Here is a 57,671-nt window from a genome sequence, read left to right on the forward strand (position 1 = left end):
GGCTATTAGAAAACGTGGAATCATAATTTTAATCGCTTATGGACAATGAAGTAATCGTTTCAATAGGGAAAATACCCTATACAACTACCGTACAATACGGCAAGCATCAAATAACGGTTGATGAACCCGAAGATGTAGGTGGTGAAGATCAGGGCATAAACCCTACTCCACTATTACTATCCTCTTTAGGGAGCTGCAAAGCCATTACAGTCAAAATGTATGCTGACCGCAAAAACTGGCCCCTGGAAGAAGTGCTGGTGCGTTTATCTTATGAGGTGCAAACAAGTGAACAGCAACAAACGACCTATATACAATGCTTTATTAGCTTTAAAGGAGATTTAGATGAGGTTCAAAAGCAGCGTTTGTTTAAAATAGCTGAAAAGTGTCCTGTTCATAAAATATTAACAAATCCTATTGTAATAACTTCAAATCATTTATAATGTTTCTTGGGATAACGGATAACACTATTTATATTTGTCCGCGCAAAAAAGACCTTTAATTTCGATAGAATCGAATAGTAAAGGTTTACTTGTCCTGCAATATAGATATTTGTAATAAAAATAAAGCAAACGATGCAATTGGATCCGCAAATAGCAATAGACTCGCCTTTTAGATCGATCAAACGGGAAGATTGGAAAAATTTAAACGGGAAGGTATTGCACAATTTCAGTGTCGAAGACCTGGAAAATCTACATGCACTGAATGAACCTTTGACAAATCAGGAAATAGAAGAAGTCTACTTTCCCTTAAGTCATCTACTTGAGATTCATATTGATCGTTTCCAGAGTCTTCACCAGCGTACAAACCGGTTCTTTGGCAAAGAAGAGAGCAAACTGCCTTATATCATTGGTATAGCTGGGTCGGTCGCTGTCGGAAAAAGTACTACTGCCCGGGTTTTGCAGCGCGTCCTAAGTTTACTCCCATCCAAACCGAAGGTTGATTTGGTGACCACAGACGGTTTTCTATACCCCAACCAACAACTTATCGAACGCGGTATTCTAAACCGAAAAGGCTTTCCTGAAAGCTATGATGCTAAAAGATTGATTCATTTTCTTTCAGCAGTGAAATCAGGGGCTCCAAAAATTGCGGTACCAGTATACAGCCACTTGGTCTATGACGTCTTGCCAGACGAACAGCAACAAGTGATTGAACAACCCGATATCCTCATTGTAGAAGGGATAAATGTATTACAAGTCAATTCCCAACGACCACGAAAGGGACATAGCGTATTCGTTTCCGACTTTTTTGATTATTCAATCTATGTACATGCCAGCGAGAAAAATCTTATTGAATGGTATACCAATCGATTTGAATCACTGCGTGCTACGGCATTTCAAAATCCGGCTTCATTTTTCCATAAATATGCAAATATGACAGTTGATGAAAGCCATGCCATGGCTGTAAATATCTGGAACGAAATTAATAAGCCCAATCTACTTAAAAACATTTTGCCGACTAGATATCGCGCGGATCTCATTTTAGAAAAAGGAAGCCACCACTTTGTTAAAAATGTCAAAGTAAGAAAGATTTAACCCTGCATTCTTGTAAACTGGAGGATTTCATTTAATATGTTGCTCTGGACCTGTTGATGTATTTTGTTGCTGGAAGAGATTGTACTAACCTCAACTTTATACTTGATATAGTCTTTAGTCATGTCGGCGACCTTAATTGTAAAGCCCTGGGAATGATCTAAATTTGGATTTTTCTGAAATAATGGGCTTAAATACTGTTCCAATTCCGCCACTGCAAATGAGCGATCGATCGGCAATTCAAACTTTACAACAATTTTATTTGACTTTTGAGAAGTCTTATTGACCAACGTCGCTGTAAACACCAAATTATTGGGAATCATCACAGCATCATCATCTTCATCGCGCACAACCAGATTGGCCAATGTGATATCAACAATTTTCCCCTGATATTCACCTATTTTTATGCGATCTCCTACAGAAAATTGATCCGAAAACATAATAATTAAACCGGATATCATATTCGTGATATATTCTCTAAAAATTACCGCAATCGCCATTGCGACAATTGTCATGCTGGTGATAAAATCTTTTGGATTAATACCAACCGCTATCATTAGGCTGACTATAATAAAAAAAACATTACCTACTGTAGCCACACGTGTAATTCCGAGCACAAAATTACCCCGGACAACCTGCTGTTCATTTCGACTGTTGTATAGTTTTACAAGGATAAAATGACCGATTGAGATCAGGACACTAGCTGTTAGAAAAGTATTTAAGCCGTAAGCCATATTCCGGATAACCTCCCGCTGCGTATAAAAGGTTTCAAATTGAACAAATGATGCCGTTAACGCAATTAGCAGTATAATTCGTACAATAAAAGAAATTGAAATTGGTTTTGTCATTTTTTACACAAGCTTAAGTTGTCTATCTAGTCAAATTTTAGTGTTCTCCATTCACTATGCACGATAGTTCATGTAAAACGGTCCCAAACAGGCTTGCTAAACTAAACAATTTTACTTTACGTAAAAAGCATTATCAGGAAATAGCTATCTTTGCCTAAAGACATTACATGCTATTAAATGAAGGAATCGAACGTGCAAACTGAACTTAACGTAAGCGGAATGCATTGTGCAAATTGTGCTATTTCAATCCACAAATACCTAGAAAACAACGGCGCTAAGGATATCTACGTCGATTTCGCCTCAGATGAAGTGAAATTTTCGGAGATTCCCCTGGAACAAATACCTGTGCTAGTCAAAGGTATCGAGTCTTTGGGTTACAAAGTTATTTCGGGTAAGGATAATAAGCCTAACTTTTGGAAATCTATTGATTTTAAGTTCCTTTGCTGCCTCATCTTCACCATACCCCTGTGGAGCCACATGTTTACAGACTTACCCATTCTGCATGATCCTTATATCCAACTTGCGTTATGTGTCCCAGTTTATATCATTGGTTTTTCCTATTTTGGAATCAGCGCATTCCGTTCCATTTGGAACAAAATGCCCAATATGGATGTACTCATCTTTGTTGGATCTACAGCTGCTTTTAGCTATAGCCTCATTGGAACATATTATAATCTAGGTCATGATTACCAGTTCTACGAAACATGTGCAACAATCATAACATTGGTATTTTTGGGGAATGTCCTCGAAAAAAGAGCCGTTACCAAAACCACTTCAGCTATCAAAGAGTTGGTTAAATATCAAGATATACCAGCTATTAAAATTGAAGACGACCAAGAAGTAGAGATACTAGCCAGAGAAATTAAATCAGGTGATATTTTAAAGGTAAATTCCGGAAATCAGATACCTGCTGATGGTGATATTTTGGAAGGACAGGCTTGGGTGGACGAATCTATGTTAACCGGAGAAAGTCTACCTATCGAAAAACTCAAATATGATGCAGTGATTGGTGGTACGTTACTAACTGAAGGAAACATCAGAATCGTGGCGACCAAAGTTGGGTCTAAAAGTGTACTGTATCAAATTATTCAATTAATTAAAGATGCGCAAAGTAAAAAGCCACCTATTCAAAAATTCGGTGATAAAGTAGCCGCTTATTTCGTCCCAATCGTCGTTACGATATCATTTTTCACTTTTTTTATTACTTACTTTATTGCACAATTACCGCTCCAACAATCCCTCATGAATGCGATAGCTACACTTGTTGTATCTTGCCCATGCGCCATGGGGTTAGCAACACCTACGGCTGTCATGGTTGGTCTGGGAAGAGCTGCAAAAAAAGGAATACTGATTAAAGGCGGAAGCACCATTGAGGAGATGTCCGATCTCAAACAGATGGTATTTGACAAAACGGGCACCTTAACAACTGGCGATTTTAATATCAAAGCGATTCAGACCTTTGGTATTGAACAATCGCAGGTCGAATCGATCATAGCACAATTGGAGAGTTATTCGAGTCATCCGATTGCCAAGTCGATCCGAAAACAACTCAAGGAGATAAAATCTTACCGCATTATCTTTAAGGAAGTCAATGAAATAAAAGGGAAAGGGATATTTGCTACAGACACAAATGGTAATAACTATTCCATTTGTAATGCAAAACTTGGTGAAAAGGACTACTCCAATCGCTATGATCTTGCCTTAACAATCAATGGCGTTGTAATTGCTGGCATTGTATTGGAAGATCAGATTAAGCCTTATGCAAAGGAACTCATCCAATACCTCAAAGATAAAGGGATACGCCCTATTCTTTTAAGTGGGGATCGACAAAGTAAATGTGAACGCACAGCACAGAAGCTTGGTATTGCTGATGTATACTGGGATAAGTCGCCAGAAGAAAAACTAGAGATATTGTTCAAGCTCAAAAAGAATGGTCCTACTGCAATGGTTGGTGACGGTATCAATGACGCTCCGGCATTAGCTGCTGCCGATGTTGGCATCTCGCTCGGTGATTCGACACATATTGCTATTCAATCGGCAAAGGTGGTTTTATTAAACAATGATCTCAAATCCATTGAAAAGCTGCTAAAGATTGGTCACCATACCCTATTGACAATAAAACAAAATCTATTTTGGGCCTTCGCGTACAATATTGTGGCCATACCGCTTGCCGCTGTGGGCTTTCTCGGACCTATGCTTGCAGCCTTAAGCATGGCCTTTTCAGACTTAATTGTCATAGGCAATTCGATTCGGCTCCGCTTTAAAAAAATCAAATAAAAACGATACCCCATAAGTACCAAGACAATCCATAAAAGATTGTCTTTTTTGTGTATATTAGGGCTTAAATCATTCGCTTTTGAGGTTAAATTTTTGTAACTTCGCATGCGTAGCAAGCCAGTTTACAGGGCTTGCTTACTAGTTTTATTGAAACCAAATTCATATGGCTGAAGAAACAGAAAACGACAACAATCTTGTTCCGGCAAACGACCGGATTATCCCAATCAACATCGAGGATCAGATGAAGTCTGCCTACATTGACTATTCCATGTCTGTCATTGTATCAAGAGCACTTCCTGATGCCCGTGATGGCATGAAACCAGTACACAGACGTGTTCTTTATGGCATGCTGGACTTAGGGGTTACCAGTGGCAAGCCTTACAAAAAGTCTGCCCGTATCGTTGGTGACGTATTAGGTAAATATCACCCACATGGTGATTCGTCCGTTTATGACACCATGGTTCGTATGGCTCAAGATTGGAGTTTACGCTACCCTTTGGTAGATGGTCAAGGTAACTACGGTTCCATTGATGGCGATCCACCTGCGGCGATGCGTTACACTGAGGCAAGATTAAAGAAAATTGCCGAGGAAATGCTATCCGATATCAACAAAGACACTGTTGATTTCCAAAATAACTTTGACGATTCCTTACAAGAACCAACAGTCCTTCCTACGCGTATTCCAAACCTCCTGGTAAATGGAGCTTCGGGTATTGCTGTAGGTATGGCTACAAATATGGCTCCACATAACCTATCTGAGGTTATCGATGGTACAATCGCTTTTATTGATAATCGTGATATTGAGGTTCCAGAATTGATGCAGCACATCAAAGGCCCAGACTTCCCTACAGGTGCATTGATCTACGGCTATGCCGGGGTTCAAGATGCTTGTAATACGGGACGTGGCCGTATTGTCATGCGTGCAAAAGCTGAAATAGAAGCAACCAAGTCTGGAAGAGAGCAGATTATTGTTACCGAAATCCCCTATCAGGTGAACAAGGCGAATATGATCGAGCGTACAGCCGAACTGGTTAATGAGAAGAAACTAGAAGGTATCTCTGCCATCCGTGATGAATCTGATCGTACGGGTATGCGTATTGTGTACGACATCAAACGTGATGCAAATGCAAATGTTGTTTTAAACAATTTGTTTAAATATACAGCGCTACAAACTTCATTTTCAGTAAACAATATTGCTTTAGTTAAAGGAAGGCCAATGCTGTTGAATCTGAAAGATATGATTCATGAGTTTGTGGAGCATAGACATGATGTAATCGTTAGACGTACACGCTATGAACTGGCAGAAGCTGAAAAACGTGCTCATATTCTAGAAGGGTATTTAATTGCCCTAGATCATTTGGATGAAGTCATCAAATTGATCCGTAACTCGGATACACCAGAAGATGCACGCGTTGGATTAATGGAAAAATTTGGACTGTCCGACCTTCAGGCTCGCGCGATCCTCGATATGACCTTACGTCGTCTAACAGGACTGGAACGTGATAAGATTAAAGAGGAATATGCTGAATTGATGAAAACAATTGACTATTTGAAATCGATATTGGAAGACGAAGAGCTTCGTATGAAAATTATCAAAGACGAGTTGATTGAAATCAAGGAAAAATATGGCGACGAACGTAGATCTCAGATTGTACACTCTGCTGAAGATATGCGTATGGAAGATTTTATTGATGATGAGGAAATCGTTATCACAATCTCCCACAATAGTTACGTAAAACGTACTCCATTATCCGAATACAAACGCCAAGGCCGCGGTGGTCGTGGATCAATTGGCACAAACACACGCGAAGAAGATTTTACCGAGCATATCATCACAGCCTCAGCACATAACTATATGCTGCTATTTACAGAGGCAGGTCGCTGTTTCTGGTTGCGTGCATTTGAGATTCCTGAAGGAAGCCGTACTTCTAGAGGTCGAGCGCTTCAAAATATCATCAATGTTCCAAAAGAAGAAAAAATCAAGGCCTTCATCCTGGTGAAGAACTTGAAGGACCAAGAATATTTGGAAAACAACTTCATTATTATGTGTACCAAAAAAGGTACGATTAAGAAGACGTCGTTGGAAGCCTATTCTCGTCCAAGAGCAAACGGTATCAATGCCATCAATATTAATGAAGGCGATCAATTAATTGAAGCTTGTTTGACTACTGGAAGCAGTGAAATTGTCATGGCTCTCCGTTCTGGTCGAGCAATTCGTTTCAATGAATCTACAGTTCGTCCAATGGGCAGAACAGCAACAGGTGTACGTGGTATCACCTTGGGAGCTGAAAGTGATGAAGTGATTGGCATGATTAGTGTGAATGATTCGGAAACTACCGTGTTGGTCGTTTCTGAAAAAGGATACGGAAAACGGACAGATATCGAAGATTATCGCGTAACGAATCGTGGTGGTAAAGGTGTGAAAACAATCAACGTTACAGATAAAACAGGCGAACTCGTTGCGATAAAAGGCGTTACAGACAACGAAGATTTAATGATCATCAACAAGTCTGGTATTGTTATCCGTATTGCTGTGGAAGAATTAAGAGTAATGGGACGTGCGACACAAGGTGTAAGACTCATTAATTTAAAAGATAACGACGAGATCGCTTCTATTACGAAAGTCGATCGTGAAGAAGAATCTGAAGAAGAGTCTGAAATGACCGAAGAGTCAACGGAAAATGGCGATTCGACTTCTGAAGAAAACACGGACTCAAACGAAGAATAAATAGTCTAATGAAAAACTTACTGATATCATTGTTAATATCTGCAAGTAGTTTAACTGTTGTTGCCCAATCCAATCTGAAAGAGGGCAGCAACAGTTTTGCTTTATATACCAAAACTGGCGAATTTAAAAATCTTGAAAATGCGCGAAAGTTTGCAGACGCTGCCTTCCAATCGAAGAAAGATTCAGCTTCCGTCAACAATAATCTTTTAAGAGCATTGGTATATAGCTCCTTGGCAGTTGCAGATTCAACAAGGAAGCAGCCATATAAAATGGATCCTATCGACGTATCCATCAAATCACTTAAGCTTCTGGATCAAAAAAAAGCACGTCGAAACTTTCCTGCAGAGATGGACTATATTCGTCAAAATCTTGCTGGAGCCATCTCCTATCAGGGAGCTTTGGCTTTAAAAGATGGTAAGTTTGACAAAGCGTATAAAGCTTACCTTCGAATAGATTCACTTGGCTTCAAAAATAATGATCTCAAATATAATCTGGCCGTACTCTCGGGCAAGAATAAAGATTATATGAATTCGATCAAATATTATGATGAACTCATTAAAAGTGAACATCCAAAACCTAATTACTTTCTTGAATTGGCACAGATTTATTCGCTCGGAGGTACTAAACAGGATGTCTTGAACGTTCTTGAAAAAGGACATGCTATATTTCCTGAAAATAAACAGATACTTTTTAGACTAATTGATGTGTATTCGGCCAATAATTCTTATGACGCTATCTTAAATGTCATTGCTGATGCCATTCGTTTAGAACCTGAAAATGTCGAACTGAACTATATTGCGGGCTATTCTTATGAAAACGCCAATGATATAAAACGAGCGAAAGAGTATTATAATAATGTATTGCGGTTGGATCCGAATAATTATGAATCTAATCTTGCATTAGGACTAATTAATCTGGAGACTTTATTAAAGGAACCTTCCAACCAAGATATACAAGAATTGACCATCGAATATCTGTTGAAGGCAAATGAGATTAAGCCTTATGATGTCAATGCGCTTAAAGCTTTGGCTAAATATTATAAGCTTATTGATGACGCATCACAATTAGACAGAGTGAATTTATTATTGAATCAATTAACAGTTAAATAGATATGAATTTAAAATCTCTATTATTATTAGCAGCAATAGGTACTGTATCTACCTCAGTTTCTTTTGCGCAGACGGGTAATGTTAAAAAGGCGAAGTCAGCCCTAGCGAAATTCCAAGAATTGAAAGACGCTGGTACAGTTCAATTGGGTATCTCCAATTTGAAATCGGCAAAAGAAGCTATTGACGCAGCTGTTGTCAATGACAAAACAAAAGATAATGCTGAGGCATGGACGGTATACGCATTGGTAAATGCAAACCTATCAACAATAGATAAGTCATCTGAATTAGCGAAATTGGCTGAGGACGGAATTGCCAGAGCAAAACAGCTCGATACAGACGGTGCAAATAAAGCGAATATTACTGTTGCAGAACAAATTCTGGGACAATATAATTTCAATTTGGGTGCAGAAGCCTATCAAGCACAAAAATATGCTGAGTCTTATAGCTCCTTTACAAAAGCATTGACATATCTTCCTGGAGATACATTAGTTACTTATTACAGTGGCGTTGCAGCACTATCAAACAAAGATTATAAGAATGCTGTGGAACGTTATAAAGAACTAATTCCAAGAAAAGATTTCTCTTCGCATAAAACGATTATGGTCGATTTACCTAAATTGTACCTCTCTATGCAAGATACGACTTCAGCACTTGAATATGCGAAAAAAGCAGCTGAAGCTTATCCGGATGACAATGCAGCAATGACTCAAAACATCGAATTGAATTTGATTACAGGTCACGAAAAAGAAACAATTGATGCCATTACAGCACAATTAGCAAAAGATCCAAACAATAAAAGCTTAAATTATTACTTAGGTATTGCCCAATCTTCAGCAAAAAATGAGGATGCAGCAGTTGCAGCATACAAAAAGGCTTTGGAAATCGACCCTAACTTTTTTGAAGCAAATACAAATTTGGCGATCACGTTGATGAACAAAACACGTGAAAAATTAAATGTTGTTAATAATAACAGAAAATTGACGCAGGCACAATATGATGCAGAATTAAATAAGATTAAAGCAGAATTAAAGCCAGTGCTTCCGTACTTGGAGAAAGCAGTTTCTTTGCAGCCCAAAAATGTAGATGCTTTAACGAATTTAAAGAACTACTATATTTTTATGCAAGACGAAGCTAAAACTGCAGAAATCAATGCTAAAATCAAAGAAGTAGAATAAAAAATAAACTTTCATAAAAAAGCCCTCTCTTATTAGAGGGCTTTTTTATGAAAGTCTTTTTTGCGTTAAGCTAAAATGGCAATCAACTCAATCTGAAATATCAACGTACATTCCCCTCCTTTTCGAGGTAACAATTCTTCCTTTCCATAAGCCAGCTTTGGTGGAAGACACACTTCCCAGATTGACCCAACGGGCATCATTGAAATCGCTTCTTGCCAACCGACTATGAGTTCATTGATATAAAACGTTTCGGGACGCTTCCGCTTATAGGAACTATCGAATACAGTTCCGTCTAAAAGCTCGCCTTTATAATGACAGATAACTTTCGCGGACTTTTTGGGAATCTGCCCCGCCCCCTTTGTTAATACCTTATAGTGCAAACCCGATGCACATACAACAGCACCTTCCTGTTGTGCATACTTTTCCAAAAAGACCTTTCCAGCCTCCAGATTCTTTTCCGCAAGCGCTGCTGAACTTAACTTATTTTTCTTTCTCTGAACCAAAACTCAATTGATTAAAATTCAATATTGCTAATTATTTATGATATCCTCAAAATAACAGCTTTTTCTCCTTTTTACGAAAAAAGGCCGGGTTTTTGTTCAATACTGTACCTTTATCATAGTAGCTTTGCATCTAAGGTTTTCTCGAAACTAAAAGCCTTACTCACAGGACAGTTTTCCTTCGCTTTATGCGCTATTGTTTGAAACTCAGCTTCTGTAATCGCTGGGACCTTTCCTTTCAGCTCCAGTTCAGATCGCACAATTGAACCATTTTCGAAAACAATTGTCGACACTGTCGTTAATTCCTCGGGAACAAAACCAGACTCAGAAAGATAAGCGCTCAATTGCATGGTGAAACATCCAGCGTGCGCTGCTGCCAATAATTCTTCGGGATTTGTCCCAATACCATTTTCAAAACGTGTCGAAAATGAATATTGCGTATGATCCAACGCTGTACTGTCTGTAGTCAGACTACCTTTTCCTTCTTTCAGATTGCCATTCCATTGGGCTGTTGCTTTTCTTCTCATGTTTTCTACGATCAATTATTCAATTTAATTTTTCCTATGTCAATTTCTCCTGTCGCGTTTCTAATTTTTCAGGTATCTTTTATAGAACAAATAGTCGATCAAAAAGTTGTACACTATTGAATAAATTGATGTCGCATTTTAGATAGTGCTTACGTTAACAGTTGTATTAAAACTAAACTCATGAATAAACTACTGTACCTTTTTATCTTTGTAATTGCGTTCACTTCATGTAAAACTCGTCAAGTCAAAGAACAGGCTTTAATACAAGACTGTCCTGAAGAGAAGATTGTCAATAAAATCCCCGGCCCTCCAGTAAAGGGTGAATCTGAAAAAGTTTACTATATCTATCAAGGCAAAAGAATTTCACCAAAACAATTTGATCAAGAATGGCTCGAGAAAAATTGTGATATTAAAGAGACAGTTGTTTATTGATTTTATTTCTAAAAACAAGCATAAAGACGTAATTTCGCCTAAAATTTTTTATAATGACAATTTCTCTTCGGGAGGTCAATCAAAAGATTTTAGGCTATGTCTCTTTAACTTTCCTTGGTTATTTCACAATCGGCCTATCGCTTGCAACCCTTCCCATCTTTATTCACCAGACTTTAGGATTTAATACAATTATTGCGGGATTGGTCATTAGTGTTCAGTATGTTGCTACATTCTTACTCCGCGGTTATGCAGGAAAAATTGTGGACACCAAGGGCCCCAAGATTTCAGTTTTGCGTAGCATGTTATTTTTTGCATTATCTGGACTTCTTCTGCTCCTTGTTTTCTTATTTAAATCACAGCCTTTTATCAGTTTAGGGCTTCTGCTTATTACCCGCTTGTTTACTGGAATTGGAGAGGGGCTGGTGGGTGCGAGCCCAATAAATTGGGCATTAATGGAACTCGGCGATGAACATGCCGCAAAAGCGATTTCTTTCAACGGAATAGCCAGCTATGGTGCATTGGCTATTGGTGCCCCCTTAGGTGTTTTGATGGTGGATCATATCAATTACGAAGCTTTGGCTCTACTGACCAGTGCAGTTGGCCTCCTTGGTTATTTTTATTGTCGCGCTAAAACACCCTACCAAGTGGCACGAAAAAAGGCTGAAAAGGTGAGTTTTAAACGCGTATTGCTTTTAGTAGCACCTTTTGGAATCTGTCTTGCTTTAGGAGGTCTAGGCTTTGGCAGTATCTCCACTTTTATGACGCTTTACTATGAACATTTCGATTGGCAAAATGGCGCAGCTTGCTTAACTATATTTGGCGTATTCTTCATTTTAACACGGCTTATTTTCAATAAGGTTATTGACCAATATGGCGGACTTAAAGTTGCTTTAGTGAGTCTTTTCGTTGAAGCATTAGGTCTCATGGTTATCGCCGTGGCTATTGATCCATTATGGACTCTATTGGGCGCAGCATTAACGGGTTTTGGCTTCTCACTGGTATTTCCAGCGCTTGGTGTCGAAGCCATTAAGCGGGTAGATCAAAGTCAACAAGGCTCTGCTCTCGCTGCTTACGGACTATTTATAGACATTTCACTAGGTATCACAGGCCCTTTAATTGGCTTTGTGGCCAATAATTTGGGGATGACAGCGATATACCCATTTAGTACCATTATGGTCTCTATTGGTTTTGCCGTTGTTGGCAACCTACTCTATCAAAAACGGCGGGAGCTGACACCATAGTCTCCTAAACATATAAACATAGCATCAAAGATATACCTACAAAAAGAGCGGATAATGTTTAAACATTATCCGCTCTTTTTGTAGGTATATCCGTTAAAATTAACCTTCAATACTAGGTACACCAACAACTTCATTGGTATCAGCGTTGTAATCGATACCGTCGAAATTAAAACCGAACAAATTGAAAAACTCGTTACGATAACCTTCAATGTCTGAAATTTCGGCTAAATTTTCAGTTGTTGCTTTCTCCCATAATGCTGCAACTTCAGCCTGAACATCTTCGCGCATTTCTAAGTCATCAACACGGATACGACCTTTGTCATCGAGCAATACCTTTCCGTCAGCGGTATAAAGTCGCTCAGCAAACAAACGTTGCATTTGTTCAATTGTACCTTCGTGAATACCTTTTTCCTTCATGACTTTATACAATAAAGAAATGTATAAAGGAACAACTGGAATAGCTGAACTTGATTGCGTAACCAAGGCTTTATTCACCGATACATAAGATACACCATTAATATCGCTCAAAATCGCGTTTATTGCAGGCACTGTTCCTTCTAAATCATCCTTTGCACGACCAATCGTACCATTACGGTAAATTGGATAAGTAAGTTCAGGACCTATGTAAGAATAGGCAACTGTTTTTGCTCCTTCAGCTAACACACCAGCAGCTTTAAGATCTTCGATCCAAAACTTCCAGTCTTCTCCACCCATAACAGCTACAGTATTCGCAATATCTTCTTCATTTTCAACAGGCTGAATGGTAATGTCTGAAATTACACCCGTATGAAAATCTACCGTTTTGTTTGTAAAAGGTTCTTGGATAGGTTTCAAAACAGAAGCGTGTGCTACGCCAGTTTTTGGATGCGTACGGCGTGGTGATGCCAAACTATAAACCACTAGATCAACCTGTCCTAGATCCTTTTTAATAAGTTCAATAGTTTGTTTTTTCACTTCGTCCGAAAAAGCATCGCCATTGATACTTTTGGCATATAATCCCGCCTCATGGGCTTCTTTCTCAAAAGCTGCCGAATTGTACCATCCAGCAGTTCCTGGCTTACCTTCTGCTGCAGGTTTTTCAAAAAATACACCGATTGTAGCAGCTCCAGAACCAAATGCTGCAGAAATCCGAGATGCAATACCAAATCCAGTAGAAGCACCGATTACCAATACTTTCTTTGGACCATTCGCGATCTCACCTTTGGATTTCACGTATTCAATTTGATTTTTAATGTTTTGCGCAGCCCCTTGTGGATGCGAGGTTAAACAAATAAAACCTCTAGTTCTTGGTTGTATAATCATCTTGATTAATTTTCTTACTACTTGTTTTATTGATTAGGCAAAATAAGGAATTTTAAATGAGAAAATCGCGATAAAAATCAATTAGTTTTTGTTTCATTTCCATTTGAACGGACATTTGCTTACTTTCACAAAGTTAAGTATACATCGCACTCCTTTTATTTATGCCAATCCAATTTACAATAAAAAAGAATAAAAAAAATGCACTTTTTTTAGGAACGCTAGCTGCATTATTTTTTGCCAGCACCTTCGTTCTAAACCGAATTATGGCAGTCTCCGGCGGAAGTTGGCAATGGACAGCCTCTTTACGTTTTATTTGGATGCTTCCAATCTTACTTATCATTGTTGCCATAAGAGGAAACCTCATCGATTTACTCAAAGAAATCAGATCCAACCTTTGGCAATGGCTTCTTTGGAGTACGATCGGATTCGGGCTATTCTATGCAACACTTACCTATGGCGCAAATTATGGCCCATCTTGGCTCGTAGCTAGCACCTTCGAATTCACCATTATAGCCGGCATGTTTATTGGTCCGCTACTTGATAAAAAAGGGCAACGAAAAAGTATTTCAAAAGCTTCACTCCTCTTCTCCATCCTTATTTTTTTAGGTATTCTTTTGATGCAAATTTCAGAAGCTCAGTCAACTTCCTTAAAAACAATGCTATTGGGAACCATCCCAGTGTTGATCGGCGCTATTGCCTATCCCTTAGGTAACCGTAAAATGATGAAAATATCGAACAATAGATTGGATGCTTTTCAACGTACACTCGGCATGACACTCTGTAGTATGCCATTTTGGATTATCCTGAGCCTATTTGGCTATTTAGATAATGGTCTACCCACTGACAGTCAACTCTTCCAAACCTTTTTAGTAGCCATCTGTTCGGGAGTAATTGCCACACTTTTATTTTTCTCAGCTACCGATTTCGTTCATCAGGACCATAAAGCATTGGCAGCTGTAGAGGCAACACAGGCCATGGAAGTCATTTTTACGTTGGTTGGCGAAATTCTTATCCTGCAGGTGGCGCTTCCAAATGTATATTCCTGTATTGGTATTGTCATGGTGGTCATTGGCATGATTCTACATAGTCGCACAAGTTAATAATACCTCACCTTTCATCTGTTTGTAATGTTCTGCTTATTTTACTCAGGTTTAAACTATTGGCCATTGCTGAGAAAATATCATAATAAGTTCCTTTATGTGCGTATAGATCTTCATGTTGCCCTTTCTCCACCACCATTCCCTTTTCCATAACCACAATGGCATTGGAATCGATGATCTGAGAGATACTATGGGAAACGATAATTACTGTACGGTCTTTCTTTATGGCATCCAAACTATTTTTAATCTGTTCGGTCGCGATGGCGTCCAAATTAGCCGTAGGTTCGTCGAGAAAAATAATCGGTGGATTTTTTAAAAATAAACGGGCTATGGCGATCCGCTGCTGTTGGCCCCCTGATAGTGACTGCGCATCGGAATCGTAACCTTTGGGCAGATCCATAATCTGCTCATGAATATAGGCTTTCTTGGCTGCTTCAATGATTTCTTCCCTAGAACTTCCTATCTTACCATATTCGATATTTTCAAAGATAGTCCCTTTAAAAATATGATTACGCTGCAATACCATACCGATATGTCGACGGAGAAACGCTGTATCATACTTTGCCAGATCTACCCCATCCAAAAAAATTTGGCCGCTGCTGGGTTCGTAAAATTTATCCAATAAGTTGATAATCGTGCTTTTCCCGGCCCCACTCAGCCCCACTAAAGCTGTGATTTCATTCGGCTTGATCTCAAAATTCACGTCCTTTAAAGCAACGGTTCCATTTGGATATTCAAAAAATACATTCCGTAACGCCAAATGTCCTTGAATATGTGCTGGCTTATAATTACCCTTTGATTCAATATGCTCGTCAGATTCCAAAATTTCGAAGAAAGATTCTGAATAGATCAGGGCATCGTTTACCTCATCATAAATACGGTGCAACTGACGTATCGGCGCCGAAACGTTATTAAATAACATGATATGAAACATAATCGCACCAATAGTAATTTGGCCAGAGAGAACAAGATAAGCTGTTAAAACGATGATAATAACGACAGCAATCTGTTCGACAAAATTTTTAATGCTATCATAAAGAAAACTCGTTTTTCGAGTTTCCATTTGATTCTCCGTCATTTCAAATTGGATCTTTTCATGACGTTTAGCTTCTTCTGGCTCCCGAACGAATGATTTAATTACTAAAATTGAATCGATCAAACTAATGATCCGATTATTTTTCGACTCCCTGTAATTGCGCATCTGCCGCCTAAAGCCTGTCAACTTGGAGGCTTGAGTCTGACTAATATAAAGGTACAAAGGAATAACAGCCACTCCCACCAGCCCTACATATACATTAGCATAGAACATACAGATTAATGCTATGATTGCATTTGCAAACAAAGGCAGAATATCAATAAAGAAATTTTGGACTAAACGTGTCAACGAGCTAATACCGGCGTCTATTCGGGTAGCCAATTTTCCACTTTCATTATCACTTGAGGTATAAAAAGCCAACTTATAGGTTAAAATGCGGTTTACAATGGATTGAGAGAAGTCTCGTGCGATATAAATTCGAAGTTTCTCTCCGTAAAATTTCTGACCAAACTGAACAAAAGCGTAGACAATTTCTTTAATTAACAAAATAATACTGATCATGCCTACTAGATACATGCCTTTTGATAAGGGTTCTTTGGCGACCATCAGGTCATTAATTTGATCGACGGTATAACGCAAAATAAAAGCGTTTATTTGCGCAGCAAAAGACCCCACTACCGTTAATAGCAAGGTATAAATAATCAACTGACGATAAGGTTTGGCAAAGGGAACAATTTTTTTGAATAATTGCGGGATAGTCATTGAAATTGATTTTAATATAGAGGAAACAACTAATTTAGGGACATTGTTTAAATGAAAGCATAAAATCAATGTGATCGCAATGACGTACTACGACAAAAAAGGCGTATCGTTTCAGGATACGCCTTTTTAATAATTTATGGTAGCCGTAATATTAACCAAAAATTCGGTTTAATACTTTAGCTAGCCTTAAGCCACCTTTTAGCATACATTGCTCCATAATATCCTTGTTTTGATAAACATAGGAGTACGATAAATTGGCATTATTAGCTACGTCAGCGTAAATCTTTTCAGCCAATTGATTTGATTCATACAACCAGTTAGCGAGCTCTCCAGCCGCCAGCTGTTCATTCTCTTTTTTGTTATTCACATCTAAAACAGTTGCAAACTCGGTATAACTATACTTCTCATTGTCTACCAAATCACTATCCCAAACACGGTGAATATTTGATTTTTTTCCAAACCAGCTTACTTCAATCTTATTACCTCCTTGATCCTCGGCACGGCTAACATGCATGGGTTGATGCGCATCGCCCAAAATATGGATCAAGAAATACAGGTTTTGCTTTTGTTGATCCATTGGAATAGTCTTATCTGCAAAGGATTTCTCAATACGGAGCGCTGTCTTATACAGATTCTCATCAGCTGAATTTTCTAAACCCAATTGAAAATCGGCCCAGGGTAAATTTGAGTTTAAATTTATAAAATGAGAATTCCCCAGTTTTTTAAATTCAGGATTGGGATCTGATTTGATAAAATCCCCCCAGTTGGCCCAATAGGCCAGCTTTTGCTGTCCAATAATTTTTCCAATATTCTTTTTGGCTTTTTTAGTCAAATGGCGTTCCGCAATTTCAGCCACGACACGATGCCCTGTTGTCCCCCACGCAAATACCGAAGAAAGCTGAAAACACAATGCCATTGCCAGCAAACCCTTGATCATTTTTTTCATTAGATTGTTGTTTTAAATGATGACGAAGCTCCTACCTGTTAGAAAAACGCCGCACGCTCCAACAAACTGGAGTTGAAAAGCGGAATCAGACCTGTAATAACTCATCTTACTATACTGAATGTTAATTATTTGAAAATATCGAACGTATACTTAGCCGATGACCAAAACTCATCCAAAGCAATTATTCGAGGCTTAAAAAAAGAAATGAGCTCGGCCCAGTCATCCTCTTTAAAAATACTGTAACCGGTTAAGCTTGTATAGATCCGACAAATCGGCTTTCCATATTCGTCCATTCCGTCCATATCCCAAATCCACTCTTCTTCAAGAAGATCCTGCAGCAATGTTTTAAACTGAAGAAATTGTTCTGCCATTAATGCCCTGAGCCCAGCATCAGGTTGGGACCACTGTATCGCAATAGTTGCCAGCTTCTTATCCGCATCCATTCTGAAGTATAAATGCTTAATACCTGTCTTGTAGTTAATCCAATTTGCCTTCTCCCCATCTGCCGATGCATGTAAAGCCATAAATTGGCCAAACTTCGTCCAGAATAACTGTTTTAATTGTTTTATCTCTTCCCTTGAATACACCGATACAAATTTTTAGTCAACAAAATTAGTAAAATAGCTCGGTATGTCTAAACCTTATTGGTATCAAAATTGTTGTTTTAACAATAAACATATTCGAAGATGAACATGGATAAGAAAAAATCACTGTTACTATTAACTGGCATAGCACTTGGGGCTGTGGCTTATAACGCCTTTAAACCTGTCGTCTCGCGACCTGATGTCGTGGATCCATTTGATTTGGATAAATATCTTGGAAAATGGTTTGAGATAGCCAGACTCGACTTCTATTGGGAAAAAGGCTTAAGTCAAGTTTCCGCAGAATATAGCAAAAATAAAAATGGCACAATACGTGTCAATAACCAAGGGTACTCCGAAGGCAAAGAACGCTGGAAACAGTCTATCGGAAAAGCCAAATTTGTCAACAGCCCCAATGAAGGCGCACTTAAAGTATCGTTCTTTGGTCCTTTCTACAGTGGATATAATATTGTAAAAATAACGCCGGATTATAAATACGCACTCGTTTTTGGTGACAATCTAGACTATATGTGGATTTTGGGCCGTGAGACAGAGATTCCAGATAAAATCAGAAATGAATTTTTAACCTATGCCCTGCAATGTGGCTATGAAACCGGCGATCTTGTATGGACCAAACATTAGTCGAAGATCGGAGCTAATAGCGGGTAGTTTAACGTCTTGTCCTGTGTGAGTACATCAGCTATTTCCTCAATATCTTCCGGCGTGATTGCATTTCTGATACCTGCATTGTAGAGATTTACAAGAAATAGGGCACCAGCACGTTTTTCGTTGAGTGGCAAAATTGAACTCCCGACATAAAAATTTAATACAGATACTGCATAATCACCAAACACGTTAAAACCGAAATCACCATTTTTCTGTAGGCAATAACGCATCATTTTTTCAAAATCAGAACGCAAAGTATCTTTAATCTCAGTAGTCATGAAAATCTTTTTAGAGGCACAGGTACTCGAAATAGCGCATAGCATCATACACTTCTCTCCTGGCAGGACAAAAATGCAAAAAATATCCCAAACAATGTACCGCTAAGCAGTAGATTGTTTGGGATAACGTATGCGTTATGCTGCGACTAGGTTACAATGCTTCTGCATGTTGAGAAACATCCAAACCAAGCTCTTCATCTGTCTCTTCGACGCGTAATGGAGCAATAAGATCGGTGATCTTCAATAGCACAAGTGAACCAACGAAGGCAAAAAATGACACGGCAAATAGTGCGACCATATGGACAAAAAACAACTTCGTTTCGCCAAAAAATAAACCATTGTCCACAACAACAGGATTAATGTTATGATGGGCAAACACACCGGTAAGTACCATACCAACCATGCCACCTACCCCATGACAAGGGAATACATCCAAGGTGTCGTCGATACTTGTTTTACTTCTCAGATATACAACCAGATTACTAACCAACGCGCCAACCAAGCCGATGATCATAGCATGTGGAATACTGACAAAACCAGCTGCTGGTGTAATCGCAACCAAACCAACAACGGCACCGATACATGCTCCCATTGCTGAAGGTTTCTTTCCACGTATGATATCAACAAATATCCATGCCATGGCGGCCATTGCTGATGCTGTAGTCGTTGTCGCAAAAGCGTAAGCTGCCAAAGAATTTGCTCCACCAGCTGAACCTGCATTAAATCCAAACCAGCCAAACCACAAGAGTGCTGTACCTAATATCACGTAGCTTATGCGCGCCGGATTATGAATTTGCATTTTACGTCCTTTTAAATAAATCGCTGCTGCCAATGCTGCCCAACCTGCCGACATGTGCACAACTGTACCCCCGGCAAAATCAAGAACACCAAATTTTGCTAATATACCTTCAGGGTGCCAAGTAGCATGTGCCAACGGCATATAAATAAAAATACTGAACAGAATAATGAATAGCATAAATGAATTAAAACGAATACGTTCCGCAAAAGCCCCCGTAATCAATGCTGGTGTGATAATCGCAAACTTTAATTGAAACATCGCAAACAAAACCAAAGGTATAGTGGGAAGCGCTCCCCAAGCGACATTCCCTAATGTACCTTTCATCATAAAAAATGTACGCGGATCACCGACAATACCACCGATATCATCGCCGAAAGCCAAACTGAAGCCAACAATGACCCAGAGGATTGTCATTAAACACATACATATAAAGCTTTGCATCATCGTTGAAATTACATTCTTCTTGCTAACCATACCGCCATAAAAAAAGGCAAGTCCAGGTGTCATAATCAACACCAATGCAGAAGAAGTTAACAACCAGGCCGTATCTCCCGTATCAAATTCTGCCTTGTTTAAATCAGACAAGTCGATGGACGGAAATACAAGTCCCAATACTCCCAAAAGAACTAGAACAATGAGTGGAATAATTTTTTTCATTTGTTTAAACTGATTAGTGTTTTCAATATATTAATAAAATTGTTAAAAAAAATACAAGAACAAAACAAAAACCTACTTTCCCTTATAATTTTTTCAAATATAAGCTCTTTTTGTTAAAAAAATACTATGTTATTTTATTTTTTATGATTTTTTTTACATAATTTCACAAAAACAAACACAAAAACCATAATTACCAATTAATTTTTAAACAAAAACCAATACAAAACAGACAAAACAAAAGAATTAAGCCTTAAAAAATCAAACAAATCAAACTTAAACCAAAAAAAACATGAAAAAACTTCTAACAACCATCTTTTTATCACTATTTCTAATAAAAACAGCGACATCACAAGAAGAAACAAAAGAAAAAGGGATAGAAATATCCGGATCAGTGGATACCTATTGGAAATATGATTTTCAAAACAAACCTAACATCAACACCTATTTTACCGAAGACAACAACTCCGTCTCTATCGGGATGGTGGATTTGGCTGTAAAAAAGAAGTTTAAAAAAGCATCATTTGTCGGAGAATTATCTTTTGGCCCCAGAGGGCAATATCGATCCATTATGAATGGCGATGGCCAGGCTGGCGACGACAAAAACAGTTTTCATATCCAAAATCTATATGTAGGCTATGATCTAACCGAGAAACTCAATCTTACTGCAGGATTCATGGGAACATTTGTGGGTTTTGAAGTGATATCACCAACCTACAACTTCCATTATTCAACTTCTTATTTATTCGGCGCCGGCCCATTTCAAGACGCTGGTTTAAAAGCTACGTATAGTTTCTCAGATAAAGTGGCTTTAATGGTCGGACTATTTAACGACTGGAATGTCTATCAAGATATGAACGGAGTTTCCCATGTCGGCTCCCAACTAGCCTATACCCCCAATGATAAAAGCAGCTTTTATCTCAATTTCCTGACAGGATCCTCTGCTGGCGGTAAAACCAATTACAGCTCTGGAACCTTGGTCGATCTCGTTGCTAATTATGACTTCACCTCCAAATTTTTCCTTGGTTTAAATGCTACAAATTATAAAAAGAGAGATGGTGGGGGGTACTCTGGAGTAGCACTTTACCCAAGAATTCATTTTTCAGAACATTTCGGCCTAGGATTACGCGAAGAGTTTTTCCAAACGCATAAAGAGGAAGAAAATGGAATCCCTAGTTCCAATATCCTCGCAACCACCTTAACAGCAGAATATAATTACCATGGATTCAAATTTATTCCCGAAATCAGAATTGACAAAGGAAATACCGAACGATTCATCAAAAACGATCTAAGCCCAACCAAATCTGCAGGACAATTTCTGTTGGCCTGTGTCTACAGTTTCTAAACAACTTTGCATTACACATAAAAAGAAAGAGCAGGTTCCAGTGGAATCTGCTCTTTTTTATTTTCGCAGCGGTCTAGTTATGCTGCACAGAGCAATTATCGAACACTTATCGAAACGTGCCGGTCCATAATACGATCAGATTCTGGCGCATCGGCCTTATACTTGGCAAACTGTGAGCCATAACCCTCTGCACCTATTACCTGTTTGGAAAGCTGCTCTTTACTCAGGTAATCCTTTACAGCCGTTGCCCGCTCAAGCGATAACTTTTTATTAAAATCCTCATTGCCCGTTTTGTCTGTATAGCCACCGATCTTGATATTAGCTGCAGGAAAAGCCTTTAATATCGCTGCAAGATTACTTAGTTGCACCTGACTTTCAGGCAGCACCTCGGCTGTACCTGTTTTGAAATTCAGGTTATCGAAATCAAACCAGGTATTTTTCAGAGAATCTTCACCCATCGATTTATAATCGGATTTTAAAAATTGGACCAAGTGATCCTCTATCCCGCCTTTAAAAGCAGCAAGTTTGACACCGTTTGGTAGGATGACCTCCGTTTGCTCGCGCTCGACCATACCGGAACCCGTTTTCATAGTATCTGACTCTACCGTTGTCTTATTTACACTGGTGTCGGTAGCACCGTCTTGCTTGCTTCCACTACAGCCTTTTCCAAATAAAAACCAAAGTGCAGCCAATACGACCAGGGCGATTAAAATCTTCCACCAACCGCCACCCGAACCGGTTCCAGCGATTGCTGCCCTGGACTCTTCCGCTCTTGGCAGTGACAAGGGCTCTTTATGTGCTTCCAGTTCATTTGCCGGATTAATGGGTATTGACTTATGACTATCCACCTCCTTAGCAACGTCAGCAGGAATTGCATGTTCAGTCGCGGATTCTTCCGGTGCAGAAAAATGCGCACCATCAAAAAGCTTCCCAAAGGCGCCTAAGCCTAACCCAGCTGGAACAGCAGCAGCAAAAGCGGTTTTATTTTCCTCCAAAACATGACCGATACGATCAAAATCCCAATTTTGGCCCTTATTTGTTAGACTGGAGAATATCGCGGGCAAAGAAAAATTCATTAATTTCCCAATGGAACTGCCATCATACCCCAAATAACCGGCAACAGTACTCAAAACAGTATCCAGACCGTCACCAAATATTGATCCCAATAAACCCTGAGCATTCTCGCCTTTCACAGCAGGATCCCCTGCGGGCTCATCTGCTTTGGTCACACTACCGAGAAGCTCGTGGAAATCAAAATTCGCAAAGTGCTGCTTAGCCCTTTCAAGTATCGCCGAAATCCCACTACCGGAATCGGAATGTTGGCTTAAACCTAAAAACAAGGCGGGAATTGTTACATTCAAACCCTGCTTTACCCCCTCTTTATCCTGATTTAAAACTTGCCCTATCTGAGCGACCGCCTCTTCGTCAAAAAAGTCCTTCGCCCCTTTTAAAAGCTGATTTTCCATAATCTTTGTTTATTTATAGTTTATATAAAACTCTAACAAACAAAGGTTTAATTTGTTTACCCTACACGATTTAACGATCAAAATCACCCGAAAGCCATTTTGGTAGAACAAACTCGGATGCCAGGTGGGCCCATTGGTAACTTTGCCAATCAGCTCTACTGATCCACAGCACTTCTTCCAGTTCTTCATAAGGCTCAAATGCATGTCGCTCTGCAAGTTTAATTAAATAGATATAGCCCACGACCACCGTATTTACCTCATTTACAGCCTGTGTACTGTGACTACCGATAAAGCTTATTTCCATGCTGCTCACATCATACCGAAGCTCTTCTTTCAATTCACGAATTAGGGTCTGCTCACGGCTTTCTTCCGGCCCTACCTTCCCCCCAGGTAGCTGAAAATAGTTAGACCCTTTTTTACGAGCCATTAACAAATCTCCTTCCGGAGCAAGCATCACCGCCGAGCAAATAACAATCTTGTCCATATCATTTATTTCAGAATCATTTATTTCAGATCACAAAACTAACTTTTTATCCATCATTGCAGAAATATCTCCCCCCGCATTCAAGACAGCTCTTTAAAATAAAATTTTACCGAAATAAATGCCTTATCATTGAAAATCTGTTACAGTTCACAAAACGAATAGTAAGGTTTAACAGCAGATCTATTTCCTTCAACTGCAATAAAATTGCAAATAATAAACTAATTATCTAAGTTTAAGGTATAAAACGATAATCTATACTTCCATATATGAATCGAAGATTAACCTGTTTAATACTAAGCATATTGTTTCTATTGCCGGGATGCCAGCAGGACAAGAAAAACACAGCAAAAACCAATCAGCAAACTGAGCAGCAAAAACCTACTCCACCTAAAGAGCAGGTTGAGCAGAAAAAAATATTTACCGCTGAGGATATTATCTTAAAAAAAGAGCTGCTTTACAACAAATACACCCTGGAAGACAGCTATCCTTACAAAGACACCACACGCAGTTTTCAATGGGAAAAGATCAAAGAACGCCTGGCCTTTATCGAAGATTTTCAACAGACACCATCGCTGTATGGGGTTCTACAGAATTATCAAAATGAAAAAGGCGAAGCCCCAACAATACAGGACTATAAACGGGACTCTTATAAACGCGTATCCGACAGTTTCAACGTTGAACGCTATCAAGCGGCACCACTCTACGATCTTAACAGCGCTAAAGCTGTTCGTTACGGTCGGGACGGCTGGCTCGTCCGCATACAAGGCCCCGACAGCATAGCTCGAATTCCGATTGAAGGGATTTCATTCGAAGGAAAATATACGGTTCCCAAAAGGTATCTGCGTATTATTAGCGACACTGTGCAGTTCAAGATCATCAATGTCGTCGATGTAAAGAACCAAAATATCTGTACCTTGGAAAAAGTCGGAAACGAATGGCTTATCCGAAGCATGAACCCTGTGACGAGTGGTCGGCACAAACCTCCTCATGCCCAGGAAACACCAACAGGCCTCTTTGTTGTTCAGGAACACAAATCCAAGATGTTTTATTATGAAGACGGCACCAAAACTTACGCCGGATTCGCACCTTATGCCACTCGATTTACCGCTGGAGCCTATATACATGGAGTTCCAGTCAACAATCCCAATGGCAGCATTATCGAATATAGTGAGAGCCTAGGCACAACCCCCAAGTCGCATATGTGCGTCAGAAATGCGTCATCTCACGCTCAATTTGTCTATAAACGGTCAAAAGACCTCGCTTCACTGGTCGTTGTTATTGATTAACAATATTTAACATTCTGTAAATCAAATATGTATTAACTTTAATAATTAATTTTGTAAACATCTACACAGAAAAGGGAGAAGAATGGGAAATACGTTTATGTTTCTTTTGATGGCACTCAATACAGCATTGTCCTCACAAGAAGAATTAAAAACAACAGATCAACAAACCACCAGCACTCATCGTATCAATGTCGAACGTCAACGCACCGAAGTTGACTCGTTGTATGATGAAATGAATCTAGGCAAAGTATTAAAATACGAAGCGTTTCGTCAAGCAATGGAAGGCAGAAAAGAACTTCCGATCCACAACAAGGACATCATGACCGTCATTGACTTTTCATTGGCATCAACGGAAAAAAGACTTGTGGTACTCGACCTTGCGCACAAAAAAGTACTTTTCAACACACTGGTTGCGCATGGAAAAAATAGCGGAGAAAACTATGCCGTCAATTTTTCAAATCAACAGGAGTCACTTAAAAGTTCTTTAGGGTTCTTCACAACAGAAAACACATACAACGGCGAGAATGGCTACTCCTTGGTATTAAATGGTCTTGAAGAAGGTATAAATGACAATGCAAAAGCAAGATACGTTGTGATGCATGGCGCCGATTACTGTAGCACAGGTACAATAGCAAGTTTAGGCAGACTCGGTAAAAGCTACGGCTGCCCCGCAGTACCAAGGGAATTTGCAGGCCCTATCATTAACACCATCAAAGATGGAACGTTGTTGTTTATTTATGCCGACAACTCCGAATATCTCGCAAAGACACACTTGATTCATCAACCTAATATATTGATGGCACAATTTCAAAAAAGACCGCCTGCATTTGAACACGAAGGCTAATAAATAAAAAAGCCTGATGGAAATACTTCATCAGGCTTTTTTATTTATAAATTGTCTTTTGATACACCGCTACCGGACCAACACGACCCTAAGATTTATGCTTTTTCTTAAACTTCAACATCCAATTGTAAATTGCATCATCATGGAACAATCGCTCCACACTTCCATGGGTTCCCCCTTTTATCACATTTAAGCTCACATTTGCATCCGGATCTTCTCTTTTGATCGCATTCATAATTTTTCTGGACTCCGAAATTGGCACTGCACGATCAGCGGTACCATGATGAAGCCATATCGGCACCTGCGTCAGGTTGGATGCATACTGACTCGATCCGCCGCCACAAATTGCTACTGCAGCAGCCACCCTTTCGGGATATTTACCAGCCACATCCATGGTGCCATAGCCCCCCATACTCATGCCGCAAACGTAAATACGGTCGGGGTCAGCATTGTAATGTTCAATAACATAGTCAACAATTTCGATTACTTTGTCCGGATTCCATCCTCCGCGGGACTGTGGCGCAACAATTATCCCAGGTACCTCCTGCCCTTTGTTGATGGCATACAATACACCATAACGCTTTACACGATCTAAATTTGTCCCGGACAAACTTCTTCCATGTAAAAACACAAATACAGGCTTTTTTTCAGATTCCAATGAATCCGGTGCGGCATCTTTCAATAAAAAAGGATAAGCAGTTTCTCCTTTTATAGCGTGTATTTCCTGCGCGTTTACGCGCATCAACAGCATAAAGAAAAAACAGATATACAGGTAAACTTTTCGCATATTTCTTGTCTGTGACTATCTAGCTTAATTTTGGAGCACTAAAAATACAATTAAATGACTTTTATAACACGCATTTAACATGTTTTAACATTTCAATTGCGACAACATTACACTTTAGCACAAAGCAAAGACTACATCCCATATTGGCCCCAAACTGATCATTTGGAAGATTCCATCCAATTATAATTGCATTTCATGCCAAATTTATCTTAGTTTGTAACATTGCGCAAAATATCCAAGCTCTCACATGAAAATATTGCATACCGCCGATTGGCATTTAGGAAAACGATTGGACAGTTTCTCCCGGATAGATGAACAAGTACTGGTCATGAATGAAATCGTTGATATCGCAGACCGGGAAAACGTGGATCTCGTGATCATCGCAGGAGATCTGTTCGATGCCTTCAATCCCGGTGTGGAAGCCATCGAACTATTCTACCGAACAATCAAGCGTCTTACCAAGAATGGCATACGCCCAGTACTAGCAATCGCGGGCAATCACGATTCACCCCATTTGATTGACGCGCCCGATCCTTTGGCACGAGCGTCGGGCATCATCCTAATTGGGCATCCGCATGCTGTGGTTACCCCTTTCGCAACAGATGGCTTCACCGTGTTACAGTCAGATAAGGGCTTCATTGAATTGAGCTTACCGCAATTTGACTACCCGATTCGTATTCTTCATACAGCCTATGCCAACGAAATACGCTTAAAACAATATCTAGGCGAAGAGAAAGAAAGTAAATTAAATGAGGTCTTAGCAGCAAATTGGCAAAAAATAGCCAATACCTATTGCGATGATAAAGGCGTGAATATATTGACGGCACATCTTTACATGAATAAATTGGGCAGCGCACTTTTAGAGGAGCCTGACGGCGAAAAACCGGTCAAAATTGGCAATGCAGACTTAATCTATTCAGAGGCCATCCCACCACAGGTCCAATATACCGCATTAGGGCATCTCCACGGGTATAAAAATATCGGTTCTGCCGAAAAACCGGTGATTTATGCATCTTCACCCCTATGTTATAGTTTTTCGGAGGCTGGGCAAGCTAAATACGTTGCACTGGTCAATGTATCGGCCGGCGAGCAAGCAAGGGTTGAGCGCATTCCACTAACTCAGGGCAAACCGCTGATCCGAAAATCGTTCGACGATATTGAACTGTGCATATCCTGGTTGTCTGAAAACCCCGATGCTTTGGTGGAGCTCACGCTAAAATCAGAAACCTTCTTAAAAGCCGAAGACCGCAAGCGAATCTATCAGAGCCATTCGGGAATAATCTATCTCATTCCGCTCGTTAAACAAGATGAGCAAGCGCTTCTGGACAACAAAGAAATCAATCTTACACAAGACATGTCGACCTTATTCAACGATTATTTCAAATCCAAGAATGGTAATCAGGCGCCCAATGATGACATCCTTGATCTTTTTCGCGAAATCCTAAACTCTTAATCCATGATTCCATTAAAGCTAACTCTAGAGGGGATATACTCTTATCAAGAACGTCAGACGATCGACTTTACCGCGCTTTCTCAAGCGGGGCTTTTTGGTATCTTCGGTGCTGTAGGCTCCGGTAAATCATCGATATTGGAAGCGATTACCTACGCCTTATTTGGAGAAACGGAACGCTTGAATGCACGGGATAAACGCGCTTATAACATGATGAATCTCAAGTCCAATCGATCTTATATCGAGCTTGATTTTGTCAATTTTGAAGACCGTACATTTAGAATTACCCGCGAATTTAAACGCAATTCCAAAAATTTCGATGATGTAAAATCCCCCACGGTTGTACTCTACGAAAAAATAAATGAAGAATGGGTTCCACAGGAAAGCAGCAACACACAGCATATCATTGGATTAAGCTATGAGAACTTTAAAAGAACAATCATCATTCCCCAAGGGCAGTTCAAAGAGTTTATAGAACTTGGCGCTAAGGAACGGACGGATATGATGAAAGAGATTTTTCAACTGCATCGATTTGACCTGCAGGATAAAGTTTCCAACCTCTATAAAAGAAATCAGTCCGAACTGGATCACCTCAACGGTCAATTAATAGGTTTTGACGAGGTTACAAGCGAACAGATAGAAACGACCGAAACAAATCTCCAACTGGCAGTCGAGTCCTTTGTCGCGATTGAATCGTCGTACAAGTCGCATCATGAAAAGTTCTTAAGGCTCAAAAAACTCAAAGAGGATGTCTTAGAGCTTCGTACGGTGAAGGCGCTCTTTCAGCAATTGCTAGAACAAAAAGGTGAAAAAGAGACCTTACGATTAAAGTTAAACCGCTTTGAGGAAGCGCAAACCAACTTTCTACATATTCTTAAATCCAAGGAAAAATTAGCACAAGAAGGCCTAATTGCACATAAAAGAGTAGAAACCGAAAAAAAGAGACAGGCCGAAATTCAGCAGCTGATGCAGGAGCATTCCTCAAATCTCAATCTGTTGAAATCACAATACGAACTACTGCCGCAACGTCGTGTCCAGGAACTGGACCTTGAATTGATAAGCCAATTGATTACGTTTTCAAATGAAATTAAGAGTTTACAGGATCGGGCACAGAAGGGGCGTAATTTTGTGGAGGAAACAAGAGCGCAACAACGACATTTTAAAGCCAAAATCCAAGAGACAGAAATTCAGATCGCTAGTCTAAAGCAATCAAAGCCTTCTGCCCATGAACTCATGGAGCTGGGCCAGTGGTACGCCAAACAGCAGGGCATCCAACAACAGGAAGACGATCTAAACAAGCAGGCCATTGATTTAGAAACAAGTATAGCTGTGCTGAAGCAGGAACTCCAGGCCATTCATCCGGACCTCGAAAAATTCCGATCAAATCACCTCCTTGTAGCCAGTGCCCTCGAGCGAAAACTTCAGTCTCTCCAAAATGAAAAATCACATCTTCTCCTGCAGCAAAGGTTGACCCAATATGCAGAAAACCTTAAAGCAGGATCCCCATGTCCACTATGTGGAGCATTGGAACATCCTGCTATCAACCAAGGACAGGATATTTCCCAGGAAGTTGCCGCCAATGAAAAATTGATTGCCGAGACAAATGAAAGTCTTAAGCATCAACAGGACCAACAATTCCAAGTCGAAAAACTCCAGCTGCGCTTGCAGTCATTAAATGATCAGCAACAAGATCTAAACACGAAAATTCAGCTGAATACCAATAACAAAATTGCGCATGCTCAGCAATTTACATGGATCGGTTATAGCGCTACGGATGAATCCAGCTACACATCAAATAAGCAGGAACTTTCCCGGATCGAAACAGAGATAACAACAGTGGAGCAACAGCTTGGTGAGCACCAGACTACACTGGCTTCCGTTGAGGAAAAGCTGGAGAAATACAATAAAGCACTGCATCAGTTTGAACGTGATGAAGCAAGCAAACAGGCCCAGATTAATCAAAATATGGGGAACCTGAAAGCGCTGCGCTGGTCTGATTATGAGATGCGGGAATCCGAAGCAGTTGAAAAGGAATATACTGCACTGAAAAGATCAAATCTGGAGATTGAGCGCGACTACATTACTTTAAGCGAACGATTAAATGAGTTAAACAGTCAATTTGCAGCACAATACAGCTTGGTACAGACGATTGTTGAACAGCTTGCAGATATCCGTCGTGAAAGTCAAGAAACCGATGCTACAATCCAGCAGCTACTTGTGGCTTCACCCTTTGAAACTTTGGCAGAGATTCGGCAAATCCTTGCCGAGAATTTGTCTGTCATACAGATTCGACAAGAGCTTGAACAGTTTCAAATCCAGTTTGAAACCGTGAAGGCACAGATCAGTCAGTTGGAAAAGAAACTCGTCGACCAGGTATATGACGAAAACCAATTTCTCGCACAGGAAAAAATCCTGGATGAGAGCGCCCAACAATTGAAAGCGAGCACTGAAGCTGTTGCCCGACTTCAGCAGGAGCGCGATCAGCTAAAAATCGCCTATGCAAAAAAGGAAAATCTCCTGCAACAACAGGTAAAACTAAATTTACGCCATGACAATTTGAAGCAACTTTTTAATCTCTTTAAAGGTGCGGGCTTTGTACAATATGTTTCTTCGATTTACCTACGGCAGCTGTGTGATCATGCGAATATTCGTTTCCATCGCATGACCCGAAATCAGCTTAGCTTACAGCTGAACGACAACAATGAATTTGAAATTATAGATTATTTGAATGAAGGAAAAAGTCGCAGCGTAAAAACACTATCCGGTGGACAGGCATTTCAGGTATCCCTAAGTTTGGCTTTGGCTTTGGCAGAAAGTGTACAGTCAAATTCACGTGCGGCCAAAAACTTCTTTTTTATCGATGAAGGTTTTGGAACACAAGATATCACTTCTGTTAATATTGTTTTCGAAACGCTATTGGATTTACATAAGGAAAACCGGATCGTCGGCATTATTTCACATGTTGAAGAACTCAAAGAACGTATTCCAGTGTCCCTTTCGATAGAAAAGGATGAAGAACAGGGTAGCCAAATTTTTATCAATTAATTCCGTTTTATTTTGTATATTAGTTATAGCGGTCCCGCTGAACAAGCCTGATCGCTATAACCAACAAAAACAAAAGATTATGGGCTTATTTTCAAACAACAAAAAAGGAAAAGGGTCTCATCCTTTTTTTCATAAAGCGACCAAAGCAGTAGTCAACACGACCTTTTCAGCTAAAGATTCCAGTCCATTAAGGACAACACAATCCATGCTTTTTGTCAAACAATACGATATCCTAACGATCTTGAGGGAGGTTTTAATGCCGCAGAATCAAAACTAAATTCGAATAAAAAGGCTTATCTTTCCATCCAAAAGTGAACAATTGGTTTGTAGTCGCTGGATGCAAAATAGCGTCATTGCCATTCTCATGGAGCCACCTCATCCAAGCTGATCCGGGGACAAAAAAAAGAAATTCAAAAAATCATTGAAATTATAAAAAAGGAAGTTTAATTTAACAAGATAAAACTTTTCTAAAAAAATATTGTCATACGATAAATAACAATCGATAGACAGTATATTTGTCAGCTATATGAAGTACAAACAAATCAACAATAATTCCATCAATCAAATCATGCTAATCGTCATCATTCTGGCGATATGTATATTGATCTTTACAAGCCTATTTTACTACCTACCCGGTTTTCTGGGAGCAGTTACCTTATATGTTCTTTTTAGAAAAATCAACTTTAAGTTGACTGAAGAAAAAAAATGGAATAAATCTTTCGCCAGTATTTTATTGATATTATTGACCATCATATTCTTGGTAGGACCACTCTATCTGTTAATCAACTACATGGTACCTCAGGTAACAGAAGTCATTAGCAACAAAGACGATCTGATGCACAAGTTTGACTCGATCAAAACCTACTTTAAAGACAGTCCTTATTTAAGCAATATTGATCTTTCAGATACTGCCTTAATGGGAGCGCTTCAAAAAGCAGCTAAATTCATACCCAATATTCTGAATTCCGTTGCAGAAGTGGGTGTCAATATATTGGTTGCTTTGTTTGTTTTGTATTTCATGTTGGTTAGCAGCAAAAAATTGGAACAAACCATCTATCAAGCGATCCCTTTCACCAAGGCCAGTAAAGCCGAATTGTGGAAAGAGTTTGACATGATGGTAAAATCCAATGCAATCGGTATCCCGATTTTGGCCATGTGCCAAGGTATTGTAGCCGGTCTTGGCTATTGGTTCTTTGGCTTGGAAAGCCCTATCTTTCTAGGGATACTCACCGCTGTTTCCACCATAATTCCTATTTTGGGAACGATGGTAGTCTATCTACCGGCAGCGCTTTTTCTACTTGCGAATGGGCAGTCCGGAAATGCAATAGGTCTTGCCTTATACGGGATCATTATCATCGGGAGTATTGATAATGTCCTTCGATTTACCATATTGAAAAAGTTGGGCGATGTACATCCATTAATAACCGTGTTCGGTGTATTATTAGGATTAAATCTATTTGGTATGCTGGGATTGATCTTCGGTCCGCTCATTTTATCCTGCGTTAGCGTACTCCTGAAAGTCTACAGTATTGAATTTGGACGAAGTACGCCTGAAATCATTCAATCTACCTCATTGACAGACACAAAGTCTACTCATGACAGCCCTGACATTATAGAATAAGGGCACTTCAATAGGTTAAGTTGATTTGATCACAAATGCATCAATATCCAGTAAACTGTCATAAATGAGATTCAACGATTGATAATCCCTTTTTTTTCATAGTTTTGAATCATTAATACAATAGATTGTTCAATGCTTTCTACACAGAATTTGACAATTTATTAAGCATAAATATTAAAACGATAAAATCACTAAAACTGATTTAAAAGCAAACGTATTCTATGAATAAAAAGATAATCTTAGGAGTGACTGTGGCATTGGCTGCCGGAATTCTTTCCTCATGTAACAACAACAAACCGAAAACAGATCATACTGCAAATACGACCCAGGAAGCCAGCGCTGAAAGCCATGACCATGCAGGTCACGATCATGCAGGCCACGACCATAGTCAAGCTGCACCAACGCAATCTTCCGACCCTGCAGCCATTCTCCCTAATTTCACATTTTATCAGCTTCGTTCGGGCATCCGTGTTACGCAGGAAAACGTTGCCAAAGACAAGAATACCGTTTTTATCCTATTTGATCCAGGATGTAGTCATTGTCAACATGAAGCTACGGAGCTAGAAAAGAATATTGATCGTATAAAAGACGTCAATATCTATTATATTTCCATGAATGACCCGGCATTAGTATTAGGTTTTTTTGACACATTCGCTCCTAAGCTATCCAAAGCATCTAATGTAGAGGTATTGATTGATAAAGACCAAACGTTTATACAAACAATCCATGTGCCTTCACAATTTCCGGCAAATTATGTGTATGGTGCGGATGGAAAGCTAAAAGCGCATTGGGAAGGTGAAAAAAATATTAACGAAGCAATAAGCCAATTTCATAAATAATCTGAAATGCTAAACATAGCAATCAATGGATTCGGACGTATCGGTAGAAATACACTACGTAATATCTTTTTAAGGGGGGCTTTCGATGAACTGAATGTCATCGCTATCAATGATCTGACAGACACCAAGACGTTGGCCCATCTATTTAAATATGATTCTGTACATGGTCCTTTTCCTGGTACTGTGACGCACGACGACAAACATATTATTGTCAATGATCTTTCCATCTTGGTCACCAATGAAAAAGATCCCGCGGCATTGCCTTGGAGGGAGCTTCAGATTGATGTTGTCATAGAATCTACGGGGTACTTTACCAGTCGTGACAAAGCGTCGTTGCACTTGGAAGCTGGTGCAAAAAAAGTGATTATTTCCGCACCGGCACAAGATAAAGACATTCCAACAGTGGTATTGGGCATTAATGATCGTGTCATTGATTTATCTGCTTCGATTTTATCCAATGCCTCCTGTACAACAAACAATGTTGCTCCCCTAGTTAAAATATTGGATGAAAATTGGGGCATCAAAGATGGCTATATTACCACGGTCCACTCCATGACTGGAGACCAGAATCTTCACGACGCACCACATAAAGATTTAAGAAGAGCGCGGGCAGCATCGTCGGCGATCATTCCAACAACTACTGGTGCTGCTAAGGCGATAACCAATGTCTTTCCACATTTGCAGCATAAATTAGGGGGTGCAGGCATACGTGTACCTGTACTCAATGGCTCATTGACAGACTTTACCTGTACACTTGAGAAAGAAACCACGGTAGAAGAAATTAATAAAGCGTTCAAAGCTGCAGCAGAAAACGATTTAAAAAATGTATTATTTTATACAGAAGACCCCATAGTTTCGGTAGATATCATCAATAACCCCTATTCATGTGTATTTGATGCCCAGTTAACCTCGGTAGTGGGTGGTCTGGTCAAGGTTGTGGGCTGGTATGACAATGAATTTGGTTATTCTAATCGTTTGGTTGACCTCCTGATCAAGATCGACAAGCTTGTATAATCAGCTGCCCCTGCAGCATCTTACGATAGGTTCCGGTATAAAAAAAGCGTCTTTGCCAGCTATAGTTGACAAGGACGCTTTTTTCTTCACGCCTTAATTTTACATTTCCCCTTCTACGCCTAAGCCAAACAACGCAAAATCATACTTGACCGGATCCAGCGGATCTAGTAGGCGTAGATTAGCCGTTAATTCCTGGGCTATTTTCCAATTCACTTTATCCAATGTAATTAGACCAAATTTACGGGCAACGCGCTCAACATGAACATCGCACGGACAGATTAGATCTTTTGGGGACAGACGGTGCCAAATCCCAAAGTCTACCCCTTTTGTATCTTTTCTGACCATCCAACGTAAAAACATATTGATCCGCTTGACGGTTGACTTCTGTGCTGGACTACTAATGTGTTTCCGTGTGCGAACAGGATAATCAGGCAACGAAAAGAAATAGGTTTTAAAGGCATTCAGTGCCATTTCTAAGTCAACCTCCTCCCTGTTCTCCTGCCCTACAAGAAAAGCATCTTCTAAAGATTCGAAATGCTGATAGTGATGCTTAAAAAAAGAAACAAAATAAAGAATATCGGTATCATTGAACGTGCGGTGTTTAAATCCCAGTAAGGTTTTTAAATCCTGCTCTTGGTGATTGACGATATAATCGTATGGTGAACCATCCATTCGAGCCACCAGCTCGTTGCATTTATTGATAATCGTCTTTCTTTGCCCCCAAGCCATAATGGAAGCCAAGAATCCCATGATCTCAATGTCCTGCTTCGCTGAAAATTGATGCGGAATGGATACGGGATCATTTGGAATAAAACCAGGTTGATTATATTCATCAACTTTCTTATCCAAGAAATCTTTCAGATCAAAATCAACTGCCATGCTAATCCTTATCTTCCTGTCTGCAATATGCCTTTACAAATCTTTGCGATCAAGCCTGGACCTTCGTAGATAAAACCGGTATAAACTTGAATAAGACTGGCTCCAGCATCTAACTTCTCTATGGCATCTTTCGCCGAATGAATCCCCCCTACACCAATGATAGGAAATGCCTTGTTGGACTTTTCACTTAAGTAGCGAATAACTTCTGTTGAACGCTTGGTCAAAGGACGTCCACTTACCCCGCCCGCTTCATTAATAAGTTCCTGTTGACTCTTTAAGCCTTCTCTTGAAATTGTTGTATTCGTTGCGATGACACCTGCAATTTGTGTCTCCAATACGATCTCGACGATATCATCCAATTGACTATCCGTCAAATCAGGTGCTATTTTAAGCAGAATTGGCTTCGGAGCTATTTTAGCGACATTGAGGCTTTGTAAAGTATTTAATAGATGTTTTAAAGGTTCCTTTTCCTGCAAATCGCGTAAGCCCGGTGTGTTCGGGGAGCTCACATTGACAACAAAATAATCCACGTAGTCAAACAATGCATTGAAGCAATAAATGTAGTCATTGACAGCTTCTTCATTAGGCGTCACCTTATTCTTACCGATATTCCCCCCTATTAACAATCCTTTTCGATCCTTTAGATTTTTCAATCTTGTGGCAGCAACGTCTGCCCCTTGATTATTAAATCCCATTCTATTGATCAAAGCTTCATCGGAAACAAGTCGGAACATCCTGGGTTTATCGTTGCCCGGTTGTGGCTTAGGAGTTACCGTTCCAATTTCGATAAAACCAAATCCCAAATTAGTCATATCTGCAATATATTCCGCATTTTTATCAAAGCCAGCCGCAAGGCCCACAGGATTTTTAAATTTCAATCCAAAGACTTCGCGTTCCAAACGTGGATCTTCCACGGTAAAAAAAGCGTTCAATAATTGTTTGGCGCCCCAAATTTTTGAGAAAACATTCAATCCACCGGTCACTTTATGGTGAGCCGTCTCCGGATTCATTGTAAAGAATATAGGTTTGACTAATTTATACATAATCGCAAAGTTACTCAAAGAAGAAGAAATATTCATTACTTTTGTACTTTTGCAGTTGAAATGATATCAATAAATAATTTAACATTTGAAATAGGATCTCGCGCTTTATATGACGAAGCAAACTGGCATATCAAACCAGGAGATAAAGTTGGCTTGATCGGTGCCAATGGTACAGGTAAATCGACTTTACTTCGCCTTATTGTCGGTCAATATACGCCCACATCAGGAACGATTTCCATGGCGAAGGACCTTAAGATCGGTTATTTAAACCAGGACTTATTGTCGTACCATTCTGACAAAAGCATTCTGCATGTTGCCATGGAAGCTTTTGAGCGCCAAAATCAATTACATGCCGAAATCGAAGACTTACTCCACAAACTAGAAACAGATTATTCGGATGACATCCTGAATAAACTAAGCGATAAACAAGTAGAATTTGAGGCCTTAGATGGTTATAACATCGAATTTAAGGCCCATGAAATCCTTGCTGGTCTAGGTTTTTCGGAAGAAGAACAAAAAAGACCATTGGCCACTTTCTCTGGAGGATGGCGTATGCGGGTTATGCTTGCCCGTATCTTATTGCAAACTCCGGATATTCTGTTACTGGATGAGCCGACCAACCACATGGACTTACCTTCCATCAAATGGCTGGAGAACTATCTGCAAGCATTTGATGGCGCCATTGTGATTGTTTCCCACGATCGATATTTCCTTGACCGCATCATCAAGAAAACGGTAGAATCACGTAAAGGAAAATTAACACTTTATGCAGGTAATTACAGTTTTTATCTTGAAGAGAAGGAATTACGGAATGAATTGCAGGCCAATCAGTTTAAAAACCAGCAAGCCAAGATAAAACAGGAAGAACGTTTAATTGAGCGTTTCCGCGCTAAGGCTTCCAAAGCCAAAATGGCGCAGTCGCGGATCAAAGCGTTGGATCGCTTGGAGAGAATTGACGATGTTGACGATGACAATCCTACAGTAAACTTCAGCTTTAAATTTTCAAAACCTTCAGGTCGTCACGTTGTGACGTTGGAAAATATTTCCAAGTCCTACCCTAACCTGGAGATCTTAAAAAATACCTCAGCAATTATAGAAAAGGGTAATAAGATTGCACTAATTGGTGCCAATGGTAAAGGTAAATCTACCCTCTTACGTATCGTGGCTAACGCGGATCACGAGTTTGAAGGAAAGGCAGAACAGGGACACAACGTTTCGCAAACATTTTTTGCACAACATCAGCTGGAAGCCTTACATCTGGAAAATTCCATCCTTGCCGAGTTACAAACTTTTGCACCGAAGCATACAGAGACCGAATTGCGCTCCATTCTTGGATGTTTTCTATTCACTGGAGACGATGCTTTCAAAAAGATCAAAGTACTTTCCGGAGGCGAGAAATCACGTGTGGCTCTTGCAAAAGCATTAACCGCAGACGCGAACTTCTTAGCGCTCGATGAACCTACCAACCACTTGGATATGCAGTCTGTCAACATTCTGATCCAGGCTTTGCAGCAATACGAAGGTACATTTATCGTTGTATCCCACGACCGGTATTTCTTGGACAATGTAGCGAACAAAATCTGGTACATTGAAGACAAACAGATCAAGGAATACCCAGGTACTTACCAGGAGTATGAAGAATGGGCTGCAAAACGCGTTGTGAAGACGGAGGTAAAAACCGAGAAAAAAGTCAAGGAAGAACCCAAAGTAAAGAAAGAGAAGCAACCACTTACGGAAGATAAGACACGTTTGTTGAGCAAGAAAAATAAGGAGCTAACGTCTTTTGAACAAAAAATTGAGGAGCAGGAAATTTTAGTCAAAAACTTAGAATCGAAGCTTGCGGACGAAGCGGTTTATTCGGATGCGACTAAGTTACAGGAAACTACACGTTCTTACAACTCAGCAAAGGCATTATTGACACAATTCCAGGAGAGTTGGGAGCAGTTGGCGGAAGAAATCATGGATTTGGAAAATGATTAATTTTTTTGGCTTAAAATCAGCTTATTAAGCATTAGAGCGTGATTTTAAGCCAAAATTATTTGCAGGAATAGGATTAAAGCCCTACTTTTGCATCACTTCAAACAAGGAACGGTAGTTCAAAAATAAAGAAGTAAGATTCCGTAGCTCAGCTGGTAGAGCAATACACTTTTAATGTATGGGTCCTGGGTTCGAATCCCAGCGGGATCACAGAAAAAAGCTAATCGCAAGATTAGCTTTTTTTGTTTTAACGGAGTAAAATTCGAAAGACCGGTCTCTATTTTCTGCTTTTGGAAGCTTAGGGATATGCGCGCGTAAACCAATCCAAAGAATACTAATAGAGATAATAGATTCTGCTCTCTATTTAAAGGTTTTTAAAAGTCGTGATATTAATTACTGCTTTTTTCTCAGCATCGGAAGTCATGTTTTTGATCTGATCTCTCCTGAGCAAATTATTAATGTCCCTTACTTTGCCTTTTTCCTGTCCATCAATAACACTATATTCTGTTTGCGGATGCTTGATCCGGCTATTGCATGTAATTTTTTGGAAAGCGTTAGATACAGCATAAAACATATGAAGGCGATTAGAATATCGGATATTTAATTAGCTTTTCTTGTTTAACAACATTACCTTAGATATTGACAGCTTAGTTCATAAAATAAATTTAAAAATGAGAATTGCCCTATTTGGCACGCAGAAAGTAGGTAAAACCACCTTAGCAGAAGAGCTTCTAGAAAAGCTTCCCGGATATACACTGGAAGTAGAACCTTACTATCAGCTGGAATCATCGGGGCATGAATTCCTTGAAGAACCCACTGCCGAAGACTTCGTTGAACAATTTAACTACTCTGCCCAGCTAATTTCACAAAGCGGAGACAATGTAATATTCGATAGATGTGTACTCGATATCTTAGCTTATCTGTATATTCTTGATCCAAAGAAAAATATTCAGTTCCTTTTTGAAAAGACCTTTGCTATATTGGCCGAAATTGATCTTTTGGTGTTTGTCCCCATTGAAGACCCCGATTTGATACCTTGCCACAAGTCGGATCTACCCAAACTTAGATCTAAAGTTAATGATTTACTCCGCGATTGGATTGACGACTTTGGTATACAAGCTATTGAAGTAAACGGCCCATTATCGAGTCGTAATAACCAGATACTTGTAAAAATTAAATCCTGAGATGTTAGATTTTTATATTATTGATGATAAACAAGTAAAACCAGATTTCCCTGAAAAGGCAGGATTGGTTTTCGCTGGACAACTTGACGAAAAAACTTTCAGCAGTCTTCAGCGAAAAGGCATAATCGCCACACGATTTGACTATTATACGGATTTCAGGCTGGATACTGCTCTGATTAAACAAATTGAGCAAATTATACTAAACAAGGGACTCCAAATGGATACTGACATAAATAGCTTCATCCAAATACTTGACATTGCAAGTAACAAACAAAGTGGTTTAATTGCCTATAGTGATTAAACATATCTTTTGCATGAAGCGCGGTCCCTCCTTCGCTAAAACGGATCGTTTGAGCTCCCTATAAAGTTCATAAACTCAATTTTGGGCTCAACAGCAAGGTTTTTATCTCTTTGTTCCTGAAAAAGGACAAAGCTCGGTATTCTCAGCAATTGATACTGTATCTCTTTATTCTTATATTGGGAAATATGTACGAAAGTATTGCTTTCACCACCCTGCAAAATAGTATACAGGAATTGTGTTCCATCTAACTTCCTGAAATCTTTGAGAAAGCTTTCAATCATTTTTTTATTCATGTGTACATAGTCATCATGGACACTATAGGTTACTTTAACAACGATCATTTCTTTTATTAATTTATGTTTATAAATGCACAGCGGAATTTTCAATGCGCAAAGGGAGCTTCTCGATTTCACGTAAACTGACAGTCGAAGAAAGCCTTTGTGAATTGGACAACAAGATATGAAAAATTTGGGTCATTGGATCTCGGAATGTACAATCTATAAGCATTAAAATGCCGGCAGCTGAGTGTACCAGCAATAAAAATTGTGAATCCCCATAAACGATTCGGTACATCACAAAAAATGAGACTAACCATCGGGATTTTGATACGATTTGATCAAATTTAAACCTGTTATTTCATTATTTTCAGCCATTCATTCAATAACATTTATAAACAGTTAGCAAGTCCATAGACATCTTCGAAATACAATCAGAAGCCATGAACAATAAAAACCTTTCTAAAAAGCCACACTATCCCATTTTAGACGGACTACGAGGCGTCGCTGCGATTATCGTTGTAACCTTTCATCTCACGGAGCCATTGGGAACAGGACATCTCGATATCTTGGTCAACCATGGCTATTTGGCCGTTGACTTTTTCTTCCTTTTATCTGGATTTGTAATCGGCTATGCCTATGATGATCGCTGGCATAAAATGTCTATTGGTACCTTCTTTAAACGCCGTATTGAACGCCTTCAGCCGATGGTTATATTAGGTATGACTCTTGGTGCAATAGGCTTTTATTTTACAGATTCTACAATCTGGCCACTTATTCACACCGTTCCGCTCTGGAAAATGCTTTTGGTCATGCTCATTGGTTATACGATTCTTCCAGTTCCCCTCTCTTTGGATATTCGAGGCTGGCAGGAAATGCATCCGCTCAATAGTGTCGGTTGGTCATTGTTTTTTGAATATATTGCCAATATGCTATATGCCATCGGTATTCGCAAACTATCCAAAACAGCGTTAAGCATTTTGGTCTTTATTGCAGCTGTGGCACTCGCCCATTTGGCGATCACAAGTCCTACTGGAGATGTTAGCGGTGGCTGGACATTAAATGCTGAACAAGTGCGGATAGGAATCACCCGCACCATGTACCCTTTTTTTGCGGGACTCCTGCTATCCAGAATAACGAGCCCGAGCCGTATCCGACATGCTTTTTTATACTGTAGTATTTTAATCGCCATTGTATTGTATATGCCTCGTATAGGTGGAGCAGAACAGCTCTGGATGAACGGGATATATGAGTCGGTATGTATTATCATTGTATTCCCCCTGATCGTTTACCTGGGGACAAGCAGCATATCAAGCAGCAGATTAGAAAACAAGCTTTGTAAATTTCTGGGTGACATCTCGTACCCGTTATACCTCGTACACTACCCTTTCGTCTATTTTTATGTTGCCTGGATCAGCAACAATAAGGATATGACGCTTATAAAAGCTTTGCCTTATGCCCTATTGATTTTGGTAGGAAGTATTACAATGGCCTATGTAAGCTTGAAATGGTATGACGAACCTGTCCGCAAATGGCTCAGAAAGAAACTGGGTTAATGTATAAAAAATTTGCCGGCATAAGAGGCAACCGCTAAAAATAGTGCTATTCAATACACCTGTTTAACGTTCCAGTATTCTTCGAATAGCTTGTTGTTCATGCCGTAACAACAAATTAAGTTCGTCGGGACTAACAGTCGACTTTGCAGCAATAAACAATACATTTGGGTAGTCAATGAGTTTTTCTTGCAATAATTTCGCTCGCTTCATGTGAAAATCTGAGGTAATCACGATGAAGAGATCCGGAGAGATCTTTTTGATGATCTCTTTTGATAGCATAAAATCTTCGTCAGTATTTGTGGATAGTACACATGGAAGTAAATCTTTCTCTGCGACACCTCTTTCCATAAGATAAGCTTGAGCATAAGCGCCATGCGGCTTTTCTGTCCGATTGAAATGTTCACCCATGCCGCCGGTACACAAAATTGTAGTCCCTTCATTATGACAATAGAAATTATAGGCACATTCATTTCTATCTAATGCCATAACGCTGAGATTCCCCTGCTCATCATTGGGTGCGCCCAACAATAATATCAGGTTTTTAATTTTTTCCATACGATTTAAATATTCATACAATCAAATGTAATAAGACCTGGATGAAAAGCAAGTAAGAAGTCGGTTAAATTTTATCCAGCCATTATTAACTCTCAACCATTTCATGCTCAAATAAATTAAAATGTTACAAAACATTTTTCAAAGTTGATTAATCAATCGATTGACTAAACTAATTGTGATAAAAGTTTATTTTTTTACACACCAATAAAAGATGCCTTATTTATATTTATTGATACACAATATAAACCATTATGAGAAAACTTTTAAATCTAATGCTTGCAACCCTCGCTTTAGGGGCTGCATCCTGTAACAAGACCTTGGTAAATACCGAAGAAAGTGTCGAAACTCTAAAAGCAAAAACATCAACTAGCTCGGTAACAAATGAATGGAACAGTAATCCCTACAAGCTGAACGTCATCTATTTTGTTCCAAATGATGTGGATTCCATTCCCAACTTCAGAAAGCGTCTTAGCAAGATCCTGTTGGACGCCCAAAATATGTTTGCAAATAATATGGATCGCGAAGGCTTCGGCAGAAAATCCTTCGGATTGGATCTGCTCAATGACAGCCTGATTAATATCCATTACATCGCTGGAAAATATGGCAAAGCTACTTATCCGTACTCAGGGGGCAGCGGCGCTGTGAAAGCCGAAGTGGACAGCTATTTTAATCAAAATCCGTCAGGAAAAAAAAGCGAGCACAATCTAATCATTATTCCAACCTACAATACAGATCCAGCTAATCCGGGAGGCCCTCCATTCTATGGCACAGGTACCAGCTGCTACGCATTAGATTATGTAAATCTGGACGCTAAAAACTTAGGAATAGGCGGTGATATTGGATGGAAAGCAACTGTATGGATAGGTGGAATGATTCACGAACTGGGCCATGGATTAAATGCCAGCCACAACAGAATGAACAAAACGCTAGCGCCAACTTTAGGTACCGCATTAATGGGCTCAGGCAATTCAACCTACGGAATATCTACAACCTCTTTGACCGGTACCACAGCGGCAACATTTAACAATAGCCAAGTATTCAGCCCTGTAGCAAGAAGTGACTGGTATGCTTCTGCATCTGCAGAAATAACATCCATGTCATCAAGCTTTGTGAACAATAAGATTATCATTTCGGGGAAATTTACAACAACAAAACCAGTCAATGACATTGTTGTTTGGCACGATAGGGAGCCTTTTGGAGTGAATAACGATTATGATGCCGTACAATGGGCTACAAAAATAATAGGCCAGGATAGTTTTCGATTTGAGTGCCCATTAGCTGATTTTTATGATCTGACAGGAAATTATGAAATGAGAATAGGATTTCTCCATGTCAATGGAAGCCGTACTACCTTAGGATACGCTTATAACTTCGTTAACAATATCCCCGATTTATCCAAGGTTGTGACCTATACATTGTTACCGACCACAGGTTGGTCAATTGTAGCTAGCGATAGTAATGAGCCTGGATCACCGGCAAGCAATGTATTGGATATGAATAGAAGTACAGTCTGGCATACTCCCTGGTCGTCCACTCAAACTCCGCAGCCACATTTCTTCGCCGTCAATATGGGTGCATTACGTACCGTAAAAGGAGTTGCTTTCCGTAACCGCGACAATTTAAATGGAGCGATGAAAGATGTCAATATTTACTCAAGTACAAATGGTATAAGCTGGACGTTGATCAAAACGACTCAGTTGAGCAAAGTCGCTGGCTCCTGGATCAATGTCGATCTTAATACATCCATTACCACCCAATACCTTAAAATAGAATCCACAAGTTCTTGGGGTGATTTCTTCTATTCTCATCTTGCAGATTTTGGTGCATATTAAAATTTAGATCGATAGAATATAGGGCCGATATCGCAAATAATATCGGCCTTTTCTAGCTTTGATCAACACCGAATAAGTGAGATTCATAATTGAGGGTAGCAAATAATTTTATATTTTTAGTAGATCATACTGACTTTGACTTATCAATAAGCTAGAAAAAACGATCGAAATAATCACTTATCACTAAAATTAGGATGAATAGACAAGAACTGATCAAAACTTTTTCTGACAACCACTATACGGTTATTGCCTATATCCAGGCATTACCTGAGCCTCATTTTTCATATCGTAATCATGAAAAATGGACGGCTGGTCAGCAGCTAAAACATATTCTCTTAACGCTTCTACCCTTTCCAAAGGTACTTCAGTCAAAAGATTATATAGCCCAAAAATTTGGATCCCTGCAACGCGCAACCTGGGACTACGACACGGTGCGTAACAATTATCTCAAAACAAGCCGGCAGGCCCCAAGTCAATTTTTGCCTGAAGAAATCCTGCCCGCACAGAAAGAGGGGCTGATTGCGCAACTGGAAGAAGTATTGGCTACAATCAATCAGCTATTTGTACTGTACAATGAAGAGGAGCTCGATAGCCTGGTTTTACCACATCCTCTACTCGGCAAACTCAGTATACGGGAAATGTTTTTTCTGATGAGCTATCATCCCTTACACCACCTGAATCAAATCAAGGAAAACTTGGTCTCATTCAATCAATGAGCTACACTTTATTCATCAGCTTTTCATCGAATCAGTGGTAATGGTTTTGTCTATTCTCTTGTATGGACCATATCATATAAATCAAAGCCTTCAGCCCAATAGTCTTTATGGATTTCCCTTAGTATAAAACCATTTTTCTTATAAAATCCGAACGTGAATTGAGAGGTACCGACTTCGATCTTTTCAACCTGATGATGGGTGTACAGAAAGTCAATACGGTGATGCAATAGGTTTTTTCCAAAACCAAATCCGTGATATTTTGGATTTAAAAAACTCCAGCTCAAAAATCCTGTGCGCTCATCATCAGAAAAACCTACTCCACCGCCACCAATAATTTGCCCGTTAACCAGTGCAACAAAATACGTCTCCATTTCCTGGTCAAGATATTCTGTGAAATCAGCAACCTCGCTCTGTGCAAAGTACTTCGGTATATTCATATGAAGAATATCGATCAGCTTATTTCTATCCTGAACATCATATTTCCTAATTTCCAAATACTTATCCATAATTGGTATGATTACAAATCCCTGTCTATTGTTAACTTACATTTCCTTTGAAGTTTATTAAATATAATAATAATTTAGTGTGTTTTTATTGCGCTATTTCCACGCCCAATGATTGGCCATATTTTTCCCAAGAAACATTAAAAACCATCGCTATTGGCTTGATTTTTGATTAATTTTACGGTCGCACTGCGGTAAGCAGATGATCATTAAATACCCAATATGCAAAAACCTCAAAAGGATATTCCGATTTTTTTTGAAGCATTAAATCAGATGCCGATTGCAACTGCCATTTATGATAATTCGAACCTCAATATCGCATTCGCCAACTCGCGAATGCTAAATATGTGGCGTACAGAAAACGAAATATTTGGACATTCCTTTGGAGAGGTTTTTCCGGTTTTTACCCAAGAAGGATTTACAGATATACTCCGTAATGTCTGGGAGAGCGGTGTCACCTACAAGGCATTTGAAACCCCTGCAACGATCATTGATCGTGATTTCAAGATCAAACGTTATTTTGATTTTGAATATAGGCCCCTCTTTGATAAGCGTGGCCGAACTTATTCCATCCTCCACACAGCCACAGATGTCACGCATAAGATACACGAAGAGAAACCTGAAGATCAAGAAAATATAACAATCAATCCCGCAACCAACCTGCGCATGATATCCTATACGCTATCACATGATGCTAAAAATCCTTTGGCTCTTGCTAAATTGGGTATAGGTGTACTAAAAGAACATTTGGATATGCAGTCCAATAGACGGCTCGAATTGTATGATGTCATTGATCAATCACTTGAAAACATTGCTGATATTATCGACAAAACGGTCGAACTGAGTCTTGCTCCAATTAACAGACTACGGAAACAAGCTCTTCGTTTAGATCTTAAATTGCCCAATTGGTGCCGGGAAGCCAAATTACTATACCGGAGCCCACATACTGAACTTATCTTTGGCGATCTTTTTCCAGTAAACAGTGATCAAAATGCAATCTACCAAATCTTTACAAACTTGATCAACAATGCCGTCAAATACTCTTCGGCCAATAAGAAAGCAGCGGTGCATATCTATAGTGAAAAAGTAACGAACGGTGTGTTATATATCATCAAAGACAATGGTATCGGTATTCCGCAGCATGAACTCGAAAATATCCGCATGGAAAGACTCCGTGGTTCAAATTCAACGGATTACCAGGGAAAAGGCATCGGATTGTTTATCGTTCAGGAAATTCTTGAAAGACTCAAAGCGCAGATGGCCATCTTCAGTAAGGAAAACCAAGGAACCGAAATCCGTTTATTTTTCCCAAATTAATCAAGCGACGTAACCCTTTTATCTTCCTTTCATGGCAGATTTTACCAATCTTAACCTGCTTTCAAGAAAAATCATTGTTGGACTGCTGATTTATGGCTAATTTTGAGTGTTTAGAAATTGTAAGCAAAATCAGACACGTCTCTATGAATAATTTTCGTAAATATTGGAAACTATTTTCCCATATTGGTGCACATCCGGGCATGTCATACATCGATTTCAAACGTGTGCACATGATAAATTTGATTGCATTGTTATGTTTATTTCCGACAATTTTCTTTTCAATCCTCAATCTTATCGACCACCGCTATGTTTTATCGGCGATTAATTTCTCCAATTCTATATGTTCGTTTACGGTCCTTCTGCTTCAATATTATGGGAAACACAATATCGCTAAGGCAACACTATTGACAAGTAATTCTGTGTTTTTCTTCGCTGGGGCGCTACTTTATAAAAATGGCGGTGAATATTTTTTATTGTGCACTTTGATTGTCTCGATGTTAATGTATGACAACCGAAAGATCCATATAGTCCTTTGTATTACGGTAGCTTTCCTGATTTTACTGTTATATTTGCTTCCTGATATACTTCCCCTGAGCCAACAAGTTCCACGATCCAGATCTGTTTTCAATATTATCAATGCACTTGCTTTCATGGTCGTTGCGGTCAACTTCTTTCTTGATATCATCTATAAGAATATGAAAAAAATTGAGCAGCAACGTCTCAACTTAGAATCCATGAATCGGGACAAAGAAAAAATTTTTTCTATTATCGCGCACGACATCAAAAGTCCTTTTGCCAACTTGGAAGCACTGGTATTTATGTTTCGTAATCAAATGCTCGACAGTACGGCATCCCAGGAATATATCCAACAGATCTATCAGCAGATTACGCAACAGAATCAAGCTTTGGATGATTTGCTGCAGTGGGGCAGCAGCAGTATGCAAGGTATGAATACTAAAGCATCACCCCAATTGATCAAACCTATGATACAACAAATTATTAAAGTTTTTAATGAGAACACACAATCTAAACAACTAAAAATCAATATTAATATACCTAACAACACGCAGATAATTGCCAATCGCGATCATACCATCATTATTTTACGCAACCTGATTAGCAATGCAATCAAATTCAGCTATGTGAATGGGAATATCAACATTTACACCAGCATGGATGAAACCTATACACATATTCATATTCAGGATGAAGGAATAGGAATTAACCCTTCGAAGTCAGCCGCACTTTTTAATGAAATTCAGCAAAAGTCCTTTGGCACTGAAGACGAGCCCGGATCGGGTGTAGGCCTAGTCTTATGCAAGGATCTTATTGAACGAAACAAAGGTGTTGTGAACATCAAAAGTACACCCAATAAGGGATCGGTTTTTACAGTTGGATTGCCATCCTGCCCCAGCCATAAGCCGCAAACCAATGTCGAAGTGCCTACATGCTGTTAACTCAAATATAGGTTTAGAAATTTTTTGTAATATTATTTCCGGTCGAGAAACTTTATGTGCTTCAATATAGGTTCATTTTTGTAGATTTACCCCTAATACACATTGACGCAAAGGAAATATGGAAGTAAATGCCAATTATGTATATAAAATCATCGACACACCAGTTGGTCCTATACACTTAATCGCTACCGAAAAGGAACTTTCAGGTTTAGTTTGGGCGAACAAGGATTATATCCGCACAAAACTTCTTACAGCAACCTACAATGAACAAGCTCCAGTTTTAATACAGACAGAACTGCAGCTGAATGAGTACTTTGCAAAAAAAAGAAAGATATTTGATATTCCGCTTGATTTTCAGGGAACAGCCTTTCAGATCAGGGTCTGGGAAGTGCTTTTAGGTGTTCCCTATGGTACGACCAGGACTTACGGTCAACTGGCGCAGCAACTTGGCGACAGCAAAGCCGTCCGGGCCGTTGGTGGCGCGTTGAATAAAAATCCTATAGCCATCATTGCCCCCTGCCATAGGATAGTTGGTACCTCGGGCAAGCTTGTTGGCTTTGCCGGGGGCATTCGCAATAAGTCTATCCTGCTGGACCTTGAACAACACGATCAAACCCCAACACTATTCGATCTTTAACGCTGATTATTAGCCTTGGAGCATGTTATTCCTGCGGTATACCAACCATTTCAGGGAATCTTTGAATTGCCGATGAAGAGAAAAAAAATTGCATCTCCGCTTTTGTAATTAAAACTATATCTTTATGAAAAGAATTACACGGTCACTATGATAGAGAATACGTTTGGAATGGATATAATGCCTGAAAATGAACATGACAGACTGAATGCCCTCAGACGCTATAAAATAACTGGAACCCCTTCTGAAGCCAGTTTTGATGGAATTGCAAAATTAGCCACACAAATCTTCAATGCCCCTATTGCATTGCTCTCACTGGTGGATGCAGAATCTGTCTATTTCAAAGCAAATATTGGCATGGGCACCACAAAGGAAACGAATCGAGGGCAAAGCTTGTGTAGTCTAGCTATTCTGGACAAGAAAGTAACGGTCTTTGAAGATACACTGAAAGAAGATATCCTACTGACCAATCCAAATGTAATTGGTGATTTTGGACTACGGTTTTACGCAGGTGCACCACTTATTACGCATGATGGTTTTATGATCGGTTCACTGTGCGTCATCGACAAACATCCGCGCGCTTTCACTGCAGCTGATCGACAGATATTAGAAGGTCTTGCTCGAACCGCAATGGATCAAATCGAGCTTCGAAGTTCTTCCATAGATAAAATTGATGAGCTTGAGGGTGTCAATATTACTATGGCAACCATGCAACAACGGCTGCTCGAGCTTAATGACGAGATGGAGCTTGCCAACAATGAACTTTATCGTACCAATAGCCAGCTCAACAAATCCTATGATTTGACAGTGCTGCTCAACAAAAACCTCAAAAAAAGTGAACGTCGATTCAGATCCTTTATAGATAAGGCCCCAATAGCCTTTGCGATTTTAACAGGCCGTGAATTAGTCATTGAAGTTGCCAACGATATGATGCTCAAACTCTGGCGCAAAACAGAGGTTATTCTCGGCAAACCACTAGCACAAGCACTTCCGGAATTACAGGGACAGCCTTATTTGGGGATATTGGATGATGTCTTTACTACTGGCCAAAATTATATTGGAGACACTGCCTACGCAAGACTTGAGTCTATGGGAGTATTGGGCGACCATTATTTTGATTTCACCTATGAGCCGTTGAAGAATGATGAAGGTGAAACGGAGTCTATTATTGTCATCGCCAATGAGGTTACGGAGCGTATCAAAAGAAACGAACACCTTGAAGCCCTCAACTATCAGCTAGAAATTGCATTAAAAGCTGGTGAACTCGGTTCTTACAATCGCGATATAAGAACAGGTAAAATGGACTGCTCGGAAACCTGTAAACTCAATTTTGGCCTCACTAAAAACGATCGCTTTGACTATGACGTCCTCACGCAAAGCATCGTCCCGGATCACCGCGAAATGGTCTATCAAAAAGTTCAGGATGCTATCCAGAACAAGACCACTTATCACGCTGAATATCTCATCCGTTGGCCTGATGGATCGTTGCATTGGATCAATGCGTCGGGTCTTCCCAAATACGATGCAGAAGGTAATGCGACTCACCTCATTGGTGTAGTGGCGGATATCACAAAACGGAAAAATTATGAGTCACAAAAAGATGATTTCCTGGGTATTGCCAGCCATGAACTAAAGACGCCCGTCACGGGATTAAAGGGAACGATTCAACTGCTGGAACGATTCAAAGACAAAACTGGAAGTGACATCATTTCAAGACTTATTGATCAGTCTGCTGTCAATATCAAAAAGATCGTTACACTTGTTGACGACCTGCTCAATATGCATCGAATCAGTGAAGGGCAGCTTCATCTCGAAAAAACTACCTTCAAGGCATCAAAGATACTTACCTCCAGTTGTCACAATATCATATCCCAAGGCAACCATCAAGTTAATATTACCGGCGATCTCGATGCAGATATCTTTGCTGACGAACAACGTCTTGAACAAGTCCTTGTCAATTTTGTCAATAATGCCGTTAAATATGCCCCAGAATCGAGAGAAATCAATATTACGGTTGAACAACTGCAAGATCGTATCAAAATAACCGTTAAAGATCAAGGTGAAGGTATTAATCCAGCAGTACAGCCTTTTATTTTTGATCGATATTATAGAGCTAATCACGAAGGTAAATCTTACTCGGGGCTTGGACTGGGGCTCTATATTTCCGCTGAAATAATCAAAAAACACGGGGGTCAGATAGGAGTTGATAGCATCGTGGGTTTGGGCAGTAGTTTCTGGTTTTCCATCCCACTCCCGACAACAGAAAAATAAACGCAAAAGAGCCGGTTTTTACCCGGCTCTTTACTATCAAATCCTACGTGCTTATTGACAGACTGCTTACACTTACGTGTAGTAGTCCGGCATTTGAAAATAGACTTAGGCTATCTCCTCAACCGTCGCATCAGGCGCATTCTTCTTGACAGATTCAATGCCATTTTCCATACCACTTGCGCTCTCATACATCTCGCTGGTTCCAATAATTTGGCCATTGGTAGCCTTGAGATTGAAGTAGTGCTTACCGTTCGTAGAAGTTTTACGATCAAATTTGTTATCGTCCTGAGCGTTCTTTTTTACAGATTCAACGCCATTTAAGCAGTTTGCTTTAGTTGTATAGCCTTCACTGCTTAAAATCACCTGTCCGTTTCCAGCTTTTAGATTAAACTGGAATTCTCCATTTTTCCGTGTTTTTACTTCAAATTTACCCATTTTCTCAATTAATTAAATAAATATGTGGTTATCGGAATTAACTTCCATACTAAAGGTAATACTTTTCAATGTTTTTATTGTAAAACAACGATTAATTTTTTTATCATCAATAAGGTACATACTTCCTATAAATATGTACTAACAGATTCAACGTCACAGTACGAAAGACAGTTTAATCTCTTAAAGCGGTTAAATCTTGTGTAGGAGCCGGCAAATTCAGATCACTTATCGCCGTATAGACAGATTCATCGACTTTAAAACCCCATTTTCTAAAAAAATCCGAAAGATCTTTTTGTGCAATCTGACATGCCGACAGCATAAAATAGCGCATTTTCTCTGCGTCTGTTGAAACTGTGGGTCTATTCTCGCGGGTTCTTTTGCTAAGTTTAATGTAGAAATCATCACCAAATCCTAGCCAAAGCTGATGAAACATAATCATTTTCAAATCATTATCTCCTGAATTAAAGTTGCGGTCCGCGATGTTTTTCTGAAAGTAAGTCGTCAATTTAGGCCAGGAATTATTGGCAGTCACCCGGCTTACCGGCAATCCAAATCCCCTTTCACTGGCTAGAGAATAGACATTCACGGTTGTTTCTGTCAGATTGCCCCAGGTCCAAGCTTTTTGTTGATAGGTATGCCCTACTTCATGCCATATTCCCCATCCATTTGTATTGGACAGGTATTTTGGCTGCAACATACGATAAGATAAAGCATCGGTAAAATAAATTGAAATACCGGCAGCCATATAACCACCTGCACTCGAATCTCTCACGGTAATCAGGTGTTTATTATATGGTATGGCATGGACTCCACTCGTACCATTCAAACCACTGATACGATTGGAAAAACCAATAATTGAATCCAGTCTATCCACAATAAGCTGTTGATCTTCGTTCTTATACAATAGTGCATCGGCAATTTTGGTTACCATAATGGTGTGATCTGACGAGAAGACGACATCCGGCACGGTATTTTTCAACGAATCCAATGTAGCTACCCATTGTTCATGGGTGGTAATTCCCTTTTGAAAGTAAGGCACCGGGATAAAGCCATTGCCAAAAGAAAGCTCTATTTCTCCAGTTGTTGTGTAGTTATCAGCTGTATAAATCACATAAACCAAGCCCCCGTATTGGTCCACTGTGAACGTTTGCGTACCTGCCTGCAGATTGAAATACTGCCGCACTGGTCTAATATTGTCTCTAAAAGGCGTCCCGATCGCCAAGCGTGCTGCTGTCGTCCCCGAGTTGACTTTCACTTTTATGGTTATAGTACTGTTTGGTGCCACATAAAATCCGGTCATTTGCATTTCATTATGATTTGCTCGAAACTGAAGTCTATCAACCTCAGTTGCAGCGGAAGGACTTACTTTAAATAGTTGGACCGAATCCGCTATTGCTAGGGATTCTGCGCTGGAATCGTTCAGTAAAGTGTACATTAAGCTCCCATCCTTCCGGCAGGAAGTAGTCATAGCGATCACTAAAATCGCGATTAAGGAAAACACGGTCTTTCTCATAATTTTTAACTAAAGTTTATAAATTGTATTAATTGTCCACCCTTCTTTTAGATCACCCTTCAAAGCCTCAGCGGCTGTTTCGAAGTTTTTATTTTTCTGATCGATTTATGGTTCATCGAAACTTGAAAACCAGATGATCCATGCAAAGAATTCACTTCACCTTCAGCAAAGTATTTTAGTTCATAATCTAAAAGCAAGATATAATATATTGTACGGAAAAATAATCAACCACTCCACATCAAACGTTTGCACAATCAACGAAAACCTTTTCGCTTTGATGAATTTCAAATAATTATTAAGAAAATCTGTTTTAAAAAAATGATAAGAAACAAGTACCCCCCTTATTCTCTACTGCTATAGAAGCTAGATGTTATTCAAACTAATTACACAGCCCCAACGCTATTCCCTCGAACACTACATCATAAGGGATTAACATGGCAGCACATAATCATCGCATCTGTTACCATCAATAAAATTATATATCATTCTCTTGACGTAGATTAATCATTACGTGAAGCTTAAAACCTCCTAAAAAAAGTATAACCAAAAGTTATAACCCGCCTATTTCTTTACCTAACTTTTAATACATATAACAAACATAAACATCTATACTACAAAGAATAATGAAAAATAAAATCATAAAAAAATAGCAGTCAAAAATTAGATTAAAAAAAGCTATTTCTCTATTATTGGAATCAGGTTTTTATCCATCCGCCTATTTTCCAGTGAGAGTCTGCTGCAGGTTAGTTTTACCACAATCGGTGATAAAAAATTATAATTTTAAAAAGCGAATCGTTAAATTCGAACAGTACACTATGAAATTAATACGCTAATTTTGCTTGCATTCAAACAAGATTGATGGAACACTTAACCTAAACTATAGCCCTATACACTATAGTGCGGCAATAACGAGCGATTATCTTAAAACATGAAAAACTACATAAAGGAACAAAACGAAACGTTAAATCAATTGGATCAAAATTCAGCATTGCTACTAGCAGAACACCCCATTCTAGTAGAATTTAAAAATCTTATTCACCAGTATCCCCAGAATCACTGGGACCTCCAATTCTACTTGAAAAAGCTCAATATATCAAGAATAGCGTTACATCGATTGACGCTTTCAAGTAATGAAACTTCACCCAGCACGATCGTCAAGGAAATTGTTGCAGGTGAGATTGCCAAAAAACTAGCTTCTACGGAGATTCCGATTAAAGAGTTGACTTCGTATTATGGTTTTAGTTCATCAGCATCATTAACACGGTTTATAAAAAAGCATACTGGTCTTAGTCCGCGAAAATTTAGAGCATTAAACGCATTGGATTATGTTTAGACTTGTCCAGCGACTATCTCTCATTTCGATAGTTAAAAATTGAATATCTTTAGGTAAACCTTTTTACGATGTTTCATGATACTCATGCATTTACCAACATTTAATATTTATTCAATAAGGCTGCACAGTGGATAAAAATCAAGATAGTGCAGCTACTGCTTTTTGATAAGCTTGTAATTATTCAGCGATTCGTCCTTTTGAACAGTATACTGATCTTTGAGTTGCATCACCCAACCCTCACCCTCTATTCGCTGTCCTTCGATTTTAGTAGGCCTACTAACGGTTATTTTATCCCAATTGGGCGCCATGAGCGCCCCACTTTTGACATCTAGAATCCCCCAGTTATCGGTGATCCTTATGGTTGGATAAACAGTTCCCAAATCTGTGATTGGGAGGATATTTCTCGGATCGAAAGACACATTCATTTTCTCAAATTTAATGGTCATATGAGGCTGTTCCACAAACAAGGAACGATATAATGCAATTTGCTTCTTTATTTTTTCCGCTCGTAATTGTTCCTCTGTGAATATCTGTTTTCCATTATATTCCGCTGTAATGGCTTTTACTGTTGCTGCAAGATCTTTCGGAAGTTCAACGTTCAATTCGCGCATAAAGAATACAGTTAAATCTGTATTTACTGAAATCTTTTGATTCCAAAGCGAATCCTTTAAACTCATTATATATCCATAGATGGGCGTGGTATTGTAGGCAAAAGACCTTACATAAGTGGGATTCTTGAAAAATCTGTCTATTACATCAATGAAATGTTTTTTTGTTTTTTCTTTATCTCTCCCACTGATCATTACTCCGGTATACTCTGCAATCCCTTCATTAAGTTCCAATTGATTTTCAATATGGGCAGAGCCTGGAAAAAGTGAATTTCGATACTTCCGAAAAATCAAAGCATCCTTCAAGTGCATTCGTTGTTCATCTTGCGCGTCTGAACAAACCGCCTTTTTAAGCGCCTCCAATTCAAAACGTAAGTATATCCGTCCATTCTCTTGATCCAGATGGGTACTTTCGCTGTTATTTTGAACGAAGCCCAAAGCCGATTGTGCGGAATGAAACAATTCATGAGCCAACAAATTGATCCGTGCATAATAACCTTTAGATAAAGGCAACATAATCATCGCCCAAGTGCGGCCATTCCACGTTAAAGACGTATTGGCAATATTTACACTGTCGGGCAATTTACCAATATAGCTATTTTTATATTGCACAAACGAACTATCGGCACCAAAGTTATTACTAAATAGCTGTCGTGTCTGAGGCTCCACCAAAATAATATCACCATATAAATCCCTATTCCATAACGAATAACCAATTTTAGTTGCAGTTTTAATTTCACTAAAATATTGAACGATACTGTCTGGCTTTGTCTCCTTAGATTCTTGTCCAAGCGCTAATGCACTGAGCAAAAGATATAGAAACGTTATAGATATTTTCTTCATTAAACACTTGTGAAAACGGTTATAAATGATATTTTTTAGTTAAAAAGAGATTATTAGAATTTGACAAACATCTTCTTTTAAATCCCTAAAAATACATTATATCACTAAAATATCTATCATTAAACAAAAAAAAGCACACTTAATATGTGTACTTTTTTGCTCAACATAGACTATGCTGTGTTTATACATCAATATAAAGACTCTTTGAACTACAAAGTCTCCTTGAGATATACTACTGATTCCAAGTTCAATCCATCGAGTCTGCTAATACCTGGTTGTTTTACAAATCCATTCTGTTCAAAAAGTCCGATCAACGAACTTTTTAAGGGTTCATTGATCCAAATCACGTCGTAGGTACTGCAGACGGCAAGACATTTGTCCATTAATGATACCTCCATTTGCTGCAAAGCCTCATGCTGGCAGACACCGAAATCCGCGATTCGAATCACACGTTTACCTGCCAAGCCATCCGGCTTCTGCCCTTTCGAGGTTATTCTGGCATAACCCATCGGCTGATCGTTAGCATATACTACCAGCCATTGATTTGACATACTGTTTATTTCGTTGACAAGTGTTTTGGAATTAAAACTATCAACAATGTAATTGTCTAGTTCAGCTGGCTCCACTAAGCTGCCGAATTTTTCTAGGGCTAGAGTTTTGGTGAGCATTGACAACGCTTCAATTCCCTGCTCTGTTGCTACCGTAAATTTTGTGACTATATTCATATGTGCATCTACTATTAAATACACAAATGTACATGCTATCACTTGCTATTATTCGATACACATTGTTCATTTAGCATCAGTACAGGCTCCCACATAAATAACGACCTATATGCTGGATCGCTTCTATTCGTTTAGCAGAAAACTTGTCCGCGATGACCAACCTAAAATAATGTTCAAAAGTATTCGCAAAAGAGAACGTATAGCCCGGCGTAAATCTTGCACCAATTTTTTCACACTGCGCGTAAAAATCCGCCATATCTGTACTTTCAGGCATTTTAACCCAAAGATTATACCCACCTGCAGGTGTGATCACTTTGGTTTTTTCAGGAAAACTGGAAGCGATTAGGTTGGTGGCCAGATAGGCATTTTTTGCCAGTTGCATCTTCAGTGAACGAATATGCCGATCGTAACTGCTGCTACCGATCAAACGGTTTACGGTCTCCTGATTCAGAGGAGAAACTGTACTGCCCAATGCAAACTTGATCTGTTCAGCATCTTTCAGAAATCGCCCTGTGCTTAACCAACCCAGCCGAATTCCAGGTGCCAGGGTTTTTGAATACGATGAATACGTCATGACCAATCCGCTTTCATCAAATTGTTTTAGTGTGGATGGTCTGCTCCCCTGAAAGTTCAGGTCTCCATAGATATCGTTCTCGATTACAGCAACATGATATTTATGAGCAATCGCCAATAAAGCAATTTTCTGTTCATCTGAGAGCAAAATACCTGTTGGATTATGAAAATTCGGTGTTAGGACGACTGCTTTTACAGCACTTCCTTGACATGCTTGTCTAAAAAAGTCTATATCAAAACCATCTTTAGTAAGAACAGGAATTTCAATAACGCGCAGCTTGAGCACCCGAATGACCTCCAATACAGAAAATACGCACGGACTTTCCACAGCAACAATATCTCCGGCTTCACATGCAGCAGCCAAGGCGATATACAAAGCCTGCAGGGCGCCATCTGTGATCAGCAGTTCATCTGCATGCAGTAAGGTCTGATAGGAGGCCGCACGCCTGATAATATTGTCCTTCAATTGT

At 39.4% G+C, this 57,671-nt stretch carries 54 protein-coding genes and 1 tRNA gene (2 of these 55 cut by a window edge); 32 read left to right on the forward strand and 23 right to left on the reverse strand.

Translation table 11 applies throughout. The annotated features are described in order from the left end of the window. The 3 genes from K2F45_RS14230 to coaA all read left to right on the forward strand — a co-directional run. Nucleotides 1-26, forward strand: the final stretch of a protein-coding gene (locus tag K2F45_RS14230) for a methylglyoxal synthase (RefSeq protein WP_075992760.1). Its footprint begins 355 nt before the window's first position; the window shows 26 of its 381 coding nt (coding positions 356-381); its start codon lies off the left edge, out of view; it ends in the stop codon at nucleotides 24-26. A 12-nt stretch (nucleotides 27-38) separates the two neighbouring features. Next, on the forward strand, nucleotides 39-440 hold the full coding sequence (locus K2F45_RS14235; protein WP_075992761.1) for an OsmC family protein: 402 nt from the start codon (nucleotides 39-41) through the stop codon (nucleotides 438-440). Between the two features lie 132 nt (nucleotides 441-572). Then, nucleotides 573-1,532 carry a type I pantothenate kinase gene (gene coaA, locus K2F45_RS14240; RefSeq protein ID WP_075992762.1) on the forward strand — a complete coding sequence of 320 codons (960 nt, stop codon included), beginning with the start codon at nucleotides 573-575 and terminating at the stop codon, nucleotides 1,530-1,532. Here the strand turns inward: coaA and K2F45_RS14245 are convergent. After that, nucleotides 1,529-2,377, reverse strand: coding sequence for a mechanosensitive ion channel family protein (locus tag K2F45_RS14245; protein WP_075992763.1), 849 nt, complete (start codon nucleotides 2,375-2,377; stop codon nucleotides 1,529-1,531). The two genes, coaA and K2F45_RS14245, sit on opposite strands and share 4 nt — an antisense overlap. 177 nt (nucleotides 2,378-2,554) lie before the next feature. Here K2F45_RS14245 and K2F45_RS14250 point away from each other — a divergent pair, with 177 nt between their 5' ends. The 4 genes from K2F45_RS14250 to K2F45_RS14265 all read left to right on the forward strand — a co-directional run bounded on the left by K2F45_RS14250 (nucleotide 2,555) and on the right by K2F45_RS14265 (nucleotide 9,666). Beyond that, the gene (locus K2F45_RS14250; protein ID WP_075992764.1) at nucleotides 2,555-4,654 is read left to right on the forward strand and encodes a heavy metal translocating P-type ATPase; all 2,100 of its coding nucleotides are present in this window, start codon (nucleotides 2,555-2,557) and stop codon (nucleotides 4,652-4,654) included. A gap of 163 nt (nucleotides 4,655-4,817) precedes the next feature. Beyond that, nucleotides 4,818-7,382, forward strand: coding sequence for a DNA gyrase subunit A (gene gyrA / locus K2F45_RS14255; RefSeq protein ID WP_075992765.1), 2,565 nt, complete (start codon nucleotides 4,818-4,820; stop codon nucleotides 7,380-7,382). An 8-nt stretch (nucleotides 7,383-7,390) separates the two neighbouring features. After that, the gene (locus tag K2F45_RS14260; RefSeq protein ID WP_070568880.1) at nucleotides 7,391-8,491 is read left to right on the forward strand and encodes a tetratricopeptide repeat protein; all 1,101 of its coding nucleotides are present in this window, start codon (nucleotides 7,391-7,393) and stop codon (nucleotides 8,489-8,491) included. A 2-nt stretch (nucleotides 8,492-8,493) separates the two neighbouring features. Then, nucleotides 8,494-9,666 (forward strand): tetratricopeptide repeat protein, encoded by a 1,173-nt coding sequence (locus tag K2F45_RS14265; RefSeq protein ID WP_075992766.1) that lies wholly within the window; start codon nucleotides 8,494-8,496, stop codon nucleotides 9,664-9,666. A gap of 65 nt (nucleotides 9,667-9,731) precedes the next feature. On the opposite strand, the gene K2F45_RS14270 is transcribed toward K2F45_RS14265, so the two are convergent. After that, on the reverse strand, nucleotides 9,732-10,169 hold the full coding sequence (locus K2F45_RS14270) for an FKBP-type peptidyl-prolyl cis-trans isomerase (protein ID WP_075992767.1): 438 nt from the start codon (nucleotides 10,167-10,169) through the stop codon (nucleotides 9,732-9,734). A 113-nt stretch (nucleotides 10,170-10,282) separates the two neighbouring features. Continuing rightward, nucleotides 10,283-10,693, reverse strand: a complete 411-nt coding sequence (locus K2F45_RS14275) for an OsmC family protein (protein ID WP_075992768.1) — start codon at nucleotides 10,691-10,693, stop codon at nucleotides 10,283-10,285. A 180-nt stretch (nucleotides 10,694-10,873) separates the two neighbouring features. Here K2F45_RS14275 and K2F45_RS14280 point away from each other — a divergent pair, with 180 nt between their 5' ends. Further along, entirely contained in the window at nucleotides 10,874-11,125 is a 252-nt protein-coding gene (locus K2F45_RS14280; RefSeq protein ID WP_088161696.1) for a hypothetical protein, read from the forward strand. A gap of 53 nt (nucleotides 11,126-11,178) precedes the next feature. Continuing rightward, nucleotides 11,179-12,366, forward strand: a complete 1,188-nt coding sequence (locus K2F45_RS14285; RefSeq protein WP_248931737.1) for an MFS transporter — start codon at nucleotides 11,179-11,181, stop codon at nucleotides 12,364-12,366. A gap of 99 nt (nucleotides 12,367-12,465) precedes the next feature. On the opposite strand, the gene fabV is transcribed toward K2F45_RS14285, so the two are convergent. Then, on the reverse strand, nucleotides 12,466-13,668 hold the full coding sequence (fabV, locus tag K2F45_RS14290; RefSeq protein WP_088161698.1) for an enoyl-ACP reductase FabV: 1,203 nt from the start codon (nucleotides 13,666-13,668) through the stop codon (nucleotides 12,466-12,468). Nucleotides 13,669-13,829: 161 nt separating this feature from the next. On the opposite strand from fabV, the gene K2F45_RS14295 reads away from it, so the two are divergent. After that, nucleotides 13,830-14,768 carry a DMT family transporter gene (locus K2F45_RS14295; RefSeq protein WP_248931738.1) on the forward strand — a complete coding sequence of 313 codons (939 nt, stop codon included), beginning with the start codon at nucleotides 13,830-13,832 and terminating at the stop codon, nucleotides 14,766-14,768. A gap of 7 nt (nucleotides 14,769-14,775) precedes the next feature. On the opposite strand, the gene K2F45_RS14300 is transcribed toward K2F45_RS14295, so the two are convergent. The 3 genes from K2F45_RS14300 to K2F45_RS14310 form a co-directional block, all read right to left on the reverse strand. Beyond that, on the reverse strand, nucleotides 14,776-16,566 hold the full coding sequence (locus K2F45_RS14300) for an ABC transporter ATP-binding protein (protein WP_075992773.1): 1,791 nt from the start codon (nucleotides 16,564-16,566) through the stop codon (nucleotides 14,776-14,778). A 151-nt stretch (nucleotides 16,567-16,717) separates the two neighbouring features. After that, the gene (locus K2F45_RS14305) at nucleotides 16,718-17,512 is read right to left on the reverse strand and encodes a S1/P1 nuclease (RefSeq protein ID WP_075992774.1); all 795 of its coding nucleotides are present in this window, start codon (nucleotides 17,510-17,512) and stop codon (nucleotides 16,718-16,720) included. Nucleotides 17,513-17,637: 125 nt separating this feature from the next. Further along, nucleotides 17,638-18,099 carry a DUF4268 domain-containing protein gene (locus K2F45_RS14310; protein ID WP_075992775.1) on the reverse strand — a complete coding sequence of 154 codons (462 nt, stop codon included), beginning with the start codon at nucleotides 18,097-18,099 and terminating at the stop codon, nucleotides 17,638-17,640. A 99-nt stretch (nucleotides 18,100-18,198) separates the two neighbouring features. Here K2F45_RS14310 and K2F45_RS14315 point away from each other — a divergent pair, with 99 nt between their 5' ends. Then, complete coding sequence (locus K2F45_RS14315) at nucleotides 18,199-18,735, forward strand: lipocalin family protein (protein WP_237241679.1); 537 nt, start codon at nucleotides 18,199-18,201, stop codon at nucleotides 18,733-18,735. Here the strand turns inward: K2F45_RS14315 and K2F45_RS14320 are convergent. Together K2F45_RS14320 and K2F45_RS14325 are read right to left on the reverse strand one after the other, a co-directional pair. Continuing rightward, a complete protein-coding gene (locus tag K2F45_RS14320) occupies nucleotides 18,732-19,037 on the reverse strand; it encodes a hypothetical protein (RefSeq protein WP_075994821.1) in 306 nt (101 codons plus the stop codon). The two genes, K2F45_RS14315 and K2F45_RS14320, sit on opposite strands and share 4 nt — an antisense overlap. 151 nt (nucleotides 19,038-19,188) lie before the next feature. Further along, the gene (locus tag K2F45_RS14325) at nucleotides 19,189-20,493 is read right to left on the reverse strand and encodes an ammonium transporter (protein WP_075992776.1); all 1,305 of its coding nucleotides are present in this window, start codon (nucleotides 20,491-20,493) and stop codon (nucleotides 19,189-19,191) included. A 289-nt stretch (nucleotides 20,494-20,782) separates the two neighbouring features. Here K2F45_RS14325 and K2F45_RS14330 point away from each other — a divergent pair, with 289 nt between their 5' ends. Beyond that, nucleotides 20,783-21,835, forward strand: coding sequence for an outer membrane beta-barrel protein (locus K2F45_RS14330; RefSeq protein WP_075992777.1), 1,053 nt, complete (start codon nucleotides 20,783-20,785; stop codon nucleotides 21,833-21,835). Nucleotides 21,836-21,930: 95 nt separating this feature from the next. Here K2F45_RS14330 and K2F45_RS14335 read toward each other — a convergent pair whose 3' ends face one another. Together K2F45_RS14335 and K2F45_RS14340 are read right to left on the reverse strand one after the other, a co-directional pair. After that, entirely contained in the window at nucleotides 21,931-23,301 is a 1,371-nt protein-coding gene (locus K2F45_RS14335) for an OmpA family protein (protein ID WP_075992778.1), read from the reverse strand. Nucleotides 23,302-23,371: 70 nt separating this feature from the next. Next, the gene (locus K2F45_RS14340; RefSeq protein ID WP_083663643.1) at nucleotides 23,372-23,785 is read right to left on the reverse strand and encodes an NUDIX hydrolase; all 414 of its coding nucleotides are present in this window, start codon (nucleotides 23,783-23,785) and stop codon (nucleotides 23,372-23,374) included. A 266-nt stretch (nucleotides 23,786-24,051) separates the two neighbouring features. Here K2F45_RS14340 and K2F45_RS14345 point away from each other — a divergent pair, with 266 nt between their 5' ends. Further along, nucleotides 24,052-25,071: a L,D-transpeptidase gene (locus K2F45_RS14345; RefSeq protein ID WP_075992780.1), complete on the forward strand. Its 1,020-nt coding sequence runs from the start codon at nucleotides 24,052-24,054 to the stop codon at nucleotides 25,069-25,071. An 82-nt stretch (nucleotides 25,072-25,153) separates the two neighbouring features. Continuing rightward, nucleotides 25,154-25,915: a murein L,D-transpeptidase catalytic domain family protein gene (locus K2F45_RS14350; RefSeq protein ID WP_083663644.1), complete on the forward strand. Its 762-nt coding sequence runs from the start codon at nucleotides 25,154-25,156 to the stop codon at nucleotides 25,913-25,915. A gap of 88 nt (nucleotides 25,916-26,003) precedes the next feature. Here the strand turns inward: K2F45_RS14350 and K2F45_RS14355 are convergent, their stop codons facing one another. Beyond that, on the reverse strand, nucleotides 26,004-26,702 hold the full coding sequence (locus tag K2F45_RS14355) for a carboxylesterase family protein (RefSeq protein ID WP_075992781.1): 699 nt from the start codon (nucleotides 26,700-26,702) through the stop codon (nucleotides 26,004-26,006). A 247-nt stretch (nucleotides 26,703-26,949) separates the two neighbouring features. On the opposite strand from K2F45_RS14355, the gene K2F45_RS14360 reads away from it, so the two are divergent. The 6 genes from K2F45_RS14360 (at nucleotide 26,950) to gap (ending at nucleotide 34,671) form a co-directional block, all read left to right on the forward strand. Further along, nucleotides 26,950-28,155 carry a metallophosphoesterase family protein gene (locus K2F45_RS14360; protein ID WP_248931739.1) on the forward strand — a complete coding sequence of 402 codons (1,206 nt, stop codon included), beginning with the start codon at nucleotides 26,950-26,952 and terminating at the stop codon, nucleotides 28,153-28,155. 3 nt (nucleotides 28,156-28,158) lie between these two features. Beyond that, nucleotides 28,159-31,197, forward strand: coding sequence for an SbcC/MukB-like Walker B domain-containing protein (locus tag K2F45_RS14365; protein WP_075992783.1), 3,039 nt, complete (start codon nucleotides 28,159-28,161; stop codon nucleotides 31,195-31,197). A 79-nt stretch (nucleotides 31,198-31,276) separates the two neighbouring features. Beyond that, entirely contained in the window at nucleotides 31,277-31,474 is a 198-nt protein-coding gene (locus K2F45_RS14370) for a hypothetical protein (protein WP_088161708.1), read from the forward strand. A gap of 249 nt (nucleotides 31,475-31,723) precedes the next feature. Continuing rightward, on the forward strand, nucleotides 31,724-32,818 hold the full coding sequence (locus K2F45_RS14375; protein ID WP_075992785.1) for an AI-2E family transporter: 1,095 nt from the start codon (nucleotides 31,724-31,726) through the stop codon (nucleotides 32,816-32,818). 221 nt (nucleotides 32,819-33,039) lie between these two features. After that, entirely contained in the window at nucleotides 33,040-33,657 is a 618-nt protein-coding gene (locus K2F45_RS14380; RefSeq protein WP_075992786.1) for a TlpA family protein disulfide reductase, read from the forward strand. Between the two features lie 6 nt (nucleotides 33,658-33,663). Beyond that, nucleotides 33,664-34,671 carry a type I glyceraldehyde-3-phosphate dehydrogenase gene (gene gap, locus K2F45_RS14385; protein WP_075992787.1) on the forward strand — a complete coding sequence of 336 codons (1,008 nt, stop codon included), beginning with the start codon at nucleotides 33,664-33,666 and terminating at the stop codon, nucleotides 34,669-34,671. A 99-nt stretch (nucleotides 34,672-34,770) separates the two neighbouring features. On the opposite strand, the gene K2F45_RS14390 is transcribed toward gap, so the two are convergent. Beyond that, complete coding sequence (locus K2F45_RS14390) at nucleotides 34,771-35,550, reverse strand: TIGR02757 family protein (RefSeq protein ID WP_172840696.1); 780 nt, start codon at nucleotides 35,548-35,550, stop codon at nucleotides 34,771-34,773. Nucleotides 35,551-35,558: 8 nt separating this feature from the next. Then, nucleotides 35,559-36,593 carry a quinone-dependent dihydroorotate dehydrogenase gene (locus tag K2F45_RS14395; RefSeq protein ID WP_075994823.1) on the reverse strand — a complete coding sequence of 345 codons (1,035 nt, stop codon included), beginning with the start codon at nucleotides 36,591-36,593 and terminating at the stop codon, nucleotides 35,559-35,561. A gap of 60 nt (nucleotides 36,594-36,653) precedes the next feature. Between K2F45_RS14395 and K2F45_RS14400 the strand changes: the two genes are divergently transcribed. Beyond that, a complete protein-coding gene (locus K2F45_RS14400; protein ID WP_248931740.1) occupies nucleotides 36,654-38,573 on the forward strand; it encodes an ABC-F family ATP-binding cassette domain-containing protein in 1,920 nt (639 codons plus the stop codon). A 134-nt stretch (nucleotides 38,574-38,707) separates the two neighbouring features. Beyond that, nucleotides 38,708-38,780: transfer RNA gene (locus K2F45_RS14405), tRNA-Lys, on the forward strand. A 154-nt stretch (nucleotides 38,781-38,934) separates the two neighbouring features. Here the strand turns inward: K2F45_RS14405 and K2F45_RS14410 are convergent. Then, complete coding sequence (locus K2F45_RS14410; RefSeq protein ID WP_075992790.1) at nucleotides 38,935-39,144, reverse strand: hypothetical protein; 210 nt, start codon at nucleotides 39,142-39,144, stop codon at nucleotides 38,935-38,937. A gap of 97 nt (nucleotides 39,145-39,241) precedes the next feature. Here K2F45_RS14410 and K2F45_RS14415 point away from each other — a divergent pair, with 97 nt between their 5' ends. Together K2F45_RS14415 and K2F45_RS14420 are read left to right on the forward strand one after the other, a co-directional pair. Beyond that, on the forward strand, nucleotides 39,242-39,754 hold the full coding sequence (locus K2F45_RS14415; protein WP_075992791.1) for an ATP/GTP-binding protein: 513 nt from the start codon (nucleotides 39,242-39,244) through the stop codon (nucleotides 39,752-39,754). Between the two features lies 1 nt (nucleotide 39,755). Beyond that, nucleotides 39,756-40,055 (forward strand): hypothetical protein, encoded by a 300-nt coding sequence (locus K2F45_RS14420; protein WP_075992792.1) that lies wholly within the window; start codon nucleotides 39,756-39,758, stop codon nucleotides 40,053-40,055. A gap of 35 nt (nucleotides 40,056-40,090) precedes the next feature. Here the strand turns inward: K2F45_RS14420 and K2F45_RS14425 are convergent, their stop codons facing one another. After that, the gene (locus tag K2F45_RS14425; protein WP_075992793.1) at nucleotides 40,091-40,396 is read right to left on the reverse strand and encodes a hypothetical protein; all 306 of its coding nucleotides are present in this window, start codon (nucleotides 40,394-40,396) and stop codon (nucleotides 40,091-40,093) included. Nucleotides 40,397-40,773: 377 nt separating this feature from the next. Between K2F45_RS14425 and K2F45_RS14430 the strand changes: the two genes are divergently transcribed. Next, entirely contained in the window at nucleotides 40,774-41,886 is a 1,113-nt protein-coding gene (locus K2F45_RS14430) for an acyltransferase family protein (protein WP_248931741.1), read from the forward strand. 63 nt (nucleotides 41,887-41,949) lie between these two features. Here K2F45_RS14430 and K2F45_RS14435 read toward each other — a convergent pair whose 3' ends face one another. Continuing rightward, a complete protein-coding gene (locus K2F45_RS14435) occupies nucleotides 41,950-42,441 on the reverse strand; it encodes a YdcF family protein (protein ID WP_075992796.1) in 492 nt (163 codons plus the stop codon). 251 nt (nucleotides 42,442-42,692) lie between these two features. Here K2F45_RS14435 and K2F45_RS14440 point away from each other — a divergent pair, with 251 nt between their 5' ends. Continuing rightward, nucleotides 42,693-44,273 carry a discoidin domain-containing protein gene (locus tag K2F45_RS14440; RefSeq protein ID WP_248931742.1) on the forward strand — a complete coding sequence of 527 codons (1,581 nt, stop codon included), beginning with the start codon at nucleotides 42,693-42,695 and terminating at the stop codon, nucleotides 44,271-44,273. Between the two features lie 194 nt (nucleotides 44,274-44,467). Further along, entirely contained in the window at nucleotides 44,468-44,989 is a 522-nt protein-coding gene (locus tag K2F45_RS14445; RefSeq protein ID WP_075992797.1) for a DinB family protein, read from the forward strand. Between the two features lie 50 nt (nucleotides 44,990-45,039). Here K2F45_RS14445 and K2F45_RS14450 read toward each other — a convergent pair whose 3' ends face one another. After that, entirely contained in the window at nucleotides 45,040-45,495 is a 456-nt protein-coding gene (locus tag K2F45_RS14450) for a GNAT family N-acetyltransferase (protein ID WP_248931743.1), read from the reverse strand. A gap of 219 nt (nucleotides 45,496-45,714) precedes the next feature. On the opposite strand from K2F45_RS14450, the gene K2F45_RS14455 reads away from it, so the two are divergent. From K2F45_RS14455 to K2F45_RS14470, 4 genes are all read left to right on the forward strand, one after another. Next, the gene (locus tag K2F45_RS14455; RefSeq protein WP_075992799.1) at nucleotides 45,715-46,809 is read left to right on the forward strand and encodes a sensor histidine kinase; all 1,095 of its coding nucleotides are present in this window, start codon (nucleotides 45,715-45,717) and stop codon (nucleotides 46,807-46,809) included. Between the two features lie 143 nt (nucleotides 46,810-46,952). Beyond that, nucleotides 46,953-48,266 (forward strand): sensor histidine kinase, encoded by a 1,314-nt coding sequence (locus tag K2F45_RS14460; protein WP_248931744.1) that lies wholly within the window; start codon nucleotides 46,953-46,955, stop codon nucleotides 48,264-48,266. A 118-nt stretch (nucleotides 48,267-48,384) separates the two neighbouring features. Next, nucleotides 48,385-48,903 carry a methylated-DNA--[protein]-cysteine S-methyltransferase gene (locus tag K2F45_RS14465; RefSeq protein WP_248931745.1) on the forward strand — a complete coding sequence of 173 codons (519 nt, stop codon included), beginning with the start codon at nucleotides 48,385-48,387 and terminating at the stop codon, nucleotides 48,901-48,903. A 147-nt stretch (nucleotides 48,904-49,050) separates the two neighbouring features. Next, the gene (locus K2F45_RS14470) at nucleotides 49,051-51,171 is read left to right on the forward strand and encodes an ATP-binding protein (RefSeq protein WP_075992802.1); all 2,121 of its coding nucleotides are present in this window, start codon (nucleotides 49,051-49,053) and stop codon (nucleotides 51,169-51,171) included. A gap of 105 nt (nucleotides 51,172-51,276) precedes the next feature. On the opposite strand, the gene K2F45_RS14475 is transcribed toward K2F45_RS14470, so the two are convergent. Further along, nucleotides 51,277-51,606, reverse strand: a complete 330-nt coding sequence (locus K2F45_RS14475) for a YegP family protein (protein ID WP_075992803.1) — start codon at nucleotides 51,604-51,606, stop codon at nucleotides 51,277-51,279. 172 nt (nucleotides 51,607-51,778) lie between these two features. Further along, nucleotides 51,779-53,119, reverse strand: a complete 1,341-nt coding sequence (locus tag K2F45_RS14480; protein ID WP_075992804.1) for a M60 family metallopeptidase — start codon at nucleotides 53,117-53,119, stop codon at nucleotides 51,779-51,781. Nucleotides 53,120-54,047: 928 nt separating this feature from the next. Here K2F45_RS14480 and K2F45_RS14485 point away from each other — a divergent pair. Continuing rightward, a complete protein-coding gene (locus tag K2F45_RS14485) occupies nucleotides 54,048-54,452 on the forward strand; it encodes a helix-turn-helix domain-containing protein (protein WP_075992805.1) in 405 nt (134 codons plus the stop codon). Nucleotides 54,453-54,604: 152 nt separating this feature from the next. On the opposite strand, the gene K2F45_RS14490 is transcribed toward K2F45_RS14485, so the two are convergent. From K2F45_RS14490 to K2F45_RS14500, 3 genes are all read right to left on the reverse strand, one after another. Next, on the reverse strand, nucleotides 54,605-55,903 hold the full coding sequence (locus K2F45_RS14490) for a hypothetical protein (protein ID WP_248931746.1): 1,299 nt from the start codon (nucleotides 55,901-55,903) through the stop codon (nucleotides 54,605-54,607). Nucleotides 55,904-56,112: 209 nt separating this feature from the next. Then, nucleotides 56,113-56,628: an N-acetyltransferase gene (locus K2F45_RS14495; RefSeq protein WP_248931747.1), complete on the reverse strand. Its 516-nt coding sequence runs from the start codon at nucleotides 56,626-56,628 to the stop codon at nucleotides 56,113-56,115. Nucleotides 56,629-56,704: 76 nt separating this feature from the next. Next, nucleotides 56,705-57,671, reverse strand: partial view of an aminotransferase-like domain-containing protein gene (locus K2F45_RS14500; protein ID WP_248931748.1) — the 3' portion only. Its footprint extends 452 nt past the window's final position; the window shows 967 of its 1,419 coding nt (coding positions 453-1,419); its start codon lies beyond the right edge, outside the window; the stop codon is at nucleotides 56,705-56,707.

The sequence above is a fragment of the Sphingobacterium siyangense genome (assembly GCF_023277505.1).
Lineage (GTDB): Bacteria > Bacteroidota > Bacteroidia > Sphingobacteriales > Sphingobacteriaceae > Sphingobacterium > Sphingobacterium siyangense.

Excerpts from the sequence above, each read along its gene's own strand:
- K2F45_RS14360 (WP_248931739.1), top strand. The coding sequence starts at position 26,950 with ATGAAAATATTGCATACCGCCGATTGGCATTTAGGAAAACGATTGGAC.
- K2F45_RS14365 (WP_075992783.1), top strand. The coding sequence starts at position 28,159 with ATGATTCCATTAAAGCTAACTCTAGAGGGGATATACTCTTATCAAGAA.
- K2F45_RS14355 (WP_075992781.1), bottom strand. The coding sequence starts at position 26,702 with ATGCGAAAAGTTTACCTGTATATCTGTTTTTTCTTTATGCTGTTGATG.
- K2F45_RS14330 (WP_075992777.1), top strand. The coding sequence starts at position 20,783 with ATGAAAAAACTTCTAACAACCATCTTTTTATCACTATTTCTAATAAAA.
- K2F45_RS14395 (WP_075994823.1), bottom strand. The coding sequence starts at position 36,593 with ATGTATAAATTAGTCAAACCTATATTCTTTACAATGAATCCGGAGACG.
- K2F45_RS14275 (WP_075992768.1), bottom strand. The coding sequence starts at position 10,693 with ATGAGAAGAAAAGCAACAGCCCAATGGAATGGCAATCTGAAAGAAGGA.
- K2F45_RS14420 (WP_075992792.1), top strand. The coding sequence starts at position 39,756 with ATGTTAGATTTTTATATTATTGATGATAAACAAGTAAAACCAGATTTC.
- K2F45_RS14445 (WP_075992797.1), top strand. The coding sequence starts at position 44,468 with ATGAATAGACAAGAACTGATCAAAACTTTTTCTGACAACCACTATACG.
- K2F45_RS14245 (WP_075992763.1), bottom strand. The coding sequence starts at position 2,377 with ATGACAAAACCAATTTCAATTTCTTTTATTGTACGAATTATACTGCTA.
- gyrA (WP_075992765.1), top strand. The coding sequence starts at position 4,818 with ATGGCTGAAGAAACAGAAAACGACAACAATCTTGTTCCGGCAAACGAC.
- K2F45_RS14390 (WP_172840696.1), bottom strand. The coding sequence starts at position 35,550 with ATGGCAGTTGATTTTGATCTGAAAGATTTCTTGGATAAGAAAGTTGAT.
- K2F45_RS14350 (WP_083663644.1), top strand. The coding sequence starts at position 25,154 with ATGGGAAATACGTTTATGTTTCTTTTGATGGCACTCAATACAGCATTG.
- fabV (WP_088161698.1), bottom strand. The coding sequence starts at position 13,668 with ATGATTATACAACCAAGAACTAGAGGTTTTATTTGTTTAACCTCGCAT.
- K2F45_RS14375 (WP_075992785.1), top strand. The coding sequence starts at position 31,724 with ATGAAGTACAAACAAATCAACAATAATTCCATCAATCAAATCATGCTA.
- K2F45_RS14285 (WP_248931737.1), top strand. The coding sequence starts at position 11,179 with ATGACAATTTCTCTTCGGGAGGTCAATCAAAAGATTTTAGGCTATGTC.
- K2F45_RS14410 (WP_075992790.1), bottom strand. The coding sequence starts at position 39,144 with ATGTTTTATGCTGTATCTAACGCTTTCCAAAAAATTACATGCAATAGC.
- K2F45_RS14470 (WP_075992802.1), top strand. The coding sequence starts at position 49,051 with ATGATAGAGAATACGTTTGGAATGGATATAATGCCTGAAAATGAACAT.
- coaA (WP_075992762.1), top strand. The coding sequence starts at position 573 with ATGCAATTGGATCCGCAAATAGCAATAGACTCGCCTTTTAGATCGATC.
- K2F45_RS14250 (WP_075992764.1), top strand. The coding sequence starts at position 2,555 with ATGAAGGAATCGAACGTGCAAACTGAACTTAACGTAAGCGGAATGCAT.
- K2F45_RS14455 (WP_075992799.1), top strand. The coding sequence starts at position 45,715 with ATGCAAAAACCTCAAAAGGATATTCCGATTTTTTTTGAAGCATTAAAT.
- K2F45_RS14460 (WP_248931744.1), top strand. The coding sequence starts at position 46,953 with ATGAATAATTTTCGTAAATATTGGAAACTATTTTCCCATATTGGTGCA.
- K2F45_RS14265 (WP_075992766.1), top strand. The coding sequence starts at position 8,494 with ATGAATTTAAAATCTCTATTATTATTAGCAGCAATAGGTACTGTATCT.
- K2F45_RS14440 (WP_248931742.1), top strand. The coding sequence starts at position 42,693 with ATGAGAAAACTTTTAAATCTAATGCTTGCAACCCTCGCTTTAGGGGCT.
- K2F45_RS14305 (WP_075992774.1), bottom strand. The coding sequence starts at position 17,512 with ATGAAAAAAATGATCAAGGGTTTGCTGGCAATGGCATTGTGTTTTCAG.
- K2F45_RS14430 (WP_248931741.1), top strand. The coding sequence starts at position 40,774 with ATGAACAATAAAAACCTTTCTAAAAAGCCACACTATCCCATTTTAGAC.
- K2F45_RS14400 (WP_248931740.1), top strand. The coding sequence starts at position 36,654 with ATGATATCAATAAATAATTTAACATTTGAAATAGGATCTCGCGCTTTA.
- K2F45_RS14315 (WP_237241679.1), top strand. The coding sequence starts at position 18,199 with ATGAACATGGATAAGAAAAAATCACTGTTACTATTAACTGGCATAGCA.
- K2F45_RS14435 (WP_075992796.1), bottom strand. The coding sequence starts at position 42,441 with ATGGAAAAAATTAAAAACCTGATATTATTGTTGGGCGCACCCAATGAT.
- K2F45_RS14490 (WP_248931746.1), bottom strand. The coding sequence starts at position 55,903 with ATGAAGAAAATATCTATAACGTTTCTATATCTTTTGCTCAGTGCATTA.
- K2F45_RS14450 (WP_248931743.1), bottom strand. The coding sequence starts at position 45,495 with ATGGATAAGTATTTGGAAATTAGGAAATATGATGTTCAGGATAGAAAT.
- K2F45_RS14280 (WP_088161696.1), top strand. The coding sequence starts at position 10,874 with ATGAATAAACTACTGTACCTTTTTATCTTTGTAATTGCGTTCACTTCA.
- K2F45_RS14370 (WP_088161708.1), top strand. The coding sequence starts at position 31,277 with ATGGGCTTATTTTCAAACAACAAAAAAGGAAAAGGGTCTCATCCTTTT.
- K2F45_RS14325 (WP_075992776.1), bottom strand. The coding sequence starts at position 20,493 with ATGAAAAAAATTATTCCACTCATTGTTCTAGTTCTTTTGGGAGTATTG.
- K2F45_RS14235 (WP_075992761.1), top strand. The coding sequence starts at position 39 with ATGGACAATGAAGTAATCGTTTCAATAGGGAAAATACCCTATACAACT.
- K2F45_RS14495 (WP_248931747.1), bottom strand. The coding sequence starts at position 56,628 with ATGAATATAGTCACAAAATTTACGGTAGCAACAGAGCAGGGAATTGAA.
- K2F45_RS14335 (WP_075992778.1), bottom strand. The coding sequence starts at position 23,301 with ATGGAAAATCAGCTTTTAAAAGGGGCGAAGGACTTTTTTGACGAAGAG.
- K2F45_RS14320 (WP_075994821.1), bottom strand. The coding sequence starts at position 19,037 with ATGACTACTGAGATTAAAGATACTTTGCGTTCTGATTTTGAAAAAATG.
- K2F45_RS14345 (WP_075992780.1), top strand. The coding sequence starts at position 24,052 with ATGAATCGAAGATTAACCTGTTTAATACTAAGCATATTGTTTCTATTG.
- K2F45_RS14485 (WP_075992805.1), top strand. The coding sequence starts at position 54,048 with ATGAAAAACTACATAAAGGAACAAAACGAAACGTTAAATCAATTGGAT.
- K2F45_RS14475 (WP_075992803.1), bottom strand. The coding sequence starts at position 51,606 with ATGGGTAAATTTGAAGTAAAAACACGGAAAAATGGAGAATTCCAGTTT.
- gap (WP_075992787.1), top strand. The coding sequence starts at position 33,664 with ATGCTAAACATAGCAATCAATGGATTCGGACGTATCGGTAGAAATACA.
- K2F45_RS14300 (WP_075992773.1), bottom strand. The coding sequence starts at position 16,566 with ATGACTATCCCGCAATTATTCAAAAAAATTGTTCCCTTTGCCAAACCT.
- K2F45_RS14480 (WP_075992804.1), bottom strand. The coding sequence starts at position 53,119 with ATGAGAAAGACCGTGTTTTCCTTAATCGCGATTTTAGTGATCGCTATG.
- K2F45_RS14425 (WP_075992793.1), bottom strand. The coding sequence starts at position 40,396 with ATGATCGTTGTTAAAGTAACCTATAGTGTCCATGATGACTATGTACAC.
- K2F45_RS14340 (WP_083663643.1), bottom strand. The coding sequence starts at position 23,785 with ATGGACAAGATTGTTATTTGCTCGGCGGTGATGCTTGCTCCGGAAGGA.
- K2F45_RS14380 (WP_075992786.1), top strand. The coding sequence starts at position 33,040 with ATGAATAAAAAGATAATCTTAGGAGTGACTGTGGCATTGGCTGCCGGA.
- K2F45_RS14260 (WP_070568880.1), top strand. The coding sequence starts at position 7,391 with ATGAAAAACTTACTGATATCATTGTTAATATCTGCAAGTAGTTTAACT.
- K2F45_RS14295 (WP_248931738.1), top strand. The coding sequence starts at position 13,830 with ATGCCAATCCAATTTACAATAAAAAAGAATAAAAAAAATGCACTTTTT.
- K2F45_RS14465 (WP_248931745.1), top strand. The coding sequence starts at position 48,385 with ATGGAAGTAAATGCCAATTATGTATATAAAATCATCGACACACCAGTT.
- K2F45_RS14415 (WP_075992791.1), top strand. The coding sequence starts at position 39,242 with ATGAGAATTGCCCTATTTGGCACGCAGAAAGTAGGTAAAACCACCTTA.